This is a genomic window from Nocardia concava NBRC 100430 (assembly GCF_000308815.1).
In the GTDB taxonomy this organism is placed as follows: domain Bacteria; phylum Actinomycetota; class Actinomycetes; order Mycobacteriales; family Mycobacteriaceae; genus Nocardia; species Nocardia concava.
The window spans coordinates 1-55,602 of the sequence record NZ_BAFX01000102.1; the positions used below are offsets into that span (position 1 = coordinate 1).

General features: G+C 67.5%; 55 protein-coding genes and 1 pseudogene. 27 read left to right on the top strand and 29 right to left on the bottom strand.

What is annotated here, in order from left to right; genetic code table 11:
* The 4 genes from ON43_RS23995 to ftsY all read right to left on the bottom strand — a co-directional run.
* Nucleotides 1–1,209: [protein-PII] uridylyltransferase family protein (locus tag ON43_RS23995; protein ID WP_505778936.1), on the bottom strand; the 1,209-nt coding region annotated here is incomplete at its 3' end.
* A 117-nt stretch (nt 1,210–1,326) separates the two neighbouring features.
* Nucleotides 1,327–1,665: a P-II family nitrogen regulator gene (locus tag ON43_RS24000; protein WP_040811017.1), complete on the bottom strand. Its 339-nt coding sequence runs from the start codon at nt 1,663–1,665 to the stop codon at nt 1,327–1,329.
* A 5-nt stretch (nt 1,666–1,670) separates the two neighbouring features.
* Nucleotides 1,671–2,975 (bottom strand): ammonium transporter, encoded by a 1,305-nt coding sequence (locus ON43_RS24005; RefSeq protein ID WP_373283478.1) that lies wholly within the window; start codon nt 2,973–2,975, stop codon nt 1,671–1,673.
* A gap of 262 nt (nt 2,976–3,237) precedes the next feature.
* On the bottom strand, nt 3,238–5,088 hold the full coding sequence (gene ftsY / locus ON43_RS24010) for a signal recognition particle-docking protein FtsY (protein ID WP_040811019.1): 1,851 nt from the start codon (nt 5,086–5,088) through the stop codon (nt 3,238–3,240).
* A 237-nt stretch (nt 5,089–5,325) separates the two neighbouring features.
* On the opposite strand from ftsY, the gene ON43_RS24015 reads away from it, so the two are divergent.
* Together ON43_RS24015 and ON43_RS24020 are read left to right on the top strand one after the other, a co-directional pair.
* A complete protein-coding gene (locus tag ON43_RS24015) occupies nt 5,326–5,715 on the top strand; it encodes a DUF2237 family protein (protein WP_033086087.1) in 390 nt (129 codons plus the stop codon).
* A gap of 236 nt (nt 5,716–5,951) precedes the next feature.
* Nucleotides 5,952–6,236, top strand: coding sequence for a peptidase inhibitor family I36 protein (locus ON43_RS24020; protein ID WP_040811020.1), 285 nt, complete (start codon nt 5,952–5,954; stop codon nt 6,234–6,236).
* Here the strand turns inward: ON43_RS24020 and ON43_RS24025 are convergent.
* Nucleotides 6,223–7,140: a hypothetical protein gene (locus ON43_RS24025; protein ID WP_040811021.1), complete on the bottom strand. Its 918-nt coding sequence runs from the start codon at nt 7,138–7,140 to the stop codon at nt 6,223–6,225. The genes ON43_RS24020 and ON43_RS24025 overlap by 14 nt on opposite strands.
* Before the next feature lie 327 nt (nt 7,141–7,467).
* The gene (locus tag ON43_RS24030; RefSeq protein WP_083913676.1) at nt 7,468–8,334 is read right to left on the bottom strand and encodes a TetR/AcrR family transcriptional regulator; all 867 of its coding nucleotides are present in this window, start codon (nt 8,332–8,334) and stop codon (nt 7,468–7,470) included.
* 122 nt (nt 8,335–8,456) lie between these two features.
* Between ON43_RS24030 and ON43_RS24035 the strand changes: the two genes are divergently transcribed.
* Nucleotides 8,457–9,353, top strand: a complete 897-nt coding sequence (locus tag ON43_RS24035) for an NmrA family NAD(P)-binding protein (protein WP_245568717.1) — start codon at nt 8,457–8,459, stop codon at nt 9,351–9,353.
* Between the two features lie 122 nt (nt 9,354–9,475).
* On the opposite strand, the gene ON43_RS24040 is transcribed toward ON43_RS24035, so the two are convergent.
* On the bottom strand, nt 9,476–10,117 hold the full coding sequence (locus ON43_RS24040; protein WP_040811022.1) for an HAD family acid phosphatase: 642 nt from the start codon (nt 10,115–10,117) through the stop codon (nt 9,476–9,478).
* Between the two features lie 121 nt (nt 10,118–10,238).
* On the bottom strand, nt 10,239–13,850 hold the full coding sequence (gene smc, locus ON43_RS24045) for a chromosome segregation protein SMC (protein ID WP_040811052.1): 3,612 nt from the start codon (nt 13,848–13,850) through the stop codon (nt 10,239–10,241).
* A 150-nt stretch (nt 13,851–14,000) separates the two neighbouring features.
* Between smc and ON43_RS46340 the strand changes: the two are divergent.
* Nucleotides 14,001–14,165: pseudogene (locus ON43_RS46340) on the top strand (MerR family DNA-binding transcriptional regulator); the annotation flags it as partial.
* A 168-nt stretch (nt 14,166–14,333) separates the two neighbouring features.
* Here the strand turns inward: ON43_RS46340 and ON43_RS46345 are convergent.
* Nucleotides 14,334–14,582, bottom strand: coding sequence for a hypothetical protein (locus ON43_RS46345; RefSeq protein WP_245568721.1), 249 nt, complete (start codon nt 14,580–14,582; stop codon nt 14,334–14,336).
* On the opposite strand from ON43_RS46345, the gene ON43_RS46350 reads away from it, so the two are divergent.
* Entirely contained in the window at nt 14,581–14,943 is a 363-nt protein-coding gene (locus ON43_RS46350) for a hypothetical protein (protein ID WP_245568722.1), read from the top strand. The two genes, ON43_RS46345 and ON43_RS46350, sit on opposite strands and share 2 nt — an antisense overlap.
* Nucleotides 14,944–15,026: 83 nt before the next feature.
* Here the strand turns inward: ON43_RS46350 and ON43_RS24055 are convergent, their stop codons facing one another.
* From ON43_RS24055 to ON43_RS24065, 3 genes are all read right to left on the bottom strand, one after another.
* Nucleotides 15,027–16,052, bottom strand: a complete 1,026-nt coding sequence (locus ON43_RS24055; protein ID WP_040811023.1) for an Rpn family recombination-promoting nuclease/putative transposase — start codon at nt 16,050–16,052, stop codon at nt 15,027–15,029.
* A gap of 74 nt (nt 16,053–16,126) precedes the next feature.
* Nucleotides 16,127–16,705, bottom strand: a complete 579-nt coding sequence (locus ON43_RS44990; protein ID WP_051179069.1) for a hypothetical protein — start codon at nt 16,703–16,705, stop codon at nt 16,127–16,129.
* A gap of 87 nt (nt 16,706–16,792) precedes the next feature.
* Nucleotides 16,793–17,221 carry a DUF1707 SHOCT-like domain-containing protein gene (locus ON43_RS24065; RefSeq protein ID WP_040811024.1) on the bottom strand — a complete coding sequence of 143 codons (429 nt, stop codon included), beginning with the start codon at nt 17,219–17,221 and terminating at the stop codon, nt 16,793–16,795.
* A gap of 173 nt (nt 17,222–17,394) precedes the next feature.
* On the opposite strand from ON43_RS24065, the gene ON43_RS24070 reads away from it, so the two are divergent.
* The 9 genes from ON43_RS24070 (at nt 17,395) to ON43_RS24110 (ending at nt 26,444) form a co-directional block, all read left to right on the top strand.
* A complete protein-coding gene (locus tag ON43_RS24070; protein WP_040811025.1) occupies nt 17,395–18,627 on the top strand; it encodes an acyl-CoA dehydrogenase family protein in 1,233 nt (410 codons plus the stop codon).
* 2 nt (nt 18,628–18,629) lie between these two features.
* Nucleotides 18,630–19,754 (top strand): acyl-CoA dehydrogenase family protein, encoded by a 1,125-nt coding sequence (locus ON43_RS24075; RefSeq protein ID WP_040811026.1) that lies wholly within the window; start codon nt 18,630–18,632, stop codon nt 19,752–19,754.
* Nucleotides 19,755–20,140: 386 nt separating this feature from the next.
* On the top strand, nt 20,141–20,581 hold the full coding sequence (locus tag ON43_RS24080; protein ID WP_245568718.1) for a carboxymuconolactone decarboxylase family protein: 441 nt from the start codon (nt 20,141–20,143) through the stop codon (nt 20,579–20,581).
* A gap of 63 nt (nt 20,582–20,644) precedes the next feature.
* Nucleotides 20,645–21,439 carry a metallophosphoesterase family protein gene (locus tag ON43_RS24085; RefSeq protein ID WP_083913677.1) on the top strand — a complete coding sequence of 265 codons (795 nt, stop codon included), beginning with the start codon at nt 20,645–20,647 and terminating at the stop codon, nt 21,437–21,439.
* 178 nt (nt 21,440–21,617) lie between these two features.
* Complete coding sequence (locus ON43_RS24090) at nt 21,618–22,061, top strand: CBS domain-containing protein (protein WP_040811028.1); 444 nt, start codon at nt 21,618–21,620, stop codon at nt 22,059–22,061.
* A gap of 43 nt (nt 22,062–22,104) precedes the next feature.
* Nucleotides 22,105–23,397, top strand: a complete 1,293-nt coding sequence (locus ON43_RS24095) for an ArsB/NhaD family transporter (RefSeq protein ID WP_040811029.1) — start codon at nt 22,105–22,107, stop codon at nt 23,395–23,397.
* Between the two features lie 83 nt (nt 23,398–23,480).
* Entirely contained in the window at nt 23,481–25,631 is a 2,151-nt protein-coding gene (locus ON43_RS24100; protein WP_051179071.1) for an acyltransferase family protein, read from the top strand.
* 30 nt (nt 25,632–25,661) lie between these two features.
* Entirely contained in the window at nt 25,662–26,090 is a 429-nt protein-coding gene (locus tag ON43_RS24105) for a lipocalin-like domain-containing protein (RefSeq protein WP_051179073.1), read from the top strand.
* A gap of 144 nt (nt 26,091–26,234) precedes the next feature.
* Nucleotides 26,235–26,444, top strand: coding sequence for a hypothetical protein (locus ON43_RS24110; protein ID WP_040811030.1), 210 nt, complete (start codon nt 26,235–26,237; stop codon nt 26,442–26,444).
* Nucleotides 26,445–26,449: 5 nt separating this feature from the next.
* Here ON43_RS24110 and ON43_RS24115 read toward each other — a convergent pair whose 3' ends face one another.
* Nucleotides 26,450–28,405: a potassium transporter Kup gene (locus tag ON43_RS24115; protein WP_083913673.1), complete on the bottom strand. Its 1,956-nt coding sequence runs from the start codon at nt 28,403–28,405 to the stop codon at nt 26,450–26,452.
* Nucleotides 28,406–28,498: 93 nt separating this feature from the next.
* A complete protein-coding gene (locus ON43_RS24120) occupies nt 28,499–28,828 on the bottom strand; it encodes a helix-turn-helix domain-containing protein (protein ID WP_051179074.1) in 330 nt (109 codons plus the stop codon).
* Between the two features lie 140 nt (nt 28,829–28,968).
* Here ON43_RS24120 and ON43_RS24125 point away from each other — a divergent pair, with 140 nt between their 5' ends.
* Entirely contained in the window at nt 28,969–30,498 is a 1,530-nt protein-coding gene (locus ON43_RS24125) for a substrate-binding domain-containing protein (RefSeq protein ID WP_040811031.1), read from the top strand.
* A gap of 3 nt (nt 30,499–30,501) precedes the next feature.
* Here ON43_RS24125 and ON43_RS24130 read toward each other — a convergent pair whose 3' ends face one another.
* The 5 genes from ON43_RS24130 to ON43_RS46360 are packed head-to-tail and all read right to left on the bottom strand — an operon-like array spanning nt 30,502 to nt 35,445.
* Nucleotides 30,502–31,434, bottom strand: coding sequence for a potassium-transporting ATPase subunit C (locus tag ON43_RS24130; protein WP_040811032.1), 933 nt, complete (start codon nt 31,432–31,434; stop codon nt 30,502–30,504).
* Entirely contained in the window at nt 31,434–33,578 is a 2,145-nt protein-coding gene (gene kdpB, locus ON43_RS24135; protein WP_040811033.1) for a potassium-transporting ATPase subunit KdpB, read from the bottom strand. Before kdpB ends, ON43_RS24130 begins: the two co-directional genes overlap by 1 nt.
* Entirely contained in the window at nt 33,575–35,251 is a 1,677-nt protein-coding gene (gene kdpA, locus ON43_RS24140) for a potassium-transporting ATPase subunit KdpA (RefSeq protein ID WP_040811034.1), read from the bottom strand. Before kdpA ends, kdpB begins: the two co-directional genes overlap by 4 nt.
* Nucleotides 35,252–35,338, bottom strand: a complete 87-nt coding sequence (kdpF, locus tag ON43_RS46855) for a K(+)-transporting ATPase subunit F (protein ID WP_157514163.1) — start codon at nt 35,336–35,338, stop codon at nt 35,252–35,254. It lies immediately after the preceding gene.
* A complete protein-coding gene (locus tag ON43_RS46360; RefSeq protein ID WP_245568719.1) occupies nt 35,335–35,445 on the bottom strand; it encodes a potassium-transporting ATPase in 111 nt (36 codons plus the stop codon). The genes kdpF and ON43_RS46360 overlap by 4 nt, the downstream gene beginning before the upstream one ends.
* A gap of 221 nt (nt 35,446–35,666) precedes the next feature.
* Here ON43_RS46360 and ON43_RS24150 point away from each other — a divergent pair, with 221 nt between their 5' ends.
* Complete coding sequence (locus ON43_RS24150) at nt 35,667–35,936, top strand: hypothetical protein (protein ID WP_157514161.1); 270 nt, start codon at nt 35,667–35,669, stop codon at nt 35,934–35,936.
* Nucleotides 35,937–35,957: 21 nt separating this feature from the next.
* On the opposite strand, the gene ON43_RS24155 is transcribed toward ON43_RS24150, so the two are convergent.
* A complete protein-coding gene (locus tag ON43_RS24155; protein WP_218003348.1) occupies nt 35,958–37,664 on the bottom strand; it encodes a serine/threonine-protein kinase in 1,707 nt (568 codons plus the stop codon).
* Between the two features lie 188 nt (nt 37,665–37,852).
* Here ON43_RS24155 and ON43_RS45005 point away from each other — a divergent pair, with 188 nt between their 5' ends.
* The 3 genes from ON43_RS45005 to ON43_RS24165 are packed head-to-tail and all read left to right on the top strand — an operon-like array spanning nt 37,853 to nt 41,219.
* The gene (locus ON43_RS45005) at nt 37,853–38,005 is read left to right on the top strand and encodes a hypothetical protein (protein ID WP_157514162.1); all 153 of its coding nucleotides are present in this window, start codon (nt 37,853–37,855) and stop codon (nt 38,003–38,005) included.
* Nucleotides 38,002–40,521, top strand: coding sequence for a DUF4118 domain-containing protein (locus ON43_RS24160; protein ID WP_040811036.1), 2,520 nt, complete (start codon nt 38,002–38,004; stop codon nt 40,519–40,521). Before ON43_RS45005 ends, ON43_RS24160 begins: the two co-directional genes overlap by 4 nt.
* A complete protein-coding gene (locus ON43_RS24165) occupies nt 40,518–41,219 on the top strand; it encodes a response regulator (protein WP_040811037.1) in 702 nt (233 codons plus the stop codon). The genes ON43_RS24160 and ON43_RS24165 overlap by 4 nt, the downstream gene beginning before the upstream one ends.
* 212 nt (nt 41,220–41,431) lie before the next feature.
* On the opposite strand, the gene ON43_RS24170 is transcribed toward ON43_RS24165, so the two are convergent.
* Nucleotides 41,432–43,060 (bottom strand): alkaline phosphatase family protein, encoded by a 1,629-nt coding sequence (locus ON43_RS24170; RefSeq protein ID WP_083913674.1) that lies wholly within the window; start codon nt 43,058–43,060, stop codon nt 41,432–41,434.
* 109 nt (nt 43,061–43,169) lie between these two features.
* Entirely contained in the window at nt 43,170–44,354 is a 1,185-nt protein-coding gene (locus ON43_RS24175) for a cytochrome P450 (RefSeq protein WP_218003350.1), read from the bottom strand.
* A gap of 182 nt (nt 44,355–44,536) precedes the next feature.
* Here ON43_RS24175 and ON43_RS24180 point away from each other — a divergent pair, with 182 nt between their 5' ends.
* The 6 genes from ON43_RS24180 to ON43_RS24205 all read left to right on the top strand — a co-directional run bounded on the left by ON43_RS24180 (nt 44,537) and on the right by ON43_RS24205 (nt 48,837).
* Nucleotides 44,537–45,196, top strand: coding sequence for an HAD family hydrolase (locus ON43_RS24180; protein WP_040811062.1), 660 nt, complete (start codon nt 44,537–44,539; stop codon nt 45,194–45,196).
* Nucleotides 45,197–45,265: 69 nt separating this feature from the next.
* The gene (locus ON43_RS24185) at nt 45,266–45,730 is read left to right on the top strand and encodes an OsmC family protein (protein WP_040811039.1); all 465 of its coding nucleotides are present in this window, start codon (nt 45,266–45,268) and stop codon (nt 45,728–45,730) included.
* The gene (locus tag ON43_RS24190) at nt 45,727–46,008 is read left to right on the top strand and encodes an acylphosphatase (protein ID WP_040811040.1); all 282 of its coding nucleotides are present in this window, start codon (nt 45,727–45,729) and stop codon (nt 46,006–46,008) included. The genes ON43_RS24185 and ON43_RS24190 overlap by 4 nt, the downstream gene beginning before the upstream one ends.
* 27 nt (nt 46,009–46,035) lie before the next feature.
* Nucleotides 46,036–47,190: a hypothetical protein gene (locus ON43_RS46365; RefSeq protein WP_245568720.1), complete on the top strand. Its 1,155-nt coding sequence runs from the start codon at nt 46,036–46,038 to the stop codon at nt 47,188–47,190.
* Nucleotides 47,190–48,353 (top strand): glutathionylspermidine synthase family protein, encoded by a 1,164-nt coding sequence (locus ON43_RS24200; RefSeq protein ID WP_040811041.1) that lies wholly within the window; start codon nt 47,190–47,192, stop codon nt 48,351–48,353. Before ON43_RS46365 ends, ON43_RS24200 begins: the two co-directional genes overlap by 1 nt.
* Before the next feature lie 31 nt (nt 48,354–48,384).
* Nucleotides 48,385–48,837, top strand: coding sequence for a DUF350 domain-containing protein (locus ON43_RS24205; RefSeq protein ID WP_040811042.1), 453 nt, complete (start codon nt 48,385–48,387; stop codon nt 48,835–48,837).
* On the opposite strand, the gene ON43_RS24210 is transcribed toward ON43_RS24205, so the two are convergent.
* The 6 genes from ON43_RS24210 to ON43_RS24235 form a co-directional block, all read right to left on the bottom strand.
* Entirely contained in the window at nt 48,834–49,415 is a 582-nt protein-coding gene (locus ON43_RS24210; protein ID WP_040811043.1) for a dihydrofolate reductase family protein, read from the bottom strand. The genes ON43_RS24205 and ON43_RS24210 overlap by 4 nt on opposite strands.
* 119 nt (nt 49,416–49,534) lie before the next feature.
* Nucleotides 49,535–50,392, bottom strand: coding sequence for a bifunctional DNA-formamidopyrimidine glycosylase/DNA-(apurinic or apyrimidinic site) lyase (gene mutM / locus ON43_RS24215; RefSeq protein ID WP_040811044.1), 858 nt, complete (start codon nt 50,390–50,392; stop codon nt 49,535–49,537).
* Nucleotides 50,393–51,160 carry a ribonuclease III gene (rnc, locus tag ON43_RS24220; RefSeq protein ID WP_040811045.1) on the bottom strand — a complete coding sequence of 256 codons (768 nt, stop codon included), beginning with the start codon at nt 51,158–51,160 and terminating at the stop codon, nt 50,393–50,395.
* A gap of 17 nt (nt 51,161–51,177) precedes the next feature.
* A complete protein-coding gene (rpmF, locus tag ON43_RS24225) occupies nt 51,178–51,360 on the bottom strand; it encodes a 50S ribosomal protein L32 (protein ID WP_040811046.1) in 183 nt (60 codons plus the stop codon).
* A 2-nt stretch (nt 51,361–51,362) separates the two neighbouring features.
* Nucleotides 51,363–52,049 (bottom strand): YceD family protein, encoded by a 687-nt coding sequence (locus tag ON43_RS24230; protein ID WP_051179076.1) that lies wholly within the window; start codon nt 52,047–52,049, stop codon nt 51,363–51,365.
* Between the two features lie 160 nt (nt 52,050–52,209).
* The gene (locus ON43_RS24235; RefSeq protein ID WP_040811047.1) at nt 52,210–52,956 is read right to left on the bottom strand and encodes a DivIVA domain-containing protein; all 747 of its coding nucleotides are present in this window, start codon (nt 52,954–52,956) and stop codon (nt 52,210–52,212) included.
* Between the two features lie 262 nt (nt 52,957–53,218).
* Between ON43_RS24235 and ON43_RS24240 the strand changes: the two genes are divergently transcribed.
* Nucleotides 53,219–53,740, top strand: coding sequence for a GtrA family protein (locus tag ON43_RS24240; RefSeq protein ID WP_444543743.1), 522 nt, complete (start codon nt 53,219–53,221; stop codon nt 53,738–53,740).
* 271 nt (nt 53,741–54,011) lie between these two features.
* Nucleotides 54,012–54,980 carry a putative endonuclease domain-containing protein gene (locus tag ON43_RS24245; protein ID WP_051179078.1) on the top strand — a complete coding sequence of 323 codons (969 nt, stop codon included), beginning with the start codon at nt 54,012–54,014 and terminating at the stop codon, nt 54,978–54,980.
* 64 nt (nt 54,981–55,044) lie between these two features.
* On the opposite strand, the gene coaD is transcribed toward ON43_RS24245, so the two are convergent.
* On the bottom strand, nt 55,045–55,530 hold the full coding sequence (coaD, locus tag ON43_RS24250) for a pantetheine-phosphate adenylyltransferase (RefSeq protein ID WP_040811048.1): 486 nt from the start codon (nt 55,528–55,530) through the stop codon (nt 55,045–55,047).
* Nucleotides 55,531–55,602 lie beyond the last annotated feature (72 nt).

A 55,602-nucleotide genomic window follows, 5' to 3' on the forward strand; every position in this document is an offset into this window, starting at 1 on the left:
CAGCACCAGCAGGTCGTTGAGCGCCTCCTTGGGCCACGGCTCGCGTAGCTCGGGCGCGTCCTCCCCGAGCCGGTTGAGCGTGGTGGCCGACATCGGCAGCCCCGTCTGCGCCGAAGCCGCGGCCACCCGCAGGACCAGCCCCGGATCACGCTGCGGGCGCGCGTCCCGCGCCAGCACCACCTCCCCGGAATGCTCGACCACCCCCTCATCGAGTGGTCGGCGTACCGGGACCCGGCGCAGTCGCGCGAGTCCGCGCCGAGGCAGCGCGTTCCCGGCGGTGCGCAGCCCGACGTCGGTGGAGTAGCTGACGGTCCGGGCCGCATCGCTCAAGGTCCGAGCCAGATCGAAGCGGTCCCCGATGCGCAGGGCCGCCCCGATCTCGTCGGCGTCCTGGGCTCGCAGCTGGTCACGGGCCCGGCCCGCCACCCGGTGCAGTTCGGTGCGCACGTCCAGCAGGCGGCGATGCGCCTGTTTCAGCCCGCCGCCCGGCACTTCCGGACCGAGCCCCGGCATGGCGTCGGTCAGTTGTGCGATGGCGAGGGCGTCGAGCAGCTGGATGTCACGCAGTCCGCCGCGGCCGTTCTTGAGATCGGGTTCGGCGCGGTGGGCGACGTCTCCGCTTCTGCGCCAACGGGTTTGCGCCTGCTCGATCAGCGCATCGAAACGGGATCTGACGCCGGCACGCCAGTCCCGCCGGACACCGGTGATGAGCAGACTGCTCAGTCCTTCGTCGCCGACGATGTGCCGCGCCTCGAGCATGCCCAGGGCGGCGGTGAGATCGTCGGCGGCCACGCGCAGCGCCTGCGGGACGGTGCGCACGCTGTGATCGAGCTTGATGTGGGCGTCCCACAACGGATACCAGAGCTGATCGGCGACCTCGGCGACCCGCTTGGGGTCGATGTCGTCGTAGAGCAGCACCAGATCCAGATCCGAATAGGGCAGCATTTCCCGGCGGCCCAATCCGCCCACCGCCACGATCGCGAGCCCGCTGTCGGCGGTGATGCCGACCTCGTGGCCCTTGGTGGTCAGCCACAGTTCGAACAGGTCCACCAGCGCTTCCCGCAGCGCCTCGGCGTCCAATCGGGTCGTGCGGCCGTTGGCGGCGCTGTGTTCGCTCAGCAGTTGGTCACGGGCCTTCACCAGATCCGAAGCGCCACCTGAAACCTTGTCGGCTTCGGCCTTCTCGTCGCGTGCTTGCTGAAAACCCACAACCCACCACCCATCTCATTCGGTTCGCCCACATGGGGGCGGCCCCGCCTCCGCCGGTTCGACACCGACGGGGGCCGGGGCCGCCACTGGATCCGCTCTCGAGTTACCGCATCCGATTTACAGAGCGTCGGACCCGCGTTCGCCGGTGCGCACCCGGATGATCGCGTCGACCGGGGTGACCCAGACCTTGCCGTCACCGATCTTGCCGGTGCGGGCGGCCTCGACGATGACCTCGACGACCTTCTCGACGGAGGCGTCGTCCACGACCACCTCGACCCGGACCTTCGGGACGAAGTCGACCGAGTACTCGGCACCGCGGTAGACCTCGGTGTGGCCCTTCTGGCGTCCGTAGCCCTGGACCTCGCTGACGGTCATGCCCAGCACGCCCGCCTGCTCCAGCCCGGTCTTGACGTCCTCCAGGGTGAACGGCTTCACGATCGCAGTGATCAGTTTCATTTTCGTCATGCCTCCTTGACGGCGGCGGTGCGCGCCGCACCACCCACAGCAGCGAAATCGTATGCCGATTCTGCGTGCTCCGACTCGTCCAAGCCCGTGAACTCGGCTTCTTCATTCACCCGGAGGCCGATCGTGAACTTGATCGCCAGCGCGATGATCAGGGTCGCGATGCCCGAGAAGGCAAGCACCGCACCGGCTCCCACGGCCTGCTTGATCAGCTGATCGAAGCCGCCGCCGTAGAACAGACCGGTGACCGCGGCGGGGGCCTCCGGCGCGGCGACGAGGCCGACCATCAGGGTGCCCGCGATACCGCCGACCAGGTGCACGCCGACCACGTCGAGCGAGTCGTCGAAGCCGAACTTGAACTTCAGGCCCACCGCCAGGGCGCAGAGCACACCGGCGACCGCACCGATGGCCAGTGCGCCGACCACGTTGACCGAGGAGCAGGAGGGGGTGATGGCGACCAGACCGGCCACGACGCCCGAGGCGGCGCCGAGGGAGGTGGCGTGACCATCGCGGATCTTCTCGACCAGCAGCCAGGCCAGCATGGCCGTACCGGTCGCGACGGTGGTGGTGATGAAGGTGGCGCCCGCGATGCCGTTCGAGCCGACGGCCGAACCGGCGTTGAAGCCGTACCAGCCGAACCACAGCAGACCGGCGCCGAGCATCACGAACGGCAGGTTGTGCGGACGCATCGGGGTCTGCGGCCAGCCCTTGCGCTTGCCGAGCACGAGCGCCAGGACCAGGCCCGCGATACCGGCGTTGATGTGGACCGCGGTACCACCGGCGAAGTCGATCGCCTTGAGCTTGGTGGCGATCCAGCCGCCGTGCTCACCGGTCACGCCGTCGAAGGCGAAGACCCAGTGCGCGATCGGGAAGTAGACCACGGTGCCCCAGACGGCGGCGAACAGCACCCAGGCGCCGAACTTCAGGCGGTCGGCGACCGCACCGGAGATCAGGGCCACGGTGATGATCGCGAACATCAGCTGGAAGGCGACGAAGACCGTGGCGGGCACGGTGCCGGCCAGCGGGATCGCCGATTTGACCGCCGGGTCGGTGGCACTGGCCAGGTAGGTGCCGCCGATCAGTGACTTCAGCCCGAAGTACTGCAGCGGATCACCGATCAGGTTTCCCTTGTCGTCGCCGAACGCCGTCGAGAAGCCGTACAGCACCCATAGGACGGTGATCACGCCCATCGCGCTGATGCTCATCATGATCATGTTCAGCACGTTCTTCGAGCGGACCATGCCGCCGTAGAAGAACGCGAGTCCGGGTGTCATCAAAAGCACGAGTGCTGAACTCGCCAGCATCCATGCGGTGTCGCCGGTGTCGGCCGCACCGATTATGGGAAACGCCACCTTACTGTCCTCCTCATCGTCAGCCCCGCAGCAACCTGCGAATAAGCCTGCAATGAGATTCGTCAGTCGGTGTTTCCTCCGTGATCCTGCGGCGTTTCGCGTAGGTGAACGGATGAGATTGCAGTGTTGCGGTCACGTTTCCGAAACCGCGCCACTGTTACGACGACATTGTGAGGTTGATGTTGAATTCGGTAACGATGCAGCTCAGGGGCCGTTATCCGAGGAGTGCGTCGACGAAGGCGCCGGGCTCGAACGGAGCAAGATCATCCGCGCCCTCGCCCAAACCGACCAGTTTGACCGGTACGCCGAGCTCGTGCTGAACCTGGAACACGATGCCGCCCTTGGCGGTTCCGTCCAGCTTCGTCAGCGCAACACCGGTGATGTCGACGACGTCGGCGAAGACCCGGGCCTGCATGAGACCGTTCTGGCCGACCGTGGAGTCCAGCACGAGGATGACCTCGTCCACCGCGGCCTTCTTCTCGACGACGCGCTTGACCTTACCCAGCTCGTCCATCAGACCGGTCTTGGTGTGCAGGCGACCGGCGGTGTCGATGAGCACGACATCCACCCCGCGATCGATACCCGCCGAGACCGCGTCGAACGCGACGGCCGCGGGATCCGCGCCCTCCTTGCCGCGCACGGTCTCCGCACCGACGCGCTCACCCCAGGTCTGCAACTGATCCGCGGCGGCCGCACGGAACGTGTCCGCCGCACCGAGCAGCACCCGCCGCCCGTCGGCGACCAGCACCCGCGCCAATTTGCCGGTGGTAGTGGTCTTTCCGGTGCCGTTCACACCCACGACCAGCAGAATCGACGGGTGATCATCATGCGGCAAAGCCCGAATCGACCGATCCAACTCCGGCCGTAGCGCCTCGATCAGCACCCCGCGCAACAGCGCCCGCGCCTCGGCCGCGGTCCGCACCGTCCGAGCAGCCATCTCCTCCCGCAGCCGATCCACGATGACAGCGGTGCTGGCGGTACCGAGGTCCGCCATGACCAGCGTGTCCTCGATCTCCTCCCACGACTCCTCATCCAGATCGCCACCACCCAGCAAGCCGAGCAACGACTTGCCGACGGCGTTCTGCGAGCGCGACAGCCGACCCCGCAAGCGAGTCAGACGCCCCGAAGTCGGCTCGATCTCCGCGATAGCCGGAGCGGCAGCAGCGGTTTCAGACGCGACGGTCGGTGCCCCAGCCCGGGCCTTGACCGCGGCCTCGGCACCCGCAGCCACCTCCGCGGCGGCAACAGCGGCCTCCGCGGCTTCCTCGGCCGCGGCCTCTTCCGAAACCGGCTGCTCGGCAACCTCGCCCGCGCCACGATCGGCGGCGGATTCACCGGCCTGTCCTGCGGCCTCCACCGCCTCCACGCGCGCCTCGGAGGCAGTCGGCGTGGTGCTCTGCTGCGCGCCCGCCGGGCTCGTGGCGTTCTCGGCGACTGAAGCCGAAGTGGTCGAGCCGGATTCGTCCCTGGCCGCACCCGCGGCGGCATCACCCGGGACAGAAGTTGCGGCGGGCGATGCGGATTCGCTCGGAGCCGCGTTATCGGTGGCGGCCGTTCCCGCCTGGGCGTGGGTGCCCGAAGTGGTCTTACCAGCGGCATCCGGAATGGTCTTACCAGCAGCGGAGGCGGCCTGGTCTCCCTGGGCGGCGGTGGACTCGGTCGGCGTGACGGACGCTGCGGCCTCGTCGGTCTGGGCGGGTTCGGGGCCCTGGACCGGGTCGGGGAGGGGGACGTTGGTGATGCTGCGCTTGGCGGCGTCGCGGGGGACGGCGGCGTCGTCGCCGATGTGGGGCTGGCCCTCGTCGTCGGTGCGCTCGGGCGGGAGGGGCTTGGGCTTGGGTTTGGTCGCGGGGACCTTTTCGCGTTCCGTCGCACTGCCCTGGCTGAAGCTGAATCCGCTCGAGGCCTGGTAGCCGCCGGACCGGTCGGTCACTTCCTTGGTCTCGGTGACCTCCGGGGTCAGCGAGATCCGCCGGCGCTTGTTCAGGGCATATCCGGCGACCAGCGCCACGAGCAGCACCGCGGCGATGGCCGCGATGAGAATCCAAACTTCAGCAGTCGTCACGCCCCCATCCTTTCAGAGGCAGTTGTATTGCCGGTTTCACACACCTATCGACGCGTTTCACACACCTGCGGACGCCCCGGAGGGCAGTGTCGTTTATCACACAGCTATGCCGTGCGAACCGTCGACACGCCGGGGTGGGGCCTGGAAATCCCAACAACTACCGACCGGTCTGCTCGACTACGTGCCACAGTGCGGAAGGAGCGGCGAATGCGACACCGAGACAATAGGATCGGCGACGTGACCGATCGAAATGTGCTTGGGGGACCGCTGGAGGAGTGTGGCACCGATCCTCTCACCGGCTTCTACCGGGACGGATGCTGCAGCACCGGCCCCGAGGATTTGGGCAGCCACACCGTCTGCACGGTGGTGACCGCGGAGTTCCTGGAGCACCAGAAGTCGATCGGCAACGACCTCGTCACCCCGCGGCCCGAGAACAACTTCCCCGGCCTGCAGCCGGGCGACAGATGGTGCGTGGTGGCGGTCAGATGGCTGCACGCCCACGAGGACGGGGTGGCCGCACCGGTGGTGCTGGCCGCCACGCACGAGAACGCGCTCGAGGTCGTTCCGATGGACACCCTGCGCAAATACGCCGTCGACGTTCCCGACGATGTGAGCGACCTGCTCTGATCCGACCCGCGCATGTCCCGATTGCGCGAATAGTCCGTCGTTGGAACGCCATTGGCGCATCCCCGCACCGTGAGGGCGCGGCCGAATCCGGCCGCGCGAATCCCGGAGGGGGAATCCGATGTCCATCAAGAAGCGACTGTTCGGTCCAGCGCTCGGGGCCGCCGCGGCCACCGCGAGCCTGAGGTCGCCGCACCGGCGCCGGCATCTTCGACCTGCGCACCATCAGTTCGCTGACGGTGGAGGTGGAATCGGCCTGGTACGACCGGTGCCCGGTGGGCACGCTGTGCCTGTTCGACCAGCCCGACGGTGAAGGGCACATGACGGTGGTGCGGTCCGACATCCCCGATATCGGCGCCACCCGGATCGACGGCAACCCGGTCTCCCTGTGGAACCGGACCGGGCGGACCGTCGACTTCTATGACCACACCGGGTATTCGGGCAATGTCGACGTCTTCCACGACAACGAGAAGCGGTCCGGTTCGCCGGTGCATCGGACCACACGGTCGATCAAGATCCTGTGACGCTGACGGCGTTGTGCGCGCCGCCGTCATCGCCCTTGCGCAGCAAAGCCTCGGTGGCGCTGCGCAATTCGACGCGTGCCGCGAACAGCCGCGGGTCGGAGAAGGCCAGCCGGTCGGCTCCGGCCTGCAGCGGGACATGCAGCACCTGCAGGGTGATGGCGGCGGCGATGGCGCCGAAGAACAGGGCCACCAGGGCGGGCCGCTCCCCTGCCAGGGTGAGCGCGAGTGCGGCCTGACCGCCGAAGACCGCCGCGGTGGCCGCCGAGACGACCAGGGAGTGGATCATGGCTGCGCGCACGGCTTCTCCCTCGTCGAAGGCGTCCAGTACCGCGATGCCGAGACCGAGCACGACCAGGTCGGCGGCCAGCACCGAGAGCATGGCGGTACTGGGAAGCACGTTGAGCCCCAACAGGATCAGCGCCGCGCTGAGGCCGAGCAGCAACGCGCCGACGGTGAGCAATCCGGCCGCCGAGCGCCGCGAGTCCTCGATCCAGTCGGCCTGCTGTCCGAGCATGCCCAGCATGGTGCCGAGCAGCGCCAGCAGCGTGATCGCGCCCAAAACATAACCGGCGGGCAGGAATCCGCCCGCCGCGGGCATGGCGAGGACCGCGCACACCGGCAGCAACCCGACCCGCCACACCCGGTCCACGCGTTCGACCGCACGGGCCGGCAACAGCCGCACGAACACTCCGCTGAAGGCGAGTACCGGCGCGCACACCAGCACGATGCGCACCCCGTCGAACCAGGGACTTCCCCCGGCCAGCCGGTCGATCACCACCCCCGCGGCGTAAACCAATAGCCCACCGGCCGCCCTGCGTAACAACGGCTTTCGCGGATCCCGCGCCAGCAGATACAAACCGAGCCACCATGCGACACCGAACGCCGCGGCCGACACCCAAACCACGCAGGGAGCGTACTTCCCCACTCCCCGTTTGCGGGTCGTTACAAACCCCTCAAATATCCCCATCTACCAGCATTTTTCACCCTAGAACCCGGCTCGTCACACCTTCGCACCGTTTCGGACACACCCAGGTCACGAAGAGCCCCAACGGGTTTCACATCACCCCCTAACCTCACCCCAAATCCCCCTCCCACCGCGACAAGGCCAGGCGCGCGGCCGGGCCCACCCACCGCTTCGCCGAGCGGCACATCCTTGAGGCGAGATTAGGTAGATATCGGACAAATCCCCTCCAGGATGTGCCGCTCGGCGATACGAGCGGGGTGGGTGGGGTTAGGGGATTTGGGGGGTGTGGCGGCGGCGGTGGGCCTTCTGGCGGCAGGCAGGGGAGCAGTAGCGGGCGGGGCGGCCGGTTGCCGTGGGGCGGATGGGGGTGGTGCAGATCGGGCAGTGCGGGGTCGGGCGACCGGCACGGGGCGGGGTTTCGTTACGCGGGAGGGTTTCGTCTCGGACGGGGGCTGGGTTTCGAGGTTTCGTTACGGGGTCTGTTTGCGGGAGCGCCCGCATGGCGTCGAGGACCATGGCGGCGGGGCGGGACAGCTCCAGGTCTGGGGTGAGGCGTTGGATGGCAACGCATCCCGTGTAGAGGGCCAGGACGTCGGGCACGGTGAGGTCGGAGCGGACCACACCCTGGCGTTGGGCGGCGATGAGCAGGTCGCCGAGGGCGGTGTGGAAGCGCACCCCGGCATCGGCGACCAGTTCACGCGGCCAGCCGTCATTGCTGACCATGTCGCACACCGCCTGATTGCGGTGCGAGGACGTGATCACCTCGGTGCAGAAGGAGAAGAACGCCGCGCCCGCATCGGGAGCGTCGCGCAGGCGATGCGCCAGGCCGGTGAGCCGGTCGATGCGCTGCTGCATAACCGCTTCCAGCAGCGAGGTTTTGGTGGGGAAATGCCGATAGACGGTGCCCGCTCCGACTCCGGCGCGCCGCGCGATCTCGGCCAGCGAGACCGAGACGCCATCCTCGGAGAGGGCCCGCTGCGCCGCCGCCAACACCAGCGCGCGATTGCGGCGCGCGTCGGCACGCGAGTTCGGCGTCGCGCGGGCTTGGCCGGCCGATTCACGAGATTGAGTTGTCGCGGTGCGGGATTGGGCGGTCGCCGGTCGGGGTTGGGTGGTGACGGTAGGCGCGGACATTTCGTTACGCGGGTCCTTTCCGGTGGTGGCCAACCGGAAACGGGTGGATCTAGCTTTCGGATACGGGTCGACCGACCCGAATACTACCGAACGGACAGGCGACAATGTCTTCTCTTGATGAAGTGACTGCTCGTGACGATCTGATCCTGGTGACCGGGGCGACCGGGAAGCAGGGCGGGGCTACCGCGCGGCGGCTGCTGGAGGTTGGGCGGCGGGTGCGGGTTTTGGTGCGTGATCCGGAATCGGCTGGCGCGCAGGAGCTTGCGGCGGCGGGTGCGGAGGTCGCTGTTGGGGACTTCGATACTCCCGAATCCATCGAGGCCGCGCTGGCGGGCGTGGGTTCGGCGTTTCTGGTGCCGCCCGCGGCGTACGGGCCGACGGGTTGGGACGTCGATTTGGAGGTCGAGCGCGGGACCCGATTCATCGAGGCCGCGAAGGCCGCGGGGGTGGAGTTCATCGTCTTCACCACTGTCGCGTCGCTGACCGACGACGGCAGATGGGGTGCGCAGGGCAAGCGACAGGTGGAGGCGGTGCTGCGCGAGAGCGGACTGCACTGGACGATTCTGCGACCGGTCCGGTTCTTCGAGAACTACCTCATCCAGAACTTCCCGTTCGACGGCATCAACAATGGCGTGAACCGTCATCTGTTCCCGTCCGATCAGCCGATCCAGTCCATCGCGGTCGACGATATCGCGGTGTTCGCGCAGCTGGCCTTCGACGATCCGGCCCGATTCCACGGGGAGATCCTGGAATTGGCCGGTGACGCCCGACTCATGCCGGAGGCCGCGGCGGTGGTCGGCGCGGCGATCGGGCAGCCGGTGCGCTACGAGGAGGCTCCGGAGTCCGAGGCCGAGGCGCTCGGCCCGGAAGTGGTGGCCGTCTGGCGGCTGGCACGAGAGGGCCAGCGCTGGCATGCCGATATCCCGGCGCTCCGTGAAATCCACCCTGGCCTGCGGACACTCGAGGCGTGGCTCGCCGAAACCGGTGCGGCGCGGTTGAAGTCGCTGTTGAACGGGTGAGTTCCGGGGCCCGGCCGAGCGAGACCCGGAGGTCCGGCCGAGCGAGACCCGGGGCGAGGAGGCGCGCGGTCTCCTCGCCCCGGGTCACCGGAATCGACCTGGTGGTCGACGGATTCGGCCGATCAGGCCAGTGCGCCGTCGTAATCCGGCAGCTTGAAGGTCTTCTGCGCGTGGCCACCGGACAGGTCGGAGGCGCTGTTGCCGATGTTCGCGACGATCGTGTACCCCTGCCCCTCGATGGCGGCGCGGGTGGCGGTCTTGTACTCGGCGAGCGCGGCCGCCCCGCTGGAGCCGGTGGTCAGCCCGCCGCCGTAGAGCCCGTCGACGGAGTAGCCGACCGAGCTCAGGTTGATCTGGGTGTAGAAGTTCATCAGCGACGGCCGCCCGGTCACGAAGATGATCGCCGCGCCTTGGCTTTTCGCCCACTGCGCCAGCTTCAGGATCGGCGGGATGGCGGGGGTGATCGGGCCCGGGTGGTAGCTGGTCTCGAGCACGGTGTTGTCGACGTCGAAGACGATCGCGGGCTTGGTGGCGCCCGGCAGCGCGGTGGTCAGGTAGGTCTGGGCCTCGTTCGCGACGGCGGTGACGTCGGCGATCCACTGGCTTTCCGGCGGCAGGTTGCCGCTGCCGCCCGAGCCGGACAGTGATCCGGTGCCGGACCCCGAGGCCGAGCCGGAGGATCCGGAATCGGCGAGGGCGACGGGGAGCGGGGCGACGAGGCCGACGGCGAGTCCGGCGGCCACTACGGCGAGGGAGCGTCTCATGGGGCCGGACGTTAGCGCCGACCCCGTGCGACGCGCAGGCGTTTCACTTTGCCCCGCACCAGAATTCCCGCTCACCGGGACAGGCTGGGCAACTCTCACAAACGAATGCGAGAGTCCCCCGTCAGGGTGTCGCGCCGACCAATTGCTCGCCGCGCATGCGCTGCGAGATGACCTGGGTGATGCCATCGCCGCGCATGCTGACGCCGTAGAGGGCGTCGGCGATCTCCATGGTCGGCTTCTGGTGGGTGATGACGATCAGCTGGCTCTTCTCGCGCAGCTGCTCGAACAGGCCGATGAGGCGGCGCAGGTTGGTGTCGTCCAGCGCCGCTTCGACCTCGTCCATGACATAGAACGGGGAGGGGCGGGCGCGGAAGATCGACACCAGGAAAGCGACTGCGGCGAGGGACTTCTCGCCACCGGAGAGCAGCGAGAGCCGCTTGACCTTCTTGCCCGGCGGGCGGGCCTCGACCTCGACGCCGGTGGTGAGCATGTCGGCCGGATTGGTGAGCAGCAGCCGGCCCTCACCGCCGGGGAACAGGCGGCCGAAGACGCCGGTGAATTCGCGCTCGACATCCTCGTAGGCCTCGGTGAAGACCTGCAGGATGCGCTCGTCCACCTCGGCGACGACGTCCATCAGGTCCTGGCGGGCCTTCTTGACGTCCTCGAGCTGGGTGTTGAGGAAGGTGTAGCGCTCTTCCAAAGCCGCGAACTCCTCCAGCGCAAGGGGATTCACCTTGCCGAGCGTGGTGAGGTCCTTCTCGGCGCGCTTGGCGCGGCGCTCCTGGGTGGCGCGGTCGTAGGGCATGGGCTGCGGTTCGCTGACATTCTCGCCGCGTTCGCGGGCCGCCTCGTACTCCATCATCTCCAGCGCGGTGGGCGGCATGGGGACGTCGGGGCCGTATTCGGCGATGAGGTCCTCGAGCGAGAGACCGAACTGTTCGGCGATATTCGTCTCGACCTGCTCGATGCGCAGGGCGGCCTGCGCCCGGGCCACCTCGTCGCGGTGCACGGCGTCGGTGAGCTGGGCCAGCTGGGTGGCGAGGGCGCGCGAACGCTCCTTGGTCTGCTCCACCTGGGCCGCGAATTCGGTGCGGCGGCGGACCAATTCGTCGCGGCGGACACCGGCCTGGGCGACCACCTGCTCGAGTTCGGCGGCCACCTTCTCCGCGGATTCGGCGACCACCGCGGCCACGGCGGCGGCCTGACGACGGGCGGCCTGGGCGCGTTCGGCGCGCTGACGGTTCTCGCGTTCGGCGCGCGCGGCGCGGCGCAGTGAATCCGCCTTGCCGCGCACGGATTCGGCGCGCTCCTCGGCGGTGCGGACGGCCAGGCGGGCCTCGACCTCCATGGAACGGGCCTCGGCGAGGGCGGCGGCGGCCTCCTCACGGGCGTACCCGGCGGTCTCGGTGCCGGCGGCCTCGGGATCCATGCCGTCCTGCTCGGATTCGGCATGGCGCAGCCGTTCCTCGAGTTCGGCCAGCTTGGCCAGGGTTTCCTCGCGGCCGGTCTCGGCGTCGGCGCGCTGGGCCAGCAGGCGGTCGGATTCCTTCTGCGCGCTGCGGGCGGCGTGGCCGAGGCGGCCGAGCCGGTCGTAGATGGCGACCAGGGCCTGATCGGATTCGTGTAGGGCGAGCAGCGCGTGGTCGACGGCTTCCTTGCGGTCGGTCTGCTCGGCCAGCGCGCCGGACAGGGCGGCCTCGAGTTCCTCGGCCTGGCGCTGCCAGGAGGTCAATTCGTCCTTGGCGGAATCGATCTCGGCCTGGACCTCGAGCTGGCTGGGGGCGCGGTCGGAGCCGCCGAGCACCCAGCCGGAGCCGGTGAGGTCGCCCTCTCGGGTGACGACCCGCAGTTCGGGGCGGGCGGCGATGACCTGAGCGGCGGTGGCGAGATCGTCGGCGACGGCGATTCCGGCGGTCAGCGCGGTAATGGCGCCGCGCAGGTTCGCGGGGCAGTCCACCACTTCCGACAGCCAGCGGGCGGCGCCCGGTAGTCGCGAATCCGGCTGTCCGGCAGCGATATCCGAGGCACCGGCGAAGACCAGCGCGGCGCGGCCGCCGTCGGATTCCTTCAGGGCGCGGACGGCGGCGTGGGCGGACGGGCCGGTGTCGGCGGCCACGGCGTCGGCGAGCGGGCCGAGGGCGGCGGCGACCGCGGCCTCGAATCCGCCGTGCACGCGGATCAATCCGGACAGCGGGCCGAGCAGGCCGTCGGTGCGGTGTTCGAGCAGCCAGGCCGCGCCGTCCTTGCGGCGCAGGCCCATGGTCAGGGCCTCGATGCGGGCGGTGAGGGAGGCGACGCGCTTGCCCGCCTCGCGGTCCTTCTCGCGCAGTTCGGTGACGCGCTGATCGGCCAGCGCGAGGGCCTGGGCGGCGTGCTCGTAGGCGGTGTCGAGGCCCTCCTCACCCGCGTCGAGTTCGCTGAGTTCGGCCTGGACGGCCTCGAATTCGGCATTGGCCTCCTCGCCGCGGCGGCGGGCCTCGGCGATGCCCGCAGACATGCGGGTGATCTCGCCGTCCACGGACTGGGCGCGGGAGCGCAGGGTGTCGACCTGGCCGGAGAGGCGGGCCAGGCCCTCGCGGCGGTCGGCGATGGCGCGGACGGCGGCGAGGTGGGCCTGTTCGGCGGCCTTGGCGGCTTGTTCGCGCTCGTGGAGTTGTTCGCGGGCGGCTTCGAGAGTCTCCGTGGCCATTTCGACCGCTTCGCGCAGTTCGGCCTCTTCGGCCTCGACGCGGTCGGCCTCGCGCTCCAGCTGTTCGGGATCGCGGCCGGTGCCGGTGGGTTGCTCGATGGTGAGGTTGCGCGCGCGATCTTTCGCAATGCGGATAGTGGCATTGACACGTTCGGTCAAAGCGGACAGCTGGAACCAGGTCTGGGCGGCGGCCTCGGCGCTGGGCGTCAGCTTGGACAGCTCGAATTCCTGCTGAGCGAGCGCGGCATTCGCGGCATCCAACTCGGCCTGGACGTTGACCTGCTGCTCGCGGGCGTAGGCCTCCTTGCTCTGCTGGCTCTCGAGTTCGCGGCGGCGCGTCACCAGATCGTCGGCGGCCAGGCGCAATCGGGAATCACGCAATTCGGACTGGACGGTCGCCGCGCGCCGTGCCACCTCGGCCTGCCGGCCCAGCGGCTTCAGCTGCCTGCGCAGTTCGGTGGTGAGGTCGGTGAGGCGAGCCAGATTCGCCTGCATGGCGTCCAGTTTCCGGACGGCCTTCTCCTTGCGCCGCCGGTGCTTGAGCACGCCCGCAGCCTCCTCGATGAACGCGCGCCGATCTTCCGGCCGCGACTCCAGAATCGCCGACAGCTGGCCCTGACCCACGATGACGTGCATCTCGCGGCCGATACCGGAGTCGCTCAGCAGCTCCTGCACATCCATGAGGCGGCAGGAGTTCCCATTGATCTCGTACTCGCCCGCGCCGTCGCGGAACATGCGGCGCGTGATCGACACCTCCGAATACTCGATGGGCAGCACCCCGTCGGAATTGTCGATGGTCAGCGTGACCTCGGCACGACCGAGCGGCGCGCGGCCCGCGGTGCCGGCGAAGATGACATCCTGCATCTTCCCGCCCCGCAGCGCCTTCGCGCCCTGCTCACCCATCACCCAGGTGAGCGCATCGACGACATTGCTCTTCCCCGACCCATTGGGCCCGACCACACACGTGATCCCGGGTTCGAATCGCAACGTCGTCGCGGACGCGAAGGACTTGAACCCCTTCAGCGTCAGACTCTTCAGGTGCACAGCGGCCCAGACTACCCGCTCCCCCGCGATTGCCCCGAGTATGCCGAACTTCGCGTCCCATCCCGTCATTCCCCGCCCCACCAGCCACATCGCGAATCCGGACAGAAAAGACTTGAGTCTCCACCAAGGGGAAGCACGAAGGTTGCACGCATGGACGACGAAACGCTGTACACGATCGGAGCGCTGGCCGAGCGGACGGGCCTGACGGTCAAGACCATTCGGTTCTACTCCGACAAGGGCATCGTTCCGCCGACCATGCTCAGCCCCGGCGGCTACCGCCTCTACGACCTCGAGGCCGTCGCACGCCTCGAATTGGTCCGCACCCTGCGCGAACTCGGCATGGACCTGGCCACCGTGCGCCGCGTCCTGTCCCGCGAAACCTCCCTCACCGAGGTTGCCGCGGCCCACGCCGAAGCGGTGGACGTCCAAATCCGCGTCCTACGCCTGCGCCGCGCGGTCCTGCGAGCGGTAGCCAAACGGGAATCATCCGAAACGGAGATGGGATTCATGAACAAGCTGGTCCAACTGTCCGAAGCCGAACGCGACCGCATCATCCACGACTTCATCGACAACACCTTCGGCGCCGTCGACGGCAACCCCGCCGTAGTCGAACTCCTCCGCACCACCATGCCCGAACTCCCCGACGACCCAACCCCGGAACAGGTCGGCGCCTGGATGGATTTGGTAGACCTGGTGCAAGACAACGACTTCCGGCACCGCCATCCGCCGCATGGCCGAATACCAAGCCAAGGAACGCGCCGCCGGCGACGACACCGGCCTCCACCACGACCTCACCGAAGCCGTCCGCGACCGGGTCGGCAAGGCGCTGGCGGCGAATATCGCCCCCGACAGCCCACCCGCCGCGGCGATCATCGACGAACTGACAGCCCGCTACTCCGAAACCTTCGACAAGCCCGACGACCGCCCGCTCCGCGAATGGATCCTGAAGCGTCTCGAAATCGCCAACGACCCTCGCGTAGAACGCTATTGGCACCTCGTCGCAACCATCAACGCCTGGCCCCCACTCCCTGACCTAGCTCCTACCTTCGACTGGTTCGCGGCCGCACTCCGAACGCGACTGATCGAGCACTGACGCGAGACCCGTTCGCCGCAGACGAAAGAGGATCTCGCCGAACGCACCCGAATCGAAGGAGGATGAAACCCGGACACCGCCCGCTACTGAAAGACCTGGTCGAGGCTGTCCGCGGTCAGCACGCGCGCGGACCAGATCCGCAGCGCCTCCGGGTCCGCGGACCGGACGGTGGCGACGGTCTGGTCTGTCAGCGTCCCGAACTTGATCGCCAGGAGTTCGATCAGCATCTCCGCACGCTCTTCGATGCGCCCTTTGGCCTCACCTTCCGCGATGCCTTCTTCGATGCCTTCGGCGCGACCCTGAGCGCGACCTTGAGCGCGGAGGCGGTCTGCTGTCGTCATGATGACCTCCATGGCTTGGGGTCCGAGCTGTCCAACGATGGACTCGAGATCGGATTCACGGATTTCGCTGACTCCACGAATGTACGTCACTACGGATATCAGGGCTTCCTTGCCGTCGAACGCCGCCAATATGGCGTCCAGGTCGGGGAGCAGGAGCTTCAATACGTCGCCCAGATAGCGATTTCCCGGGGCGGTCTTCAGCAGCGCCAACATTGTGCGTGCCTCGGAGGGCTGGTCGCGCGCGAGGATGGCCTGCAGAGGCTCCGCCGTCAGATCGTCGATAAGGAAGCGCAAATGAGGGAGGTACTCGCCGAATGCCTCGCGGGTAGCGGGGTCGACGTCGATCAGGTCGGCCAACTCGGTCGGCTTGCTCCAACGACGGCCCTCGGGACTGACGTATACGACGACCGGGATCACTGCGGGCAACATGTCGGTCTTGGGATGCTCAGCTATGTACCGGTTCCAGATGCGAACCATGTATTCCAGCATCCGGAACGGCATCAGCGGGTGTGGGCGGCTTTGATGTTCGATCAGGACGTAGATGAACGCCTCGCGGCCGTCGATACGGGCGCGGTACAGCAGATCACTGAGACGTACGCGCAGGTCGGACGAGACGAAATGGCATTGCTGCAACTCCAGCGTCTCCCACTCGATGCGCGCCGCCATGGCTTTCGACATCACTGTCTGCAACTCGGCGGTAGCGTTTTCACGCTTGTCCATGACGCGCCGGAAGTAGGCGTCGTGCCAATTGTTCTGATCGGCAGCCATGTTCGGGCAACCTACGCCGAAGCTGTGCTCCCGCAGCGATTTCGGAGCGACTCGCCATCGGACACGCGGTGGGGTCAAGCGGCGATCAGTGTGGGGAGGTGGCGTCGCCAGAGTTCCAGGAGCGGGAGGGCGATGAGGGTTGGGCCGATCCAGGCAATCAGTTGCGCCGCACCGTAGAGGGGGCCGTTCAGGGCGAAGGCTACGACGAGGGTTGCTGTCCAGAGGGCGATGTAGGAGCCGCCTAGGCCGTGGACGTAGGCGTGGGTCCATGCGCTTCGGCGGCGGCGGGCTCGGTGGCCTAGGTCGGCTAGGGCGTAGGTGAGGGCTGAGACTGGGATCAGCAACCAGAGGTCGGGGCGGTGCCAGAGGACCATGACGGTGGCTGTGATGCAGATGGCGGCAAGGGTTTTCAGGTACCAGGGCCACCAGGTGGTGGGGTGCCGCTTCGCTGGGGGTGCGGACCCACTGCGGCGCACGGTCGGCCACATCCGCGCAGGCGGCCACGTCGGCGGACGCGGCCGGGTGGACGGGGGCGGCCGGGTGGACGGGGGCGGCGGGGATTTGAGGTCGGTCCAGGCGACGATGGGGCCTAGGAGTAGGCCGAGGGTGCCGACGATTATGTGCAGGGTTAACAGGACTGTGTATGTGGGCATGGCCCACCTCCACGGGATTCGAACGCCTTCAGGGGATTTGAGCGCCTTCACCGGGTTTGAGCGGGCGGCCGGGGGCGGCCGCCGGGCTCAGTGGGTGCGGGAGCGGTTCCAGGCCGAGGACTCCCAGCCCATGACTGCGCGGAAGGCGAGGACGGCGCCCCAGGGGACGATGACCCAGACGGGCCAGAAGTAGGTGAATTCGGTTGCGGCGAGGGAGATTGCGGCCCAGATGAACAGGCACAGGAGGCTTACGCCGAGCCAGGCGCTGCCCTCGATCTGCTGCCAGATGGGGAAGCGGGTACGCGAGACGGATTGGGGCGCAACTGCCTTCGACAGCTTGGGGAGGTCCTGGAGGACCAGTTGGAGGTCCTCGCGGGTGGTTGTCGCGTAGACCTGGGTGAGGCGGTCGTTGTATTCGGCCAGGTCGAGGCGGCCTTCGGCGAGGTGGCGGCCCAGCAGGTCGGCGATGTGGGCGCGTTCGGTGTCGGAGGCGCGGGTGCCGGTGGTGATGTCCATGTCGGTGCCTAACGGTGCGATCGGGCCAGATATTCCATTGTGGAACGTTAGGCCAAGAATAAACCTCCACATTGGAATGTCAAGGGATTGAAGTGATGGCGGGTGCCAGCACATTTGCCAGCAGGGGTGATGTGATGCGATCGTTAGTGGCAGTTCTCGGACAAGGAGTCATCGTGGACCTCGACTGGTCGCCTGCCGATCTGGCGTTTCGTGATGAAGTGCGCAGCTTCCTCGACGAAAAGTTAACCGACGATCTTCGACGTGCCGGACGGCTGGCGACCAGCGTCTATCCGGATCACGAAGCCAGCATGAAGTGGCAGGCCATCCTGCACGAAAAGGGCTGGGCCGCCCCGGCGTGGCCGGTGAAGTACGGCGGCTGCGACTGGAGCCTGACCCAGCACTACATCTTCGGCCGCGAATGCACCCTGGCCGGCGCACCGAACCTGTCCCCCATGGGAATTCGCATGGTCTCGCACGCCATCATGGCCTTCGGCACCCGCGAGCAGAAGGACTTCTTCCTGCCCCGCATCCTCACCGGCGAGGTCTTCTTCTGCCAGGGCTATTCCGAGCCCGAGGCCGGTTCGGACCTGGCGTCGCTGTCCATGGCCGCGGTCGCCGACGGCGAGGACTTCGTGGTCACCGGCTCCAAGATCTGGACCACCCACGCCACCGAGGCCAACTGGATCTTCGCCCTGGTCCGCACCTCCAAACAGGCCAAGAAGCAGCAGGGCATCACCTTCCTGCTCATCGACATGCGCACCCCGGGCATCGAAATCCGCCCGCTGGTCATGACTTCCGGCGAGCAGGTGCAGAACCAGGTCTTCTTCGACCAGGTCCGCGTCCCGCAGGCCAATATCCTCGGGCAGATCGACGACGGCTGGACCGTGGCCAAGTTCCTGCTCAACTTCGAGCGCGGCGGCGGCGCGGCGGCCCCGATGCTCCAGGTGATGGCCGAGGAGCTGGCGCAGGCCGCCAAGGATCAGCCCGGCCCGAACGGCGGTGCGCTCATCGACGACCCGGCCTTCGCACACAAGCTAGCCGACGCCCGCCTGCGCGCCGATGTGCTGGAGATCCTCGAATACCGCACGCTCGCACTGGTTTCCAGCGGCAAGGACCCGGGCCCGGCCGCCTCCACCATCAAGATCCTGGGCACCGAGCTGAGCCAGACGCTCACCGAACTGGCCCTGGAGGCCGCCGGTCCGCGCGGTCGCGCGTATCAGCCGCACGCCACCATGCCCGGTGCCGCTGTCGCCGACTTCACCGCGCCCGCAGACGGTTTCGTCTCCGGCGAGGAGTGGCAGGCGGTCGCCCCGCTGCGGTACTTCAACGACCGCGCCGGCTCGATCTACGCCGGTAGCAACGAGATTCAGCGCAATATCATCGCCAAAGCCACCCTGGGACTGTAGCCATGGACTTCTCTTTCACCGCCGAGCAGGAGCTGCTCCGCGACACCGTCACCGAATTCCTCGCGGCGCGTTACCGTCTCGAACCCAGCCGGGCCGCGGCCCGCACGGGGGCCGGTTGGCAGCCGGAGATCTGGCGCGGATTGGCCGAGGAGGTCGGGATTCTCGGGGCGAGCCTGCCGGAGTCGGTGGGCGGCATCGGGGGCGGCCCGGTCGAGACCATGGTCATCGCCGAGGCGCTGGGCGCGGCTCTGGTGCTGGAACCGTATGTGGACACCGTGGTGGTCGGCGGCGGCCTGCTGCGCCGCAGCACCGGCAAGCGGGCCGAGGATCTGCTGTCCGGTATCGCCGCCGGTGAGGTGGTCACCGGATTCGCCGCGCTGGAACCGCAATCCGGCTACGACTACACCAATGTCACGACCACCGCGACGAAAGACGGCGAGGACTGGCTGCTCACCGGTGAGAAGACCGTCGTCACCTCCGCCCCGCTGGCCACCCACCTGCTGGTGACCGCGGCCGTGGACGGCGATATCGCTTTGTTCGCGGTGGATTTCGACGCGGCCAACCCGCCCGCCGGTCTCACCGCGCGGCCGTACCGCACCATCGACGACCGTCAGGCCGCCGATATCACCTTCGAGAATCTGCGTGTCCCCGCCGATGCCCTGCTGCTCGCGCAGGCGGGCGCGGCCATCGCCGCCACCGTCGACGAGGCCATCGCGGCGGTCTGCGCGGAAACGGTCGGCGCCATGCGCAAGGTGGTCGCCGACACCGTGGCCTACACCAAGCAGCGCCAGCAGTTCGGCGTCCCGATCGCCAGCTTCCAGGCGCTGCAGCACCGCATGGTCGATATGCTGCTCGAGCTCGAACAGGCCGTGGCCGCAACCTATCTGGTGACGCTCAAGCTGGATGCCCCCGCGCCCGAGCGGGCCCGCGCCGCCTCGGCCGCCAAGGCCACCATCGGCCGCGCCGCGCGCCGCATCGGCCAGGAGTCGGTGCAGTTGCACGGTGCCATGGGCATGACCGAGGAGCTGGCCATCGGGCATTTCTTCAAGCGGCTCACCGCGGTCCAGTACGAGTTCGGCACCACCGATCAGCACATCGCCCGCTACGCCGCATTGACGCGGCCGTAGCGTTCCCGGACGGCGCCGGAATCACCGGCGCTGTCCGTAACCTCCGCTGACGGGTATCCGATCGGCATCACGCTTCCCTGGCTGTCGCGCGGCAGCTGCCCCGCGCGCCGAACCACGCACGGCGAGCACGATTACCAGCGCCAATGCCGGTCCCATGACGAAGCACAAGACACCCAGCGCGATCAGCAGAACGGTTCCCACGTGCGGATTATTGTCCGCCTCGCGGCATTTCGCACAATTACGGCAAACACGGCTCTTACGGCAAACACCCCCTCCAGACGCGACCGGTCGCTAGCTGTGACCGGGCTCATAGTCCCGAGGCCGTCACGTCCGCGGCGGCTGTCTCGTCCAAGGGGTGCATTCGAACCGGACGAGAGGACGACATCATGTCGCGAATGAACCTGAGCGAGGTTGCCCCCGAGGTCTACCAGGCGTGGATCGCCGCCGAGACCGCCATCCGGCGCGGCCCGCTCGACGCCACCGTGCGGGAGCTGGTGAAGATCCGGGTCTCCCAGATCAACGGCTGCCTGTTCTGCATCGACATGCATTCCACCGAGGCCCGCAAGGAGGGTGAGACCGAACGCCGCCTGTGGCACCTCAACGCCTGGCGGGAGTCGGCGCTGTTCACCGACGCCGAGCGGGCCGCCCTGGAATACGTCGAGGCCGCAACCGAACTCGGCCCGCACGGGGTGAGCGATGAGATCTGGGCCGGGGTGGAGAAGCACTTCGACGAGGGCCAGCGCGCCGGACTGGTCGCGGTGACCGCGCAGATCAACCTGTGGAATCGGATCGGGGTGCCGATGCGGCTGGAGCCGCTCGAGCCCTAGCCGCCGAGGCCGCGCGCGGGAATGTCGTTGACAGGCCCGCGCGGCCTGTGGCTGATTGACGGTATGGGTAGCCGCAGCGCAGGCGAAACCGGACGGACCGAGGACGAGACAGCCGACGGCGGAACCGGCCGGGTGCGGATCGCCGCCGTGGGCGATCTGCACATGCGCGAGAGCCTGCGCGGGCGCTTCCGACCCGCGCTGCTCGACCTCGACGAGCACGCGGATGTCCTGCTGCTGGCAGGCGATCTCACCAATGGCGGCACCCTGCGCGACACCGACACCCTGTGCGCCGAGATCGCGGACCTGCCCGTGCCGGTGATCGCCGTCCTCGGCAATCACGACCACGACCGACGGCTCGGCTACCGAATCGCGGTGCAGCTCACCGATATCGGCGTCCACATGCTCGATGGCACCTCGATCACCCTGCCCGTCAACGGAATTCGACTGGGCGTCGCGGGCGTCATGGGCGGCAGCGGCGGATTCCCCGGCCACCCCGGCAATCCCGCCGAGGGCAGCGTCGAGCACCGCCAGCGCTTCCGCCGCGGCCCCGCCGACGCCATCCGCCTGCGCGCCGCCCTGGAAGCCCTCGACTGCGACATGCGCATCGCCCTCATGCATTTCGCCCCCGTCGTGGACACCCTGGTCGGCGAGCCGCCCAAGATCTACCCGGGCCTGGGCTGCCAGGATCTGGCCGACGCCGTGGACGCGGGCGGCGCGGCCCTGGCCGTTCACGGACACGCCCACGGCGGCAGCGAATTCGGCCGCACGCCAGGCGGCGTCGAGGTCCGCAATGTCTCCTATCCGGTCATCCGCGAGGCCTATCGGGTGTACGAGCTGACACACGGGGGCGACTCGTAAACCGGTTCCCGGTACTCTTTTACGGAATCTGTACCGAAGGTGTGCCGGGAAGTCTGGTCGGCCGGTCCGAAACCTCGGGCCGTAGGGTCCGACCTGGGAGTTTCGATGCGGCCTTCGTTTTCGATCTTGACGTATTCTGCTGCCGTGAACGCTCGGCGATCCGTCGTATCCTGCACATATGCATGCCGCTCAGATGGCCGAGGAATATCCGGTGATCGATTTGGACTCCGACGCGATCGACGCGGCGAGACTGCTGGCCGACCACCGGCTCCCGGGAATCCTGGTGACCGATGGGGACGGAAAGCCGCATTCGGTGCTGCCCGCCTCGCAGGTGGTGTTGTTCATCGTGCCGAAGTACGTGCAGGACGATCCGTCGCTGGCGGGGGTGCTCACCGAGACCATGTGCGGGCAGGTGGTGAAGCGGTTGCGGGGGAAGAAGGTTCGCGACGTGATTCCGGAGCGGCTCACCAAGATTCCCTCCGCCAAGGCCGACGACAATTTCGTCGAGGTGGCGGCGCTCATGGCGAAGTACAAGTCACCGCTGGTGGCGGTGCAGGACGGGGACACGCTCCTCGGCGTGATCACGTCCTCGCGCCTGTTGGAAGTGGCGCTCGCGAACTGAGCCCGCCGGGGCGGTGCCCCATTTTGCCGCAGCGGCGGCGACCATGAGCGTCGCCATCGCCATCGCGGTCTTCACGATCGCCTACATCCTCATCGCCTCCGAGCGCGTGCACAAGACCATTGCCGCGCTGGCCGGCGGCGGCGCGGTCGTCGCCGTCGGCATCATGGACTCCGACGACGTCTTCTACTCGCACGAGACCGGCATCGACTGGAACGTCATCTACCTGCTGTTCGGGATGATGATCATCGTCGGTGTGCTGCGCCAGACCGGCATCTTCGAATACGTCGCGATCTGGGCGGCCAAGCGGGCCCGGGGATCCGCGCTGCGGGTCATGATCCTGCTGGTCCTCATCACCGCGACCGCGTCCGGCTTTCTCGACAATGTCACCACGGTCCTGCTCATCGCCCCGGTGACCATGCTGGTGTGCGAGCGCCTGGAGATCTCGCCGACGCCGTTCCTCATCGCCGAGGTGCTGGCCTCCAATATCGGCGGCGCGGCCACCCTGATCGGCGACCCGCCGAACATCATCATCGGCAGCAAGGCGGGCCTGTCGTTCAACGACTTCTTCCTGAACCTGACCCCGATCGTGCTGATCGAGCTGGCGGTGTTCACGCTGCTGCTGCCGCGGCTGTTCAAGGGGTCCTTCGAGGTCGATCCCGAGCGCGCCGCCGACATCATGCAGCTGAACGAGCGCGAGGCGATTCGCGAGCCAAAACTGTTGATCAAGTGCGGAATTGTGCTCGCGGCCGTTTTCGCGGGATTCTTCGGCCACCCGATTTTCCACCTCGAACCATCGCTGGTGGCATTGCTCGGCGCGGGTGCGCTGGTGCTGATTTCCGGTCTGCCGCAACGCGATTACCTGTCCGCGGTGGAATGGGAGACGCTGCTGTTCTTCGCCGGTCTGTTCGTGATGATCGGGGCGCTGGTGAAAACCGGTGTGATCGGCCGATTGGCGAAATACGCGACCGAACTCACCGGCGGAAACGCGCTCGTGGCAACCATGCTGATACTCGTCGTGTCGGCGGTGCTTTCGGGTGTCATCGACAACATCCCGTATGTGGCGACCATGAGCCCACTGGTGGCGGAGCTGGCCGATCACATCGACCACCCGGTCCAGTCGGACGCGCTGTGGTGGGCACTGGCATTGGGCGCGGATTTCGGTGGCAACCTCACAGCAGTCGGGGCCAGCGCGAACGTGGTGATGCTCGGCATCGCCAAGCGCTCGGACCATCCGATCTCGTTCTGGGAATTCACCCGGAAGGGCATTCTGGTGACCGCGGTCACGATTGCGGTGGCGGCTCCGTATCTGTGGCTGCGCTATTTCATATTCGCCTGACCAGGCATAAAAGGCACAACACGGACACCTTCTGTGTGGCGATTCGTAATTTTCGGGACGCCTGACCGACAATGGCAGCCGCCATGTCCATATCCAGCACCGATCAGCCGACCGCACCGGACAGCGACCGTCAGGACGCCCCGGCCGCCTCGGCGATCCCCGGCGCTTACCGGCTGGATCTGGACGGACTGCGCGGCATAGCTATCGCCCTGGTGGTGGCCTTCCACATCTGGGCCGGGCGGGTGTCCGGCGGCGTGGACGTGTTCCTGGTGCTGTCCGGATTCTTCTTCACCGGCATGCTCATCCGCCGCGCCGACGGCGGGCCGGTGGGCGTGCTGACCACCGTGCGGCGCACGCTGCGGCGGCTGCTGCCCGCCATGATCGTGGTGCTGGCGGCGGTGGTGATCGCGACGGTGACGCTGCTACCCCACACCCGATGGTCCGATATCGCGGGGCAGACGCTGGCTTCGCTGTTCTACTACCAGAACTGGTATCTGGCGCTGTCCTGGTCGGACTATCTGGCCGCCGATCCGTCGGTGAGCCCGCTGCAGCACCTGTGGTCGATGTCGGTGCAGGGGCAGATGTATCTGGCGCTGCTGCTGGTGGTCGCCGGGGTGGCGTGGGTATTACAGCGGGCGGTCAAGGCGGGCGCGTGGAAGCTGGCCGCGGAGCGCCCCGTGCTGCGACAACTCGGACAGCACGGTGTGCTGCGGGCGAGCCTCGCGGTGATCTTCGGCGTCGTGGCGCTCACCTCGTTCTGCTATGCCACCGAAGGGGTTTCGACCCAGCAGGGCTGGAACTACTACGACACCTTCGCGCGAGCCTGGGAACCGCTCGCGGGTGCGCTGCTGGCGATCGCCGCGCCCCTGATCAACCTGCCCAAACCGGTGCGAGAAGCGTTCGCCTGGACCGGAATCGCGGCCATCGCGTGCTGCGGCTGGATGGTCAACGGCGTGCTGGTCTTTCCCGGCCCCGCCGCCTTGATTCCCGTAATGGCCACCGTCGCACTGATTCTCGCGGGCGCGGGCCGTGACACCGCCGATCAGCCGCTGATCAATCGCGGACTGGCCTCCTTCCCGATCGTGCAGCTCGGTGGCTTCGCCTACGCGCTGTACCTCTGGCACTGGCCGATTCTCATTTTCTACCTGGGTGAAACGCATCAGCGGCGAGCCGGGGCGATCGGCGGGCTGGGCATCATCGTGGTCTCCCTGCTGCTGGCCTATCTGACCCATCACCTGGTCGAGGAACCGCTGCGGCTGCGCTCCAAGCCCTCCGCCACTCCGGCGCGCACCCGCCTGCTCGCGGGTGTGGCGGTGTCGACCGTCGGTGTGCTGCTGCTGGGTTCGACGCTGGCCTGGCAGTGGAGCATGGGCGCGAAGGCGCACGCGGTCGGCGAGCTGGATCCGTCGAAGTACCCCGGCGCAGCGGCGCTCACCGACCACGCCCTGGTCCCGCGCGCGCCCATGCGGCCGACCACCGAGGAAGCGCCCGCCGATATCGCGTACCCCACCCGCGACGGCTGCATCTCCGACTTCGACACCCGCGCGGTCATCACCTGCGTCTACGGCGACCACGATGCGCACCGCACCCTCGCGGTGGTCGGCAATTCCCATGCCGAGCACTGGGTTCCGGCGCTGCAGATCCTCGGCGAGCAGTACCACTTCCGGGTCGTCGTCTACCTGAAGATGGGTTGCCCGCTCACCGTCGCCGAGGATCCCGTGTACAAGGGCCAGCAGAATCCGGACTGCCGGGACTGGTCGGCCGAGGTCATCGACCGGCTCGGCGTGGAACACCCCGACTATGTCTTCACCACCGCCACCCGCCCCAGCGACAATGGCGGCGACGAGACGCCGCAGGACTACGTGGATGTCTGGTCGGCCCTGTCCGACAAGGGCCTCCAGATCATCGGCCTGCGCGACACTCCCTGGCTGCGCCGCAACGGCATCCGCTACCGCGCCATCGACTGCCTCGCCTCCGGCGGCAACCGCCTCAGCTGCGGACTGAAGCGCAGCGAGGCCCTCTCCCCCGAGAACCCGGCCGCCGCCCCCGCCGCAGCCTTCCCCAACATGCACCTCATCGACCCCAACAACGCCGTCTGCGAACCCGACATCTGCGCGGTCGTGGAGGGCAATATCCTCGTCTACCACGACGAACACCACCTGACCGCAAGCTATTCACGCTCGCTCGCCCCCGAACTGGGCCGCGAACTCCAGCCCATCCTCGGCTGGTGGTAACCCGCTGCCGCCGCGCCTAGCATCGATCTCATGACGATCAACGACCTGGTCGGCCGGTGGCAGTTGACGGCATGGACGGCGACCGACGAAACGGGCGCGGTCACAACACCATTCGGCGAGAAACCGCAGGGCGTCGTGATCTACACCGCCCACGGGTGGATGAGCGGCCAGATAGCCGCTGGTGATCGCCCCAACCTATCCACCGCTGTCGCCCTGGCGGGCACCGATCGCGAACGCGCCGAGGCGTATTCGACCTATATCGCCTACAGCGGCGAATACCGCCTCGAAGGCGACACCGTCATCCACACCTTGCGAATGAGCCTGTTCCCCAACTGGATAGGCACCGAACAACGCCGCACGGTCGAGGTCTCGCCCACCGATCTGACGCTCCGAACCCCGCCGACGCCGGTCGGCAACCACATCCTCGTCAATGCCCTCCAGTGGATCCGCGCCGAGTAACCGAGCCCTGCCCGTCGGTCCTATGTAAAGGAATCGGAAATCCTGTGGGGGCAGGGGTAATGGATACGTTAAATACGGCGGGTGGGTTCCCGGCCGGCGGTTGAATCGAGGTCCGTTCAAATACCGGCAGAAGAGGCAAGGATCATGGGCATTGTCGGGACGGATGTCTGCCTGTCGTCTTTCCATGTGGACTGGTCATCATCGGATGCCAGTTTCATTGCCCGCTCCGACCGATTTCCCGGTTTGGTTGCGCGCAATGAGTTCTCGTCGCTGGCCGCCATGGACGATCTGATCGAGTTGATCGAACAGGCGGGGCGGCACGAGCATTCGGGTGGGCGGTCGGCTGCCGCCTGAGCGGCCTACACCTCGATCCAGGAGCCCATGGTGACCGTGCGGTCGCGCGGGAGGGCGAAGTATTCGGCGGCGTCCGCGGTGATGTGGGAGGTCGCTATGAACAGACGTTTGCGCCAGCGGGCCATGGTGGGAGCGTCGCCGGTGCGGAGTTCGATCTTGGAGAGGAAGAACGAGGCGCGGGCGAGGTCCAGGGCGCCTTCGGTTTCCGCGGGGTCCAGCAGGCGCAGGGCGGCCGGGACGTCGGGGGTCTCCATGTAGCCGTAGGTGGCGGTGACGTGGATGATGCCGTCGTCGGCGTAGCCGAGGTGGTCGAGTGAGATCCGTTGTGCCACCGGCACGCGCGGGATCGGCTCGGTGTGGATGGTCAGGATGACGACCTGGGCGTGGCGCACGTGGTTGTGTTCGACGTTGGCGCGCATGGCCAGGGGGGCGGTTTCCTTGCCGCGGTTGAGGAAGACGGCGGTGCCGGGGACGGTCGTGACCGGCGAACCGCCGTTGCGCAGGCGGTCGACGAAGGCGCTCAGAGAGCCCTCTCGCTGTTCCCGTTCGGCGGTGACGACCTCGCGGCCGCGCTGCCAGGTGGTCATGATGGTGAAGGCGATGAGCGCGATCAGCAGGGGGAGCCAGGCGCCGTGCACGAGCTTGGTCAGGTTCGCGGTGAAGAAGAGCAGGTCCACGATCAGTAGTGGGATCGCGCCGAGTGCGATCAGCCACAGCGGGGTGTGCCATTTCGCCCGTGCGACATAGAAGAACAGCAGGGTGGTGATGGTGATCGTGCCGGTTACGGCGGTACCGAAGGCGTAGGCGAGCGACGCCGAACTGCGGAAGGCGAATACCAGGGTCAGCACCGAAACCAGCAGCAGCCAGTTGATCCACGGCACGTAGATCTGGCCGAAGGTGGATTCGGAGGTGTGCGCGATGCGTAGTCGCGGTAGGTATCCCAGTTGCGCCGCCTGCGCGGCCACCGAGTACGCACCGGTGATCACCGCCTGGGATGCGATGACGGTCGCCGCGGTGGCCAGCAGCACCATGGGCAGCCGCCCCCAGCTCGGGGTGAGCAGGAAGAAGGGCGCGCTGAGATTGGAAGGATCGTCGAGGATCAGGGCGCCCTGGCCCATGTAGCTCAGGACGCAGGCGGGGAGCACGAGAAACAGCCAGGCGCGGGTGATCGCACTGCGCCCGAAATGCCCCATATCTGCATACAGCGCCTCCGCACCAGTAACCGCCAGCACGACCGCGGCCAGCGCGAAGAACGCGATCCCGAAGTGCCCGAACATGAATCCGAGCGCATAGGTCGGCGACAGCGCCTTCAAAATCTCCGGATGCTTCCCGATGCCCGTGATCCCGCACGCGCCGATCACCAGGAACCAGACGATCATGATCGGCCCGAACACCCGCCCGACCGCGGCCGTGCCCCGCCGCTGCACCAGGAACAGCACCAGAATGATCACCGCCGTGATCGGAACGATGAAATCGTCCATCCCGGACGACACCGTCTTCAACCCCTCGACCGCCGACAGCACCGACATGGCGGGCGTGATCATGCTGTCGCCCAGGAACAATGCCGCACCGAAGATGCCCAGCGCCGCCAGCATCATGGCGGTCCGCTGCCCGCCCGGCATGGTCCACCGCCGCAGCAGGGTGATGAGGGCCATGATGCCGCCCTCCCCGTCATTGTCGGCGCGCATGGCCAGCAGCACGTAGGTGACGGTCACGATGATCATGACCGACCAGAACACCAGCGACACGATGCCGAAGATATTGTCGCGGTTCACCGGAACCGGGTGCGGGTCATCGGGATTGAACACCGTCTGCAATGTGTAGATCGGGCTGGTGCCGATATCCCCGAACACCACACCCAGCGCCCCGACCGTCAGCGCGATCCGAGATCCGCTGTGCCCACCGGAAACCGGTGCCGCCGATGCGCTGTCCGCCGCAGTGCCGGAAACCGCCACGCCCATCCTCCTCCGCGCGGATTCGGATGTCCGCGCATGGACCCGGACGATACCGGTCCCCATGATCATTCCGGCCGGGGCATGCCAGGCCGGCGATGATCAGCGGTCGGGCTCCGAGCGCTCGTAGAGGGCTTCCCAGACCGCGAAGCTGGCCAGCAGTTCGACGGTCCGCCAGCCGCTTCCGGTCAGACTGATCGGCCCGGTGATCGCCGCCGTCTCGTCCCAGCTGCCGGTTGCCTCGGCCGTCACCAGCCCGTAGGCGGCGACCACGCGCAGCACGCGGGATACGCCGGGGCGGCGCAGGCCCAGGGCGGCGCGGAGTTCGCGCACGGTGTGGGGTCGCTCGGCGAGGAGATCCAGGAGTTCCACTACGCCACGGTGGTTCACCACTCGGCGCAATGCGGACAGTTCATCCGCCCGGTCGTTCATGGACTCGACGCTAGGGCGCGGCCCGGACCCGATCCGCGGTCTTGACGGCACCTGTTCGCCACACCCTGGCTTCTTTATCGATTCCTTACGCCCCTACCCTGTACCGGCAAGGCTGGACGACAACAGAATTCGGGGGAGCGTTGAACGGGTTTCCGCTGGAGATCGTGTTGGCCATCGTCGGCATCGCGGTGCCGATTCTGGCGTTCGTGTGGGAATTCGTGTTGGTGGGGCGCAAGCGGCTCGGGTATCGGGTACAGATGGATACGCCCGTCACCGGGGAGATCGAGTCGGTGTTCCCGGGCGTGCTGCCGCAGTTGCGGCCCGAAGGGGACGGGGCGGCACCGGAATTGCAGGACCTGTCGGTGGTCCTGGTGCGGATCGAGAACAACGGCCTCGTCGACGTCGACAGCACCGACTATGCCGCGCCCGAGGGCGACGTCGGGATGCACATTCACTTCCCGCATCGCCGGGTGATCGGGATGGCGGTCACCGAGCTCTCCGATGACGCGATGGGCGACAATCTGAAGCCCGGCACCGGAATCGGGAGCCGCGAGGACGCCCAGCACCGCGTCGGGATCATCGATCTGCCCAAGGTGCCGATGGATCGCGGCGATCACTACAAGATCCTGGCGATCCTGCAGCGAACGGCCGGGGCGGGTGAGTACCCGCCGCCCGTGGTGCGCGGGAAGCTCAAGAGCGGCCGGGTTTCGGAGACCCGCAGTCAGGTCGGCGCCTCACCGAAGCTGTTGGCGCTCATCGGGTTTCTGGTGGCGGTTATCGCGGTGCAGTTCACCGTCAGCCTGAGTGACGACACCGGGCCGAAACAGTCGGCCGATTGCGTGTCCGGCAAGCTCACCCTCGTCGGATCCACGGCCTTCGCTCCCGCGATCCGCGATGCGGCCGCCGAATACACCAAGCACTGCTCCACGGCGCAGTTCGCATTCGAATTCGACGGCAGCGACCGTGGTTTGACCCGACTCGACGAGGAGGGCAGGAACGATCCGGGCCTGCTGGCCATCACCGACGGCCCCAAGGGCGTCGGCTACCCGACCCTGCTCCCCCGCACCCTCGCCCTGTCACTGTTCACCATGATCGTGAACCCGGGCGTGGGTGTGCGCGATCTGACCGCCCAGCAGATCCGCGACCTCTACGCGGGCCGGATCGACAACTGGCGCCTGGTGGGCGGCCCGGATCTTCCTGTGCGCGTGGTGAATCGGACGCTGGGCTCCGGCACCCGGGAAGCCTTCCGGACCCATGTGCTCGGTGACGATCAGCCCCCTGCGCCGACCCCCACGAGCTGCCGCACCATCGCCGCCACCAACCCGCCCGGCCCCTCCTACTGCGAGGTGCCGGTCACCAACGACATGCTGAAAACCATTGCGGACCTGCCCGGTTCGATCGGATACAGCGAATACTCCGACACCGCCAAGGCTTCCGGGGTCAAGACCATGACCATCGAGGGCCGCAAGCCCGCCCGCGAGCAGGTACTCGACCACACCTACCCGTTCTGGAGCGTCGAATACGCCTACGGCAACGGCGAATTCCCGGCCGATTCCCTGGCCGCGGCCTTTCTGCGCTTCCTGACCGATGGCACCGGCAAGGACGTGTTGCGCTCGTACGGCAACACGCCCTGCCGGGAACTGCCCAACCCTACGACCTGTACGCCGTGAGGATCAGCCCTTGGACGGGTACTTGCTGTCCAGGTCGTAGTTCAGCTCGACGACGTTGACCGTGCGCTCACCCATGAAGCCGAGCGCCCGGCCGGTGGTGTGGGCGTCGACGACGGCCTTGATCTGGTCGGCGGAGACGTTGCGCGCCTTGGCGACTCGCGCCACCTGGATGGCCGCGTACTCCGGGGAGATCTGCGGGTCCAGGCCGGATGCCGAGGCGGTCACCGCGTCGGTCGGCACCGGGGTGTCGGACGAGGCGTCGCCGCGGATGGGCACGATCTGCCCGGCGGAGTAGTCCTCGCCGCGCTTGGCGCACTCCACCTTGACGCCCTCGTAGGCGTCGAGGAACGGCTTGGTCGGGTTCTTCGGATCGATCGAGCACGCCTCGTTGACGCTGATCACCTGGGTCGGGTGGGTGACCAGGCCGTGCGAGTCGCGCGGACCCATGACCGAGAGCACCGCGCCCACCCCGCCGGGGGTGCAGTACGGACGGCTGCCGTCCACACCCTCGAGCCGGCCCACCGCGAGGCTCCGCGCGCAGACGGTGCTGAGCAGGCTCAGCTTGTCGTTCTTCGGGTTCTCGGGGTCCAGGGTGTCCACGGTGGACTCCGGACCCATGTTGCCGAAGGAGGAGTTGAGCGCGTTGTACCCGTCCGGGCTCGCGTCGTCACCACTCCAGGCGGCGTTGGACGGCCGGGTCTGGAAGTACTGGGTCAGCGGCGTGCCCTTGCCGTCGGTGAACGCCTGACCGATCAGGCTGGACCCGACGACCTTGCCGTCCTGCTTGATGAGCGACCCGTCCGCCTTGTCCTTCAGACCAGGCAACTGCGAGACCCCGAGAACCGCTGCGGGATAGATGATTCCGGTGATCGCCGTGAGCACCAGCAGCGCTCGCAGCGCCGCCAGATGCTGGCGAATCCAGGCTGACATACGCATTAGGACATCCCCGGGAAGAATTGAATGACAAGGTCGATGAGCTTGATCCCGATGAACGGCGCGACGATGCCGCCGAGGCCGTAGATATACAGATTGCGGCTCAACAGTTTCGACGCGCTGGACGGCCGGTAGTTCACGCCGCGCAGCGACAGCGGGATCAGCGCCACGATGACCAGGGCGTTGAAGATGACCGCCGACAGGATCGCCGACTGCGGCGAGTGCAGCCGCATCACGTTCAGCAGATCCAGGCCCGGGAAGATCGACACGAACAACGCGGGAATGATCGCGAAGTACTTGGCGATGTCGTTGGCGATCGAGAACGTGGTCAGCGCGCCACGCGTGATCAGCAACTGCTTGCCGATCTCGACGATCTCGATCAGCTTGGTCGGGTCCGAATCCAGGTCGACCATATTGCCCGCTTCCTTGGCGGCGGACGTACCGGTGTTCATGGCGACACCCACATCGGCCTGCGCGAGCGCGGGCGCGTCATTGGTGCCGTCACCGGTCATGGCGACCATGCGCCCGCCGGCCTGCTCCTTCTTGATGAGCGCGAGCTTGTCCTCGGGAGTCGCCTCCGCCAGGAAGTCGTCCACGCCCGCCTCGTCGGCAATCGCCTTGGCGGTCAACGGATTGTCGCCGGTGATCATGACGGTGCGGATGCCCATGCGGCGCATCTCGTCGAAGCGCTCCCGCATGCCCTGCTTCACCACATCCTTGAGATGGATGACGCCGAGCAGCGTGGCGGTGCCCTTCTTGATCTCCGCGACCACCAGCGGCGTGCCACCGGAGGCGGAGATGCCGTCCACGGTCTCGCCGACCGCGTTCGGGACCTCGCCGCCGTTGGACCGCACCCATTCGGTGACGGCGCTGGCCGCACCCTTGCGCAGCTGATGCCCGTCGGCCAGGTCCACACCCGACATGCGGGTCTGGGCGGTGAATTCCACCCAGGTCGCGCCGGTGAGCTCGCCGGGGGTGCGCTCGCGCTTGTTGTACGCGGTCTTGGCGTACACCACGATGGAGCGGCCCTCCGGCGTCTCGTCCGCGAGGCTGGAAAGCTGTGCGGCATCGGCCAATTCGTCGGAGGTGACGCCTGGCATCGGCACGAAGTCCGCGGCCTGGCGGTTGCCCAGGGTGATGGTGCCGGTCTTGTCCAGCAGCAGCGTGTTCACGTCGCCCGCGGCCTCGACGGCACGACCGGACATGGCCAGCACATTGCGCTGCACCAGCCGGTCCATACCGGCGATGCCGATGGCCGACAGCAGCGCGCCGATGGTGGTCGGGATCAGGCACACCAGCAGCGAGACCAGCACAATGCCGGTGACACCGTTGCCGTCCAGGGCCAGATTGTCCAGCACGCCAGGGTTGTTGGCCTTGGCGAAGATGGCCACCGGCTGCAGGGTCGCCACCGCGAACACGAAGATGATGGTGAGCGAGGCCAGCAGGATGTTCAGCGCGATCTCGTTCGGCGTCTTCTGCCGCGAGGCGCCCTCGACGAGCGCGATCATCTTGTCGATGAACGAGCCGCCCGGCTCCTGGGTGATCTTGACGACGATGCGGTCGGACAGCACCGTGGTGCCGCCGGTCACGGCCGAGCGGTCACCGCCGGATTCGCGGATGACGGGGGCGGACTCACCGGTGATGGCCGATTCGTCCACCGATGCAATGCCTTCCACGACATCACCGTCACCCGGAATGACCTGGCCCGCCTCGACGACCACGAAGTCGCCGCGCTGCAGTTCCGGAGCCGCGACCTGCTCCTCGACCACCCGCGCGCCCGGGGACCAGTCCACGAGACGGCGAGCGATGGTGTCGGTCTTGGCCTTTCGCAGCGTGTCCGCCTGCGCCTTGCCCCGGCCCTCGGCCACGGCCTCCGCAAGGTTGGCGAAAATCACTGTGAGCCACAGCCATACGACGATCGCCCAGGCGAAGAAGCTCGGCTTGACGATGGCCAGGATGGTGGTCCAGACCGCGCCGAGCTCGACGATCAGCATGACCGGGTTGCGCCACAGGGTGCGCGGATCCAGCTTCTTCAACGCGTCGGGCAGCGACTTCAGCAGCTGCTTGGGGTCGAACAGCCCGCTCGAAACACCCTTGCGGGCAGTGGGTTTCGCGTCGTGCGCGGAATCGAGGGTGGAAGTGGTCATGAGTGGATTCCTTCAGCGAGCGGGCCGAGCGCCAGCATGGGCAGGAAGGTGAGCGCCACCAGAATGAGCGTCACGCCCGCGACCATGCCGACGAACTGCGGCCGGTGCGTCGGCAACGTGCCCTCGGAGGCGGGGGTGTGCCCCTGCGCCGCCAGCGAGCCGGCCAGTGCCAGCACGAAGATCATGGGGAGGAAGCGGCCGAACACCATGGCCAGGCCGAGCGCGGTGTTCCACCAGACGGTATTGCCGCTCAGACCGGCGAAGGCCGAACCGTTGTTGTTGGCCGCGGAAGTGAAGGCGTACAGCACTTCCGACAGTCCGTGCGGTCCCGTATTCGCCATGCTCGCGCGCTCGCCCGGCAGTGCCATCGCGATGGCGGTGCCGACCAGCACGATCAGCGGCGAGATCAGGAAGTACGTCGCGGCGAGCTTGATCTCTTTGGGCGTGATCTTCTTGCCCAGGTACTCCGGGGTGCGCCCGACCATCAAACCCGCGATGAACACGGTGATGACCGCGAGGATCAGCATGCCGTACAGACCCGAACCGGTACCGCCGGGCGCGACCTCACCGAGCTGCATGTTGAACATGGTCATCATGCCGCCGAGGCTGGTGTACGAGTCGTGCGCCGAGTCCACCGCACCGGTCGAGGTGAGCGTGGTCGCGGTGGCGAAGGTCGCCGAATTCGATACGCCGAAGCGGGATTCCACGCCCTCCATGGACGCGCCGATCGCCGACGGCACGGTGCCGTGGTGCTGCAGCTGGAAGATGTTCATCACGGTGACGCTGAGGATCGCCAGCACGCTCATGACCGCCGCGATGGCGTAGCCCTGCTTCTTGGAGCCGACCATGCGCCCGAAGGTGCGCGGCAGCGAGAAGCTGATCACCAGCAGCAGGAAGATCTCGATCCAGTTCGTCCACGCGGTCGGGTTCTCGAACGGGTGCGAGGAGTTCACGTTGTAGAAGCCGCCACCGTTGGTGCCCAGCTCCTTGATGACCTCCTGGGACGCGACCAGTCCGCCCGGCAGGGTTTGCGAACCGGTGTTGCCCACGGTCGTGGCGACCTGGTCATAGACATGCAGGTTCTGGATCACGCCGCCCGCGACGAGCACGATGGCGAAGATGAACGCGAACGGCAGCAGCAGTCGGATGGTTCCCCTCACCAGATCCACCCAGAAGTTGCCGAGTTCGCCGGTGTGCCGACGGGCGAAGCCGCGCACCAGCGCGACCGCCACCGCGATACCGACGGCCGCCGAGACGAAGTTCTGCACGCCCAGGCCCACGGCCTGCACGACGTGACCCATCGTCGACTCACCGGCATAGTTCTGCCAGTTCGTATTGGTGACGAAGCTGATGGCGGTGTTCCACGCCAGATCCGCGGTCATCTTGGTGCCCGGATCGTTCAGGTGCCACGGCAGTTTGCCCTGAACCAGCTGCAGGAAGAACAGGAACAGCACACTGATGGCCGAGAAGGCCAGCACACTGCGCGCGTAGACGGCCCAGGTCATCTCCACGCCCGGCTGCACGCCGATCAGCTTGTAGATGCCCTTCTCGGCCTTGGAATGCTTCTCGCCGCTGTACACCCGGTACATGTAGTCGCCCAGGGGCACATGCACCACGGCCAGCGCGATGACCAGGGATACCACGAACAGGATCCCCGCTGTAGTCGTGCTCACTCAGAACCTCTCCGGATACAGCAGCGCCGCAACCAGATACACGGCGATGCCAATGGCCAGGACCAGACCGATAATGTTCTGGGTCACAGCCGTTCCACCCCGCGTTGGATCAAGCCGAACAGGGCGAAGATCGCCACCGTCAGCACGGTGAACACCACGACGGACATCTCTCGAAACCTCTCTCTACTTGGCACGTCCCGAGACGCGCCGCAGTGAGTCAAGCGCCCGATAAGCCGAACTTCGAGGTCCTTTACGCCTTCTTAGCGTCCCAGAGGCCCGCGTTGACGCTCCGCTTACAGCGGTCGTGTCGTGTGTCGCACCGACTTCCGTCCACTGTGCTAGGTTCTACGCGCTCGATTCGAAAGACATGAAAGTTTATGGGGGGGCTTTGCCGATGCGTATCGTTCGGCCTGCGATGGCTGTGGTGCTCGGGATCTTTCTGATCTTCATGGGGATCAGCCAGCTCAACAAGACCGACGTCACCTGCGGTGGCCAGGTCATGCACAGCGGCGATCAATGCCGGGAGACGAAGCACGGGTCGACGACCGCCGTGCGCGACTACGGCGAGCAGAAGTCGGACAACACCACGACCGGCTGGGGCGGCATCGGACTCGGCGCGCTGTTCCTGGTCGGCGGTGGCGTGATGCTGGTATCGCGGCTGAACCGGAGCGGCGCGGGCGTCTGAGCGCCCACACCGTTGCCGGGCCTACTTCTTGTAGGTCTTGTTGATGGTGCCGTCCAGGCCGGCGGAAACGTAGCCTCCGTCGCCGTAGGCGTTGGAGATGTACACGCGCAGACACGGGACACCGTCGGTGAAAGTGCCGGCGGTGTCGACGATTATGTAGCGCGTCGTGGGGTTGGGCACCTCGAGTTTCTGGTTCGCCGCCGCCAGCAGGGCGGGCAGGATGTCCCAGTTGATGGAGCTCAGCTCGAGGGTGGCGTCGGTGAGCTGCCCGCCGGTCTGGCGCTTGACCGCGCCGTCGCGGTAGGTGAGCTCGTCGTAGTGCTTCGGCTGATCCGGCAAGGGCGCCTCGGCGACGACGTATTCGGGGTAGATGGTGGTCTCCGCGAACTGCTTTCCGCCGGAAGCCTTTTCGAGGGCCGCTACGGCCTTGCGCATGCCGTCGGGAGTCAGCAGGTCGACGGCGGCCGCGCCCTTCGCGGTGGTGGGGCTGATCACCGTGGGCGCGATGATGCCGCTGGGCAGGGTGATGCCGGTGGGCGGATCGGTCGGCAGGCCCGATTGGCCCAGGCCGCCGGAGGAGGACGAGGGCCACAGGGCGATCGCGGCGACTACGGCCACGGCGACGAGAGCTGCGGCACCGGCGAGGATCCATGGGCGGGAATTCCGTTGCGGCGCAGCGGGAACAGGAGGCTTGTCGACGGGGAGATATGCCTGCGGCGCGGTGAATCCCTGCGGCTGTTGGACCGTCGCGAAACCCTGGGACTGCGGCGCGGTCGGAAACTGCTGGGGCGCGGTCGGAAACTGCTGCGGTGCGGCCGAAAACGGTTGGGGTGGTACAAAGTCCTGGGGCGAGGTGACCGTCTGCGGGCCCGAATACTGCTGGTACACAGGATGTTCCGGCGCGGTGTCGCCGGTGGCGGCGACCTGGGCGAGCATTCGGTCGACCTGGTCGGCGGGTGGGCGGTGGCCCGGGTTGGGGACCAGGATGGATTGGAGGACCGGGGTCAGGGGACCGGCTTGACGCGGGGGTGGGACCGCGCCCATGAGAACCGCGGCGAGAGTGGAGACGTCGGTGTCGCGGCGCATGGGCTGGTAGCCCTCGACGGCGGCGAACATGACCAGGCCGAGGGACCACAGGTCCGACGCCGGGTTGCCCTCGTGGCCCTGGAGGCGTTCGGGGGCGACATACGGCAGCGAGCCGACGACGCTGCCGGTGGAGGTGAGGCCGGTCAGATCGTTGACGGCGGCGATGCCGAAGTCGGTGAGGACGGGGGAACCGTCGGTGCGCAGCAGCACATTCGGGGGCTTCACATCGCGGTGCAGGACGCCGACCGCGTGGGCCGCGCGCAGTCCGGCGAGGATGCCTCGGCCGATCCAGGCGGCCTGTGCGGGCGGCATCGGCCCCTCGGCCATGCGGTCGGCGAGCGAGCCGCCCGCGACCAGTTCCATGACGATCCACGGATGCTTCTCGGCGGGAGAGTCAACGATGTGGTGGATGGCCACCACGTTCGGATGGGTGATGCGGGCCAGGGCGCGGGCCTCGCGCAGCACGCGTTCGCGCTGCACTTCCGCGTTGCTGCCCTCATCGCCCTGGGCGCGCACCTCTTTCAACGCCACTTCACGATGCAGCGCGATGTCGTAGGCGCGCCAGACCGTGCCCATGCCGCCGCTACCGAGGGGCTCGATCAACTCGAAACGCCCGTCGACCATTGCCCGCCCGGAACTCACGGTGTGCAGCTTAAGGTCGCCGACCCCGCCACGCGAGATCTCGTACCGGACGGTCCGATACAGCCCGCTCGGATGCCGTCAACATCGCGGGACACGGCCGTAAAGAAACCGTCAGGATCGGCTATCCGACCTGCACAGCAGGTATGAATGCGAATGCCACAGAACCACCCCATAAGTAAGGAGAAGCCGTGCCGCATATCGCCGTCACCCTGATGGTGATCTTCGGGTTCCTCGGTTGCGCGCTGACGCTGCGCGTCCTGGCGGCCAGCGAGGGCAAACGCGCACCGATCCGCACGGCGCAGCAGGGCATCCGCGCACCTCGCGCGATGATGGACGAGTGAAACGCGGCCAACTACGCATCTACCTCGGCGCTGCCCCCGGTGTGGGCAAGACCTTCTCGATGCTCTCCGAGGCGCAACGCCGCCTGGGGCGGGGTCGCGATGTGGTCGCGGCGGTGGTCGAGACCCACGGCCGGTCCAAGACCGCCGAGATGCTCGCCGGCATCGAACGCATCCCGCCGAAGATGGTCGAGTACCGCGGGACCACCATGCCGGAATTGGATACCGAGGCCGTGCTGCGGCGGCGACCGGCGGTGGTGCTGGTCGACGAGCTCGCGCACACCAATGTCCCGGGCAGCAAGAACGAGAAGCGCTGGCAGGACGTGCAGGAACTGCTGGACGCGGGCATCGATGTGGTGTCCACGGTCAATGTGCAGCACCTCGAGAGCCTCAACGATGTGGTCGAGCAGATCACCGGCATCGTGCAGCGGGAAACCGTGCCGGACTGGGTGGTTCGCTCCGCCGATCAGGTGGAGCTGGTCGACATCACGCCGGAAGCGTTGCGCCGCAGGATGTCCCACGGCAATGTCTACGCCGCCGAGAAGGTCGACGCCGCCCTGCGCAACTACTTCCGCCCCGGCAATCTGACCGCACTGCGCGAGCTGGCGCTGCTGTGGCTGGCCGATCAGGTGGACGCCGCCCTCGCCAAATACCGCGAGGACCACAAGATCACCAAAACCTGGGAGGCCCGCGAACGCGTCGTGGTGGCGGTGACCGGCGGCCCGGAATCCGAGACCATCGTGCGCCGCGCCAGCCGCATCGCCGCCAAGTCCAGCGCCGAGCTGATCGTGCTGCACATCGTGCGCGGTGACGGCCTGGCCGGGGTGTCCTCGCAGCGCCTGGCCCGCCTGCGCGATCTGGCCACCAGCCTCGACGCCAGCCTGCACACCGTCACCGGCGAGGACGTGCCCTCGGCGCTGCTGGATTTCGCGCGTCAGGTCAATGCCACCCAGCTGGTGCTGGGCACCTCCCGGCGCTCGCGCTGGGCGCGCATGCTCGACGAGGGCATCGGCGCGACCGTGGTACAGGAGTCCGGCAAGATCGACGTGCACATGGTGACCCACGAGGAATCCAACAAGAGCAGCGGCTTTCGCTGGTCCGCGCTGACCCGCGGGGAGCGCAAGGTCGCCTCCTGGTCGGCGGCGTTCGTGGTGCCCTCGGCGATCTGCGCCGTCATCTACTTCTGGCTCGACCGGCTGCTGGATCTCAGCGGTGAGAGCGCGCTGTTCTTCATCGGCGTCATCGCGGTCTCGCTGCTGGGCGGTGTGGCTCCGGCGGCGCTGTCGGCGATTCTGTCGGGCATCCTGCTGAACTGGTTCTTCACCGATCCGCGCTACAGCCTGACCATCGACCAGCTCGACAACTTCCTCACCATCGTGGTGCTGCTGATCGTGGCCGTCGCAGTGGCGGCGCTGGTGGACGTGGCGGCCAAGCGAACCCGAGAGGCGCGCAAGGCATCCCGGCAGGCCGAACTGCTCGCCCTGTTCGCGGGCTCGGTGCTGCACGGCGCGGATCTGCAGGATCTGCTCGAACGCGCCCGCGAGACCTGGGGTCAAGAGGCGGTCAGCCTGATCGCCGACGACGAGGTGGTCGCCTCGGCCGGCGAGAACCCGCCGTCCAAGGTCGACGACTCGCTCACCGCATTGGAGGCAGGCGATGACATGCACTGGCTGCTGCTGCGCGGGCGTCCGGTGAACTCCGGTGACCGCCTGGTGCTGCGCGCGGTCGCGAATCAGGCTGCGGGACTGGTGCATCAGACCCAGCTGCAGGAGGAGGCCAGCGCCGCGCAGGCGGTGATGGAGGCCGACAAGCTGCGCCGCGCATTGCTCTCCGCGGTCAGCCATGACCTGCGCACCCCGCTGGCCGCCGCCAAGGCCGCGGCGTCGAGCCTGCGCAGCGACGATGTCGAGTTCTCCCCCGAGGACACCGCCGAATTGCTGGAGACCATCGAGGAATCCGTGGATCAGCTGACCGCCCTGGTCGGCAATCTGCTGGACTCCTCGCGGCTCGCGGTCGGCGTGATCAAGCCGCAGGTGCGCAAGGTGTACCTGGACGAGGTGGTGCATCACGCGCTCATGGGCATGGGCACCCGCGGCATGCGCCGCACCACCATGGACCGGGTGAAGGTGGATGTCGACACCGTCTCGGTGTGCTCGGATCCCGGTCTGCTGGAACGGGTCCTGGCCAATCTCATCGACAACGCGGTGCGGTATTCGCCGCGGGATTCGGTGGTGCGGGTCGGCGCCGAGCAGGTCGGCGCCCGGGTGGCGATTACGGTGGTCGATACGGGTCCGGGCGTCCCCTCGGGCCAGGAGGATCAACTGTTCGAGCCGTTCCAGAGGCTCGGAGACCGCGACAATTCCACCGGCGTGGGACTCGGGCTGTCGGTGGTGCGCGGTTTTGTGGACGCCCTGGGCGGCACCGTGCACGCGGAGCCCACCCCCGGCGGCGGTCTGACCATGGTGATCGATCTGCCGGCGGGCGACGACCCCGCCGGCACGGAAGAGGAGAACGGGTGACGAACGCGGCGGCAGCGCCGACCAAAGTGCTTGTGGTCGATGACGAACCACAGATTCTGCGCGCCCTGCGCATCAATCTGTCGGTCCGCGGGTACGAGGTGACCACCGCGGCCAATGGCGGCGCGGCCCTGCGCGCGGCCGCCGAGAAGCATCCGGACGTCATCATTCTCGACCTCGGCCTGCCCGATATGGACGGCATCGAGGTGCTGGCGGGCCTGCGCGGCTGGTCCACCGCCCCGGTCATCGTGCTCTCCGCCCGCACCGACTCCTCCGACAAGGTGGAGGCCCTCGACGCCGGCGCCGACGACTACGTCACCAAACCCTTCGGCATGGACGAACTGCTGGCCCGCCTCCGCGCCGCCGTCCGCCGCTCGTCCAACACCTCCGACACCGCCGAGCCGGTCATCGAAACCGCCTCCTTCACAGTGGATCTCGCCGCGAAGAAGGTGATCCGCCACGGCCACGACGTCCACCTCACCCCCACCGAATGGGGCGTCCTGGAGATGCTGGTCCGCAACAAGGGCAAACTCGTAGGCCGCCGCGAACTCCTCCGCGAGGTCTGGGGCCCGTCCTACGCCACCGAAACCCACTACCTGCGCGTCTATCTCGCCCAACTACGCCGCAAACTCGAAGACGACCCCTCCCAGCCCAAACACCTCCTCACCGAGGCCGGCATGGGCTACCGCTTCCAGTCGTAAAACGCCCCCACGTCATCCCGGCACAAGCACCAACCCTCGTCATCCCGGCATGCTTTTGGCCGGGATCCACCCAGCCGCAATGGATTCCGGCCAAAAGCGCGCCGGAATGACGGGGCTGGTCCGAGCCCGCAGACAGACAGATCAGGGAGCTCCCACTGCACGGAACCGGACAGAATTCCGCGGTGAGAGCTCCCTGATCTTGGTAGGACCCTTTAGCTCGGCAGGGCCGCCGTGTGTTCGGATTTCACGGCGTCGAGTTTGTCGGGGTCCAGGCCGAGGCGGGACAGGATGGTGGGGGCCACCTGGGTGGTCGAGACCTGGTCGGGGACATCGTGCTTGGAGATGAAGGAACCGGCGATCAGCAAGGCGACGTGGCGGTCGTCGGGGCTGGTGCCGCCGTGCTCGGCGATCTTCGACTTGCCGGCGGTGAAGACGGTGCCGTTGGTGCCCGCGAACAGGTCGGGCACGCGCGGGTCGTCGGTGGTCGCGCCGAAGTACTTGGCGGCGTCGGCGCCCGCGTAGACCTGGTTCTGGTCCACGCCCGACGCGGTGAACGGCTTAGGGTTGCCGTTGATGTCGGTGCCGGTTCCGTTGAACTCCAGCACCTTTCGCTTGGCGAAGGCGGTGGCCTCCGGGGAGCGGTCGGTGAGCCACCACAGCAGGGCGGCGTCGTCGAGGGAGTGCGCGATGAGCTTCGGGGTCTCGGGATGGGTTGCGGCCCAATCCTTGTTCACCGCGTCGATGAGCGGCTTGTCGTCGACCCGGGTCAGGGCGTCGGGCTTGATCGGCGACTGGCCGTGCTTGGCGGTCAGCACGATCGTGGTCTTGTCGGTCAGGCCCGCCTTGTCCAGCGCGCCGACGAAACGTCCCAGCTGCTGGTCCACGAAGTCCAGCGAAGCGCTCAGTGCCGCACCGGGTTTGCCGTCGGCGGTGTAGCCCTTGCTCGCGGGCAGCTTCTGGGTGACCGACACGGCCTGGAAGTTCATGCCGAACAGCGCGGGCACCGCGGCCGACTTGGTGCCGGAGTGGTCCTTGCCGCCGATCTCGTTGACGATGGCGTCGGCCTTGTAGGTGTCGTACTGCTTGACGGCGTCGAGATCCTTGGTCCAGGCCGCGCCCTTGGGCGACTTACTGTCGATCTCGGGGGTGAACAGGTCGTCGACCGAGCGGCCGCCCTTGCCGTTCACGATCTGGTAGGCCGGATGCTTGTCCGACCACGCGGTGCGCTGACCGGCGGCGTGCACCACCGAGAAGACGGTGTTCACCTTCAGGTAGTCCGACGGCGAAATCGGCTTGCAGGTGGCCGGATCGACCGGCAGCTTCGACTCGTCCAGCACGGCCGACGGGTCATCGGTCATGGCCAGGATGCCGCCCGGCAGGCCGGACAGGCCCTGGCCGCCGTCGAGGTCGTCGGTCTTCTTGTCGATCTCCTCGGTCAGCGGGACCTGCGCGCCCTTCTTGGCGGTGGCGCAGTCCTTGGTCTCCTCGGGGAGCAGATCGCGGGCCCAGGTGTCGTCGTAGTAGACGCCGGTGGTCTTGGGGCTGCCGCCGGTGAGCAGCGCCATCAGGCCCGGAAAGGAGTCGGCCGGGGCCGGGGACTGCGCGTTGGTGTACTGCGCGCCGCGCGCGGCCAGCTTGGCCATGGCCGAATCCGGATGCGCCGCAACATAGTCGGCCAGATCCGACTGATGCATGCCGTCGACCGACAACAGCAGCACATGCTGATCGTGCTTGGCCGAATCGCCACTGCTCCCGCAGCCGACGACCGCCAGCCCCACCACCGCACACGCACCGGCCGCCGCCAGCCGATAGCCCGTCCTGCGCACCTGACTCAACTCCATTCCAAGCATCCGGCCCTCTGAAGGAGTGCCGAGATCCCGGAAAGGTTGGCGGTCGCGGGTAACGGCCACGCATCGACCCGGTGATGCGCGCGCGAACATTGGCTGCGAGTCAGCGCGTCAAACGCAAGGGCAGCGACTTGAGGCCATTGTTGAGGTTGGAACGGATGCGCCGGGCGTCGCCGATCTGCTCGATCTCCGCGAATCGGCCGAGCAGTTCCTCGAAGAACACGCGGCCCTCCAGGCGGGCCAGGTGCACGCCGAGGCAGAAATGCTGGGCGAGACCGAAGGACAAGTGGGGGTTGGGGTTTCGGCGGATATCGAAGCGCTGGGCGTCGGCGAAGACGTCCTCGTCGCGGTTCGCGGAGGTGTACCACATGGCCACCTTGTCGCCCGCCTTGATGGGGACGCCGCGGATCTCGGTGTCGGCGGTGGCGGTGCGGCGGAAGTAGTGGATCGGGTTGGCGACGCGCAGGATCTCTTCCACCGCACCGGGAATCAGCGCCGGGTTCGCACGCAGCGCGGCCAACTGGTCCGGATGCCGCAGCAGCAGTTGCAGACCCGAAGAGAGCATGGTCTTGGTGGTGTCGTTGCCCGCCGTGACCAGCTGGGTGAAAAAGCTGCCGAACTCCAGGTCCGACATGGCTTTTCCGCCGAACTCCCCGGCCAGGATCAGCGAGGTGAGATCGGCCTTCGGCTCCTGCTCACGCCGCGCCATGGAGAACTGAATGGCGTAGATGGCCATCTTGGTGAGCTCGGCCGTCACGTCGAAATCCCCGACCAGCTCCGGGTCCTGCTGGCTGGTGGACTGTTCGGCCCACTGCCGAATGCTCGGCCAATCCTGCTCCGGAATCCCGAACAGCCCGCCCACCACCTGACTGGGCAGCACCCCCGCCACCTCGTGCACGAATTCCACGTCGCCGTCGACGCTTTCGAGCAGCGCCCGGGTCAACTCCCGAATCCGCCCCTCCATCTCCCCGATCACCCGCGCCTTGAAATGCTCGGCCAGCGGCCTGCGGTACTCGGTGTGACGCGGCGGATCCATCATCAACAGCATGTTCCGGGTCTGCTCGAGCCGTTCAGGCGGCTGATTCTCCAGGATCACGCCCTGCTGTTCGGCGGAGAACAACTGCGGATTGCGTGCCACGTGAGCCACATCGGCGTGCTTGAGTACCGCCCAATACCCCGGCTCCCCCGGCATCTCCTGCCAGTGCACGGGATCGGTGCGCCGCAATTCGGCGAGGATCTCGTGGATCGGCCCCGCCACGTAGAGATCGGGATCGTAGATGTCGGTCACCGCGCCCACGGTTCACCTCGGTATTCACTTGCGGGTCTGCGTCTTTCATTTTGGACGCTAATCGGGTAAGCGGCCCTTGAAAACCCGCTACTGACAAACATCCCAGTCAGTGGACACGATGTCAGTGAATTCGCGGGGACCCCCGTCCCCCGCGCGCAGGGTGATGAACCACCATGGAGGCCATGCCGATTGCCGCGATCGTGTTCGACATGGACGGTGTGCTCATCGATACCGAGCCCATCTGGGAGGAGGTGCGGCGCGAGTACATCGCCGAACTGGACGGGCGGTGGCTGCCCGACACTCAGGATCGGTTCATGGGGATGAGCACCGCCGAATGGTCGGAGTACACCAGTGAGGATCTGCTCGACGGTCGGCGCACGCCCGATGAGGTGGCCGAGGATGTGATCTCGCGCATGGCCGCTCGCTATGCCGAGCATCTGCCGCTCATGCCCGATGCCGTGGACACCGTGCGCCGGTTGTCCGCGGACTACACACTGGGGCTCGCGAGTTCCTCGCCGCGGCGGCTCATCGACGTGGTGCTCGATCACATGGGGGTCACCGAGCTGTTCGCGGCCACGGTCTCGACCGAGGAGGTGGAGCGCGGCAAGCCCGCGCCCGACGGCTATCTCGAGGCGGCCGCGCGGCTCGGCATCGATCCGGGACTGTGCGTGGCGATCGAGGATTCCAGCAATGGCCTGCGCGCCGCGCACGCCGCGGGCATGACGGTCATCGCCGTGCCGCATCCGAAGTACCCGCCCGCCGCGGATGCCATCGCGCTGGCGTCGGCCGTCGCCGAGAGCCTGAAGGACGTCACACCGGAGCTGGTGGCGGAATTCCGCTGACGGCCTCGACGTTCCGAACGAGCGGCAACCAGATGGTTGTCCCGGGTGACTCAATGGGAGGATCTTCCTATGTCCGAACAGACCGCCGCACCGCAGACCGCTACCGCAGACCCGGCCGCCGAGCCGGTCGAACTGTGGGCCGAACGCACCGGCACCCGCGCCTACACCGGCCGCAACAACCGCGGCGCCGAGGTGTCGATCGCGTCCGCGGGCGTGCCGGGCGCGTTCACCCCGGGTGAGCTGCTCAAGATCGCGCTCGCGGGCTGCACCGGGCTCAGCGCCGACTTCACCCTCTCGCGCCGCCTCGGCGACAGCTTCGACGCCACCGTGCGCGTCTCCGGCGACGCCGACCGCGAGAACGAGGTGTACCCGGAACTCACCGAGTCCTTCGAACTCGATCTCAGCGAACTCGAACCGGAAGCTCGCGAACGCCTGCTGGTCGCCGCGCAGCGCGCCGTCGACAAGGTGTGCACCGTCGGCCGCACCCTCAAGGCCGGGACCACCGTCAACCTGACCTTCCGAATCGACGAATGAGCTCGGAGACGGTTCGGCTCAGCGCCTGGGTGCACGGCTACGTCCAGGGTGTCGGGTTCCGCTGGTGGACCCGATCGCGCGCCCTGGAGCTGGGCCTGACCGGCTACGCCCGCAATCATCGCGACGGCCGCGTACACGTCGTCGCCGAAGGACCCCGCGATCGCTGCGAAACGCTCCTCGACCTGCTACGTTCCGGTACTACACCGGGCCGGGTAAACCTGGTGGTGGAAGACTGGAACACCGCCCAGGGCGGCATGTCAGGATTCGAAGAACGCTAGCGAGCGGCAAGCCCACGGAGTCGACCAATGCCCAGTGACCGCCCCGGTGGCCCGGACAACACCCCGGACCGCAACTCCCCCGACCCTGCGCACCCCTCCGAAACCCCCACTCCGCCAACCGATCCCGCCCAGCTGGTCTACGAGCACCATCCCCTCCCGCCATATCCGGAGGAGCTCGAGGCCGCGGCCGCGAGCGGTGGCAGCGAGCCCACGAGCAGTGATACCGAGCCTGCGAGCGGTGAGGCTGCGCCGCCCGCGAGCGGCAATGAGCCGACGGTGCGGTTCGAGGTCCCCGAGCCGGGCGGCCACCAGCCGACGCTGCCATTGCCGACCGAATCGGCCACCGGCGCGGGCACTTCCGGTGCGGGCGGGGCAGCGGACACTCCGGAGAGCCCGGGCGGCATCGACTGGGCTCCCTTCAGCGGTTCGGCGCCGAGCTACCCACCCCCGAACCCGAGCGCGTATCAACCCACGCTGCCGTTGCCGACCGAATCGGGCGCTCTCGGCGAGCAGCCCGGGGTGGCGGGGGTCGAGCCGCCGTTCACCATGCCGGTGCCGTCGCTGGAGCCGGAGGCTCCGCCGGTGCCCGCGGTGCCGCCGCGGCGCGGGAGCATCGTCAATCAGGAGGCGGGGATCACGCAGCCGCGGCCGCCCACGGTGGCCGAGGCGCGGGCTCGGGAGAAGGCGCGCAAGCGGGCCGAGGAGCAGGCACAGGCCGAAGCGGAGGCCGCGGAGGCCAAGCAGCGCAAGAAGAAGCGCATCCTCATCGGCGGTGCGGCCGTGGTCGGCATCGCGGGTCTGGTCGGCGGCGGGTACCTGGTCGCCTCCGCGTGGAACGGGCCCGACGTGACCGCCACCTGCACCGTGGTCGCCAAGAAGGGCGAGGTCGTGCCCACCGGCAACGGGCAGACGGTGACCGCCACGCAGGACAATCAGGAGATCGTCGTCCCGGACAACTACTGCTCGGACGCGCAGAGTCACGGCAACAGCGGGATCAATCCCGGCTTCTTCTTCCTCGCCGGACACTCCTACCGCTACTACTACGGCGGCCCCAGCCAGACCATCGGGCACGCGCCGGTCGGCGGCACCACCGTGGCCCCGAAGGGCGCGACCATCAAGACCAAGAGCGGCAGCACGATTCAGCGCGGCGGGCTCGGCGCGCGGGTAGGTGGAGGTTCTTAGTGCGGCGAGTGCGCAGCACTCCGCGGCCGGGTTGGCAGCGGATCATCGAGGGGCAGGGTCTGGTTTTCGGGTCGCCGGGGCAGTACGGGAACGGTCAGCCCCGTCCCTACTGGGACGAATCGGTGCACTACGAGTTCGATATGGACGAGATCCTGGCCATGGAGGCCCAGGTCGAGGTGCTGCACACCATGTGCCTGCACGCCGTCGAACAGGTCGTGGTGACCGAGCGTTTCGCGGATTTCGGTCTGCCGCAATGGAGTTGGGAGCCGATCAAGAAGTCCTGGCACCGCTCCGACCCGCACATCTACGGCCGCTTCGACCTGCGCTACGACGGCCGCGCACCGGCGAAGCTGTTGGAGTACAACGCCGATACGCCCACCTCCCTGCTGGAGGCGGCAATCGTGCAGTGGCACTGGCTGACCGACACCCATCCGGACGACGACCAGTGGAACTCCTTGCACGAGAAGCTGGTCGAGCGCTGGGGCGAACTGCGCGACACGCTGCCGGGCTCGCAACTGCACTTCACCTGGTCGGGTTCGGACGCCTCCGGTGAGGACAATGTCACCACCGCCTATATGCAGGAGACCGCCGCCGAGGCCGGATTCGACACCGTCGCCCTCCCCATCGAGGAAGTCGGATTCGATTCGGAGCTGGATCGTTTCGTCGATCTGGCCGAGGCCCCCATCGAGGCCATCTTCAAGCTGTACCCGTGGGAGTGGGCCCTCGACGACGACTTCGGCAAGCGCGTGGTCGGGTCGCTGCCGGAAACCATGTGGGTGGAACCGCTGTGGAAGACCCTGCTCTCCAACAAGGCCATCCTGGCCGTGCTGTGGGAGATGTATCCCGGCCACCCCAACCTGCTGCCCGCCTACCTCGACGACCCGCACGAGCTCACCGAGTACATCCGCAAGCCCAAACTGGGCCGCGAGGGTGCGAACATGACCATCGTCGGCGCGGGCCTGGAGACCGCCACCGGCGGCGTCTACGGCGAAGAGGGCTTCGTCTACCAATTGCTCGACCCGCTGCCCGAATTCGACGGCATGCGGCCGGTGCTGGGTGCTTGGATCGTGGGCGACACCTCCGCGGGACTGGGCATCCGGGAAACCGTCGGCCTCATCACCGACGACACCTCGACGTTCGTCCCGCACCGCATACCGCAATGACCACCCACACGACTCCCACGGAGGATCACCGATGATCACCACTCTCGCTCTGGAGGCGGGGTACTGGAACTCGCTCGGCCGCGGCGTGGGCGCGATCGTGCTCTACGCGCTGCTCGGCCTGGCGCTCATGCTCATCGGCTTCCAGGCCGTGGACTGGACGACACCCGGCAGCCTGCGCGCCATGGTGGCCCGCGGGCTGCCGAACGCCATCATCGTCAGCGCGGCGGCCATCGTCAGCATGGCGTTCATCGTGGTGCTGGCCATCTTCGCGCAGGCGGGCAAGCTCTCCGAGGGCCTGATCGCCGCCACCGTCTACGGCCTGGTCGGCATCGTGGCCCAGGTGATCGCCGTGCGCGTGCTGGAATTCGTGCTCGGCATCGACATCGGCGCGGTGCTGAAGAATCCGGAATTCAGCACCGAGGCCGTCGTCGTCTCCGCCGCCCACGTCGCCATCGGCCTGGTGGTGGCGGTCGCGATCCTCTAGCGGACGCGGCCGTATTTGATGAAGGCCACGCCGTCCTCGAAGACGCGACTGGTGATGACCCGGAACTTGGACGGTTCCGGGAGCCGCGAGCCGGTGCCGAAGAGCGGGCGGCCGTGCCCGAGGACGATCGGGTAGAGCTTCAGGAAGACCTGATCGATCTCGGGCATCAGGGACTGGGCGAGTTCGCCGCCGCCGCAGAGCCAGATGCCGAGGCCCTTCTCGCGCTTGAGTTCTCGCACCCGCTCGAGCGGATTCTCCGAGATCAATTCCACATCCGGGGCCGGGTGCTCCGGCAGTGTGGTCGAGACCACGAACTGCCGCAGGTGCGCATACGGGCTGGAGGTGCCGGTGCGGACGCCGAAGTCGTGGGTCTTGCGGCCCATGATGACGGTGTCGAAGTTCCGGCAGGGTTTGTCGACGCCCAACACCTGACGCACCTTGGTCGGGAGGGTCTCGGGATACTGCGCGATGATCGCTGGCCCGTGGTCACCCCCGACCGGGAAGAAGTCGACCGAGCCCGCATCGGTGGCGATGAATCCGTCGATGGTGGCCGCGACGTAGTAAGTCAGTTTGCGCATCAATTTCCTCCGGTCGGCACAACTGCATGCCGCTAATGAAAAAGGTAGCGCTTCATCGGCATCGGTAGGGAGGTTAGGCCACCGTCACCCCGGCCGACCGGGAAGAAAACCTGCTGGTCTCAGCCGCGCCGGCGGGGCTGACAGCGCGGGCAGGAGAAAGACGAACGGTTCATGAACTTCTCCCGCCGCATGATCGCACCGCAGCGGCGGCAGGGCTCGTCCTCGCGCCCGTAGGCGTTGAGCGAGCGCTCGAAGTACCCGGATTGGCCGTTGACGTTCACGTAGAGCGCGTCGAAGGAGGTGCCGCCGGCCTGCAGCGCCTCGCCCATGACGTGCTGCGTCTCGGCGAGCAGATTCGCCAGCGCGGGCTTGGTCAGCTTGGCCGCGGGGCGCTCGCCGTGAATCTTGGCCCGCCACAACGCCTCGTCGGCGTAGATGTTGCCGACCCCGGACACGACGGTCTGATCCAGCAGCAGCCGCTTGATCTCGGATTGCTTACCGCGCAACGTCTTCACGACTTTGTCGGCATCGAAGAGCGGATCCAGCGGATCGCGCGCGATGTGCGCCGCGGACTCGGGCACCCAGGTGCCGTCCACCTCGACCAGATCCGAGAGCTGCCAGCCACCGAAGGTGCGCTGGTCCACGAACCGCAGTTCGTTCCCGTCGTCGAGGGTGGCGATGATGTGCGCGTGCTTCTCCAGCGGCGCGGTCGCGGGCTGCACCAGCATCTGCCCGGACATGCCGAGATGCACGACGAGGGAGGTATCGGGCTCATCGAAGGTGAGCCACAAGAACTTTCCGCGCCGCTGCGCATCTTCGACACGCAGACCGGCAAGACGGGCGGCGAGATCGTCCCCGCCCAGCACATGCCTGCGCACCGAGCGCGGATGCTTGACGGTCACCCGGTCGAGGACGCGGCCCACCACATGCTCGGCGAGCCCGCGCCGGACGACTTCGACCTCGGGAAGTTCGGGCATCTAGCTCTTCGAGCCGTCCGAACCCTCGGGCGCGTTCTCGGCGTGCAACGCCTTGTAGGCCGCGCCCGCGGCCTTCTGCTCCGCTTCCTTCTTGGAGCGGCCCACCCCCTGGCCGTAACCCTTCCCGCCGATCACCGCGGTGGCGGTGAACTCCTTGTCGTGGTCGGGTCCGGTGGAGGTGATCTCGTAACTGGGCACGCCGATGCCGCGCTCGGCGGTCAGCTCCTGCAGGCTGGTCTTCCAATCGAGCCCGGCCCCCATGCGGGGACCGCGCTCGAGCAGATCGGCGAACAGCCGCAGCACGACGGTGCGTGCCACATCGATGCCGTGCTGCAGATGCACGGCACCCAGCAGCGACTCCATACCGTCGGCGAGGATGCTCGGCTTGTCCCGGCCGCCGGTGAGCTCCTCGCCCTTACCGAGCAGCAGGTGACGGCCGAGACCGCCCTCACCGAGACAACGGGCCACCTCGGCCAGCGCGTGCATGTTGACCACGCTCGCGCGCAGCTTCGCCAGCTCGCCCTCGGATTTGTCCGGGTGCTCCAGATAGAGGCGCTCGGTAATGCTCAGTCCGAGCACCGAATCGCCCAGAAACTCCAGGCGCTCGTTGGTCGGCAGGCCACCGTTCTCGTAGGCGTACGACCGGTGCGTCAGCGCTAGGCGCAGAAGCTCCGGTTGTACGTCCACGCCGAGAGCCTCGAGCAGGCTGGCATGGTCGGCTGCATCACCTACGGCGGGAATATCCGCCGCATCCTTGCTGGCGGTCACGGTCGCTTTAACGCGAATCAGATCGCGGAGGTGACCTGACGGCCCTTGTAGGTGCCGCAGGACGGGCACGCGATGTGCGGCAGGGTCTTCTGGCCGCAGGCGCGGTTCGGGCAGGTGATCAGGGTCGGCGCGGAGGCCTTCCACTGGCTGCGACGCGCGTGGGTGTTGGCACGGGACATCCGGCGCTTCGGAACGGCCACGACTAGCTCTCCTCTGTCTTACTTGCGGCACCGTTGTGTCCCGCAAGGGTGGAATCGGTTGATGGGTCCGACACTGCTTCCGAGCCGAAAGACTCAGGGTTTGCGTCGGGGGACTCAGCGTTGAACTTGGCGAGCCCGGCCCAGCGAGGGTCAAGTATCTCATGACCGTGGCCGGAACCCGCAATCGCCATCCTGACCCCGCATTCCGGGCACAAACCGGCGCAATCCGGCTCGCACAGCGGCTGCAGCGGCAGCTCCAGGCCGACGGCGTCCACCACGACCGGCTCGAGGTCGATCATGTCGTCGACGAGACGGTGGATCTCGTCTTCCTCGGTGGTCTGGTCGGTGGCGCTGTCCGGGTAGGCGAACAGTTCGGTGAGCTGCAACTGGATCTCGTCGGTGAACGGTTCCAGGCAGCGCGAGCATTCACCCTCGATGGGTGCGTCGACCGTTCCCATCACCAGCACGCCCTCGGAGACCGACTGCAGGGTGAGATCCATCTCGACCTGCGCGCCGACCGGGATTCCGACCATTTCCAGGCCGATCCGGTCCTCGGTGGTGACGGTGCGATGCAACTGCTTCATCGTGCCGGGCTTGCGTCCGAGGCTCCGCACATCCAGCACGAAACCGCCGTCCTTCAACGTCTGCTGACGACGAGGACGCGACTCGGAACCGGAATCGGCGGACATTCGGGACAACACCTAACGCTCGGCGGGGAATGGGCAACCACCCAACAATACCGAAAGCCCCGCTTGCGGCCCAAATTGGGTTACTCCGTCATCCCGGCATGGTTTTGGCCGGGATCCACAGTGGATTCCGGCCAAAAGCACGCCGGAATGACGGTGCTATCTAGCGGCGGAACTCGGAGGCGTAATCCGGAATCGAGGTACCCGATCGCACCTGGTGGCGGCCGCGGCCGACGATGCGCAGGGTATTGGAGAGGGTCTCCTCGAAGTCGGCGAGCTTGCCGTCGACGTAGTCGTCGCATTCCTGGCGCAGGCGGTCGGAGTCGGCCTGGGCGTTGTCGATGAGGCGGGCGGATTCGGCGTGGGCGGCGCGGACCACCTCGGTCTGGGAGACCAGGCGTTCCTGTTCGGCCTTGCCCTCGGCGACCGAGCGGTCGTAGGAGGCCTGGCCGGCGGCGGCCAGGCGGTCGGCCTCGGCGCGGGCGCGGCCGGTGAGGGAGTCGTATTCGGCCTGGCCGTCGGCGACGGTGCGCTCGGCCTCCTCTTCCGCGGAGGCGACGAGGTGCTCGGCGTGGGCGCGGGCCTCGGCGACCATGCGGTCGGCGTGCGCCTTGGCGTCGGCCAGGATGCGGTCGGCCTCGTCGCGGGCGGAGGAAACCGTGTGGTGCGCTTGCTCATTGGCGGTCTTGACGGTGGTCTCGGCGCCGGTGCGGGCGTCGGTGACGATCTTGTCGCGGTGATCGAGCACGTCCTGGGCGTCGTCGAGCTCGCCGGGCAGCGCCTCGCGGACATCGTCGAGCAGTTCCAGCACCTCACCGCGCGGCACGATGCAGTTGCGGGTCGGCGGGATGCCGCGGGCCTCTTCGATGATGGCCACCAGTTCGTCGAGCGCTTCGAATACCCGGTACATGTGCTACCCCACTCTCCTGCCAGGACTCACGGCGAGACTCTCCGCTGCAGCCAGTCTGCCAATCTCAGCGCTGTCAACAAGGTCCGACACGGCGTGTCGCGGGTTTTCCGGAACATGGACTGTCTCACAGACCACAAAAACAAGTGGAGGGAACCACTCCACTTCGTGTTACCTTTGTTAGGCAAGAAGGTGTCGGTCGGTGACGCTGGCCCGGGAGAATTTTCGGCGGCGGCAGGCCGACACCGACGTGTTCGGATGGGGAATGACAATGGCTGTCTACGAGATGACGGAGCGGACCACAGCGTCCGTGCCCGGTCTGGTGAGCACCTATGCCTATGGAACGCAGGCCCTGTACACGACCTGGTCCCGCTGGCTCGGGCAACTCGGCGCCTGGCTGCGCGGCGAAGCCGCCTTCGCACAACTGATTCGGTTCGCCCTGGTCGGCGGGCTGAGCAATGTCGGCTACATCCTGCTGTTCCTCGCCCTCTACGGCGGCGGGCCGCAGCTGGCCAACCTGGCCGGATCCATTGTGAGCACCGCCCTCGCCAATGAGATGCACCGTCGCCTCACCTTCCACGCCGCCGGTCGGGTGCGCTGGTACACAGCGCAATTGGAGGGCGGCGCGCTGGCGCTGGCCGGACTGGCCATCACCGCCGGTGGCCTGGCCATCCTCGAGGTGACCGCGCCCAGCATGGGCGATATCGCCGAAGCCCTTGCCGTCCTGGCCATTACCGCCGCGGTCGGCACCATGAGATTCCTCACCCTGCGCCTCTGGGTCTTCTGAGCCCCTCCCCGAAACCTCGCACTCCCGCCGGACCGAAATCCGGCGCTCGGTGCGAGGTTTCGTCGTTTCCGGAAGAAGTGGAACCCACCCGAGCAGCCCCGCGTCCAAGTAAGCATCCGATGGACGAAAGGGGTTCCGACATGATCAGTGGCCGCGGATGCCTTGGGGGACGACGCGATACACCGGGGCCACGCCCCCAACGCCCACCCGGCCGCGCCTGTGGTTCCTGCGTACGTCACCACCGGCCGCCCCGCCCCCGCAAGGAGGGCGAATGACCACCGCGAACGCCGAGGTCGCGGTGGCCGGAGGCGGAAAGCGGTGCGATGCGGTGAAATCCCGGCGTGCGCTGCTCGAGGGGTGTGGCGTTCCGCGTGGGAGTGGGCACGGCGCGATGCCGACGGCGTTGGATCGGCGGGAGCAGCATCGGGAGTTGATTCATGCGGTGCTGGCGGAGAAGGCGGCGGGGACGGTGGTGAGTCATCAGTCGGCGGCTGTGCTTTATGGGACTCGACTGTGGCGGGCGCCATTGGATCGGGTGTGTCTGACGAGGAATCGGCGTGGGGGTGGGCGGACCAGGGGGTTCGCGAAAGTGCATGGGTCGCCGGTGGATTCGGCGGTGGAGGTGGAGGGGGTGCTGGTGACGGCCCCGGCGCGGACGGTGGTGGATCTGGCGTTGACGCTGTCGTTCGAGGCGGCGGTGGTGGCGGGGGACGCACTGGCCGGGGCCTTCGGGCTCGGTGCCGAGGAGCTGGAGGCGGAGCTCGCGCTGGCCAAGGGTCGGTATGGGATCAATCAGGCCAAGCGGGTGGTGGGGATGCTCGACGGGCGCAGTCAGAGCATCGGGGAGTCGCTCAGCCGCAGCATGATTCATCGCGGCGGGCTACCGCTGCCCTCGTCCCAGGGCAATGTGTTCACGCCGGATGGGCGGTTCGTGGCGCGGGTCGATTTCTACTACGAATCCGCGGGTGTGCTCTGCGAATTCGACGGCCCCACCGAGTACGGTCGTCTGTTGCGCCCGGGGCAGGACATCGCCACCGCGATCCATCGGGAACGCGTCCGCGAAACCTACCTGCGCACACTGGGTTTCGAGGTGATCCGGTGGACCTGGGACGACCTCGTCCGGGGCACCCCGGCGCATCGACTCCGCGAGGCCCTCGCAACCAACCGTCCCCGGCCCTACGGCCGGATCGATCCGGCCCCGGCGCCGGAGCCGCGCGCGCTACCGGTTCACGCTCTGTGACGCCACCGGGCCCGCGGGGCCGTAAGGGGTTGCGGTCCCGCGGGTGTGGGGTTCTACGTTCGGCTCAGCCCTTGCGTTCAGCGATGCGCGCGAGCAGCCGCTTGTGCACGACCGGCGGCAGCAGGTCGGAGACGTCACCGCCGTAGGAGGCGACCTCCTTGACCAGAGAGCTGGAGACGTAGCTGTACTGGGGATTGGTGGCGATGAAGTAGGTGTCCACGCCGGTGAGCTTGCGGTTCATCTGCGCCATGCGGAGCTCGTAGTCGTAGTCCGTGGCGTCGCGCAGGCCCTTGACGATCGCGGTGATGCCCTGCTGCTTGGCGAAGTCGACGAGCAGGCCACCCCACGATTCCACCCGGACATTGGGCAGGTACGCGGTCACCTCCCGGATCAACTCCATGCGCTCGTCGACGGTGAACATCCCCTGCTTGTTGGGGTTCACCACGACGGTCACCACCACCTCGTCGAACTGCGCTGCCGCGCGCGCGAACACATCGAGATGTCCATTGGTCACCGGGTCGAACGACCCCGGGCACAGTGCTCCAGCCATGGCCGAACGCTACCCCATCGAGGTGGTCTCCCCGCCCAGGGCCGTCGCGAATCCGAAGGCCGGGACCAGGGC

Excerpts from the sequence above, each read along its gene's own strand:
- ON43_RS24190 (WP_040811040.1), top strand. The coding sequence starts at position 45,727 with ATGAGCTCGGAGACGGTTCGGCTCAGCGCCTGGGTGCACGGCTACGTC.
- ON43_RS46345 (WP_245568721.1), bottom strand. The coding sequence starts at position 14,582 with ATGCGGCGGATGGCGGTGCCGGAAGTCGTTGTCTTGCACCAGGTCTAC.
- ON43_RS24095 (WP_040811029.1), top strand. The coding sequence starts at position 22,105 with ATGAGCGTCGCCATCGCCATCGCGGTCTTCACGATCGCCTACATCCTC.
- kdpB (WP_040811033.1), bottom strand. The coding sequence starts at position 33,578 with ATGACCACTTCCACCCTCGATTCCGCGCACGACGCGAAACCCACTGCC.
- ON43_RS24240 (WP_444543743.1), top strand. The coding sequence starts at position 53,219 with ATGACAATGGCTGTCTACGAGATGACGGAGCGGACCACAGCGTCCGTG.
- ON43_RS24080 (WP_245568718.1), top strand. The coding sequence starts at position 20,141 with ATGTCGCGAATGAACCTGAGCGAGGTTGCCCCCGAGGTCTACCAGGCG.
- ON43_RS24040 (WP_040811022.1), bottom strand. The coding sequence starts at position 10,117 with ATGAGACGCTCCCTCGCCGTAGTGGCCGCCGGACTCGCCGTCGGCCTC.
- ON43_RS46365 (WP_245568720.1), top strand. The coding sequence starts at position 46,036 with ATGCCCAGTGACCGCCCCGGTGGCCCGGACAACACCCCGGACCGCAAC.
- ON43_RS24090 (WP_040811028.1), top strand. The coding sequence starts at position 21,618 with ATGCATGCCGCTCAGATGGCCGAGGAATATCCGGTGATCGATTTGGAC.
- ON43_RS24205 (WP_040811042.1), top strand. The coding sequence starts at position 48,385 with ATGATCACCACTCTCGCTCTGGAGGCGGGGTACTGGAACTCGCTCGGC.
- ON43_RS24115 (WP_083913673.1), bottom strand. The coding sequence starts at position 28,405 with ATGGGCGTGGCGGTTTCCGGCACTGCGGCGGACAGCGCATCGGCGGCA.
- ON43_RS24055 (WP_040811023.1), bottom strand. The coding sequence starts at position 16,052 with ATGGCTGCCGATCAGAACAATTGGCACGACGCCTACTTCCGGCGCGTC.
- ON43_RS44990 (WP_051179069.1), bottom strand. The coding sequence starts at position 16,705 with ATGCCCACATACACAGTCCTGTTAACCCTGCACATAATCGTCGGCACC.
- ON43_RS24185 (WP_040811039.1), top strand. The coding sequence starts at position 45,266 with ATGTCCGAACAGACCGCCGCACCGCAGACCGCTACCGCAGACCCGGCC.
- ON43_RS24150 (WP_157514161.1), top strand. The coding sequence starts at position 35,667 with ATGGCTGTGGTGCTCGGGATCTTTCTGATCTTCATGGGGATCAGCCAG.
- ON43_RS24065 (WP_040811024.1), bottom strand. The coding sequence starts at position 17,221 with ATGGACATCACCACCGGCACCCGCGCCTCCGACACCGAACGCGCCCAC.
- ON43_RS24100 (WP_051179071.1), top strand. The coding sequence starts at position 23,481 with ATGTCCATATCCAGCACCGATCAGCCGACCGCACCGGACAGCGACCGT.
- ON43_RS24000 (WP_040811017.1), bottom strand. The coding sequence starts at position 1,665 with ATGAAACTGATCACTGCGATCGTGAAGCCGTTCACCCTGGAGGACGTC.
- ON43_RS24075 (WP_040811026.1), top strand. The coding sequence starts at position 18,630 with ATGGACTTCTCTTTCACCGCCGAGCAGGAGCTGCTCCGCGACACCGTC.
- ON43_RS24105 (WP_051179073.1), top strand. The coding sequence starts at position 25,662 with ATGACGATCAACGACCTGGTCGGCCGGTGGCAGTTGACGGCATGGACG.
- ON43_RS24180 (WP_040811062.1), top strand. The coding sequence starts at position 44,537 with ATGCCGATTGCCGCGATCGTGTTCGACATGGACGGTGTGCTCATCGAT.
- ON43_RS24110 (WP_040811030.1), top strand. The coding sequence starts at position 26,235 with ATGGGCATTGTCGGGACGGATGTCTGCCTGTCGTCTTTCCATGTGGAC.
- ON43_RS24005 (WP_373283478.1), bottom strand. The coding sequence starts at position 2,975 with ATGCTGGCGAGTTCAGCACTCGTGCTTTTGATGACACCCGGACTCGCG.
- ON43_RS24130 (WP_040811032.1), bottom strand. The coding sequence starts at position 31,434 with ATGCGTATGTCAGCCTGGATTCGCCAGCATCTGGCGGCGCTGCGAGCG.
- ON43_RS46350 (WP_245568722.1), top strand. The coding sequence starts at position 14,581 with ATGGCCGAATACCAAGCCAAGGAACGCGCCGCCGGCGACGACACCGGC.
- ON43_RS24030 (WP_083913676.1), bottom strand. The coding sequence starts at position 8,334 with ATGTCCGCGCCTACCGTCACCACCCAACCCCGACCGGCGACCGCCCAA.
- ON43_RS24210 (WP_040811043.1), bottom strand. The coding sequence starts at position 49,415 with ATGCGCAAACTGACTTACTACGTCGCGGCCACCATCGACGGATTCATC.
- coaD (WP_040811048.1), bottom strand. The coding sequence starts at position 55,530 with ATGGCTGGAGCACTGTGCCCGGGGTCGTTCGACCCGGTGACCAATGGA.
- ON43_RS24120 (WP_051179074.1), bottom strand. The coding sequence starts at position 28,828 with ATGAACGACCGGGCGGATGAACTGTCCGCATTGCGCCGAGTGGTGAAC.
- ON43_RS24235 (WP_040811047.1), bottom strand. The coding sequence starts at position 52,956 with ATGTACCGGGTATTCGAAGCGCTCGACGAACTGGTGGCCATCATCGAA.
- ON43_RS24085 (WP_083913677.1), top strand. The coding sequence starts at position 20,645 with ATGGGTAGCCGCAGCGCAGGCGAAACCGGACGGACCGAGGACGAGACA.
- ON43_RS24170 (WP_083913674.1), bottom strand. The coding sequence starts at position 43,060 with ATGGAGTTGAGTCAGGTGCGCAGGACGGGCTATCGGCTGGCGGCGGCC.
- ON43_RS24230 (WP_051179076.1), bottom strand. The coding sequence starts at position 52,049 with ATGTCCGCCGATTCCGGTTCCGAGTCGCGTCCTCGTCGTCAGCAGACG.
- ON43_RS24245 (WP_051179078.1), top strand. The coding sequence starts at position 54,012 with ATGACCACCGCGAACGCCGAGGTCGCGGTGGCCGGAGGCGGAAAGCGG.
- mutM (WP_040811044.1), bottom strand. The coding sequence starts at position 50,392 with ATGCCCGAACTTCCCGAGGTCGAAGTCGTCCGGCGCGGGCTCGCCGAG.